A 55642-nucleotide genomic window follows, 5' to 3' on the forward strand; every position below is an offset into this window, starting at 1 on the left:
ATCAACATCCACCACTCTTTCCTGCCCAGTTTCAAGGGGGCGCGGCCCTACCACCAGGCCTATGACCGGGGCGTGAAGATCGTCGGGGCGACGGCGCACTACGTCACCGGGGACCTCGACGAGGGGCCGATCATCGAGCAGGAGGTCGCCCGGGTGGACCACACCAACACGCCGGAGGACCTGGTCGCGATCGGGCGGGACCTGGAGCGCACGACGCTGGCCCGGGCGGTGCGGTGGCACGTCGAGCACCGGATCCTGCTCAACGCGCATCGCACGGTCATCTTCAGATAGACCCCTTCATCGGGGTACTGGGGGCCGTCGGCAACCCGGTGTACTCGCTGTGGGGTAGTCCGAACCGCCACGGACCGTTCCGGACCTGTGTGCCGGGCTGTTGGGTCTGGGTTCGAAGGGAGTCAAAGGCTCTTCTCCCTTCGAAGCCAGACCCAACAGCCACCCACGGTGGAGCCCCCTCGGGGTTCGTCCTAGCCGGACAGCGCCAGGACCAGGGGAAGGACCGCCGGGGCGCCCGCCTGACGGAGGGCGCGGGACGCGACGGTCATCGTCCAGCCCGAGTCGACGAAGTCGTCGACGAGCAGCACCGGGCCGTCGAAGTCCATCGGTGGCACCTCGAACGCGCCCCACACCGCGCCGAGCCGGTGCGCGCTGTTCGCGTCCGCGTACGCCCCCGGGGGGCCGCCGCCGATCCTGGTCAGGTCGCCCAGGTCCGTCAGCCGGCCGACGGTGGCCAGGCGCCGGGTCAGCGTGGAGACGAGCTGGGGGCGGGTCCGCGACGGGACCGCGACCACGGCGGTGGGCCGCCGCTCCCAGCCCCAGGACTTCAGGACGTCGATCACGGCCGCGAACACGTCGTCCGGGACCGGGCCGTCGGCGCGGGTCACCTCGCGGAGCCGCGCACCCCAGCCCAGGTCGGAGAGCCGGCCCACGGCGCGGCCGGAGTCGGCCAGTTCACCGGCGGGGATCTTGCCCTTGGCCGGCGCGCCGGTCGGCCAGAGCTTGCGCGGGTCGAGTTCGACGCCGGGCTTGCCGAGGAACGCGCGGGCCCGGTCGCGGGAGGCGGGGGCGATGTCCAGCGGATACCAGGGGCCGGCGCAACCGTCGCACCGGCCGCACGGGCGGGCGCCCGGGTCGTCGAGCTGCCGCCGGAGGAAGTCCATCCGACAGGTGCCGCCGGTTCCGCTGCCGACCGGGCGGGACGGGGCCGCGAACCCGGGAGGGGCGGGTTCGTCCGGGGCAGCGGTCGCGGCGGGCTGGGTCGGCAGGGTGCCGGTACCGGTCGGGAGGGCGCAGTAGTCGCGCATCGCCTGCTGTTCGGCGTCGCGGGCGGCGGTCACCCGGGCGTAGCGTTCCGCGTCGTAGCTCCACGGTTCGCCCGTGCCGACCCAGCCGCCCTTGACCCGGCGGACCGCGCCGTCGACGTCGAGAACCTTGAGGAGCAGTTCCAGCCGGGTACGGCGCAGCTCGGTGCGCGACTCCAGCGCCTGGGTGGACAGCGGACTCGTACCGAGCGCGGCCAGGACCGCGGCGACCTGGTCGGCGGCGGGGAAGGCGACGGAGGCGAAGTACCGCCAGATGGCCTCGTCCTCGCGGCCCGGCAGGAGCAGCACCTCGGCGTGCTCGACGGCGCGACCGGCCCGGCCGACCTGCTGGTAGTAGGAGATCGGCGAGCTGGGCGCGCCCAGGTGCACGACGAAACCGAGGTCCGGCTTGTCGTACCCCATGCCCAGGGCGGAGGTCGCCACCAGCGCCTTGACCTTGTTGCGGAGCAGCGCCTCCTCGGCGGCGAGCCGCTCGGCCTGGTCGGTCTTGCCGGAGTACGCGGCGACCTCGTACCCGCAGGAGCGCAGGTAGGCCGACACCTCCTCCGTGGCGGCGACGGTCAGGGTGTAGACGATGCCCGAGCCGGGCAGGTGGGCCAGGTGCTCGCCGAGCCAGGCGAGGCGCTCGGCGGCGTCGGTCAGCCGCAGCACGCCGAGGCGGAGGGACTCCCGGTCGAGGGGGCCGCGCAGCACGAGGGTGCCCCGCGTCGCACCCGCGTTCTCCGGCATCACCCCGGATCCGGTTCCCGTCGCCGTGAGCGACCCGTCGGCTGTGCCTGACCGGCCGGCCGTGCCCTGCGGCGCCACGGCCGGGCCGCCTTCCGCCGGCGTTTCCCATGCCTCCGGGCTCCGGTCGGAACCCGCGACGACCAGCGGCCCAGTGGACGGTCCGCGCTGGTCGACGATGCTCTGCGACTCCGGCTCCGGCACGGGGACGCCCGGGGCCGGCCGGCGTGAGGCCGCAGTCGGGGCCGGCGGGCGTGCGGCGGGCTGCCGGGGCTGGTCGGGCTGGGCGTAGTCGGCTTCGTCCGCCAGCGAGGACTCGTCCCAGAGTTCGGGTTCTGCGCTGGCCCAGGCGTCGTCCCAGTCCCCTGCCGCCGGGCCGCGTGCCGACCCGGCGGATCCGGGCCCCGCGCGGAGCGACCCTCCGGAGGCGGACCCCGCTCGCGCCGGCCCGGTCGCCCCGGATCCCGTGCGCGCCGTGGCACCCCCGCCCGGGGCCGGCGGGTGTTCCGCGAGTTGTTCGGCCACGTCGGCCGTGACCCGTTCGTTGGCGGTGGCGGTGGTGGCCAGCACGGGGACGCCGGGGCGCAGGCCCGCGAGGAAGGTGCGGATCCGCCGGTAGTCGGGGCGGAAGTCGTGGCCCCAGTCGGAGACGCAGTGCGCCTCGTCGATGACGAGCATGCCGCAGGAGTCGGCGAGGACGGGGAGTACCCGGTCGCGGAAGTCGGGGTTGTTGAGCCGCTCGGGGCTGACCAGCAGCACGTCGACGTTCCCGGCGAGGATGTCCGCCTCGACGGCCGACCAGTCGTCCAGGTTCGCCGAGTTGATGGTGGCGGCCCGGATCCCGGCGGTGGCCGCCGCGTCGACCTGGTTGCGCATCAGGGCGAGCAGGGGCGAGACGATCACCGTGGGGCCGCTGCCCTGCTCGCGGAGCAGAGCGGTGGCCACGAAGTAGACGGCGGACTTGCCGAAGCCGGTGCGCTGGACGAGGAGCACCCGGCGGCGGTCGGCGACCAGGGCCTCGATGGCGGTCCACTGGTCGTCGCGGAGGACGGCCGTCGGGCCGGCGAGCCGGCGGAGCAGTTCCTCGGCGCGGGCCCTCATCCGGACACCCGGGACGCGGCGGACCCTGACGACGGGGCGGGCGCGGCGGCACCCGGAGGGCCGTTCGGGCCCGGCGCTTCCGCGGGGCCGGGCCGTCCGCTGGCGGCGACCGGGGAGTCGGGGGGACCGGTGCGGGCCGGCGGGTCGGCGGGGTCGGGCCGGTCGGCGGCGGGGACCGGGTAGCCGGGGAGGCCGTCGATGCTGACCGCGTTGCGTTCGGTGCGGTAGTCCACGAGCTTCTCGGGGGTGCGCTTGTCGGCCCAGCTCTCCAGCAGGTCACGGTCGCCGACGAAGTCCATCAGCGGCACCGCGTACCCGCAGGAGGAGCTGACCCGGTCCACGGCGACCTCGACGATGGCGCGCAGGCCGTGGTCCTCGGCGCGGTCGAAGTACCCCCGGAGGGCGGTGAAGCCCGGGTCGCCGGGGTAGTGGAGGGCGCCCCGTCCGTACAACCGGAGGATCTTGGGTCTGCCCTCGAAGGCGCAGAACATGATGGTGATCCGGCCGTTCTGCCGCAGGTGGGCGATGCTCTCCGCGCCGCTGCCGGTGTAGTCGAGGTAGGCGACCCGGCCGATCGGGGCGCCGGGCGCGTCCTCCGCGAGGCCCGGCCCCGGGTTTTCGGGAAGGACCGCGAAGCAGCCCGCCATGCCCTTCGGTGACACGTTGACATGCCCGTCGGGGCCGGTCGGCGCGGTGGCGGTGAAAAAGAGCGGCTGGGCCGCGATGAACTCCCGCAGCCCAGCGTCGATGCTCTCGTACGTCTTCCCCATGGTCCCAATCTAGACCCCGGGGCCGACAGTCCCCGTGCTCAGCTCACGGCGGCCGGTTCCGGTGCCGGTGCGGCCGCGGCGGGCGGGGCCGGAACCGGCTTCGCCTCCTTGGTCGCGGCGGCCTCGGCGGCGGCCGTCTGCTGCAAGCGCTCGTAGAGCATGCCCGCCTGGTGGCCGAGCGCGCCGATGATGGCCGGCACGATCGGAAGCAACCAGTTGTACGCGAAGCCGGTCCGCGGGATGTTGACGATCAACACCGCGGCGGCCGCCGCGCCGAACCCCTCGACGAGCGCCCGCCAGGCGGCTCGCCCCGTGTCGACCATCGCAGCGCGTCGGGCCGCCGCCACGTCCGGGAACGTGTGCAGGGCCCGGGCGTCGCGACGCCCGAAGTTGAAACCGGCCACGGCAAGGGTCGCGGACGCTCCGAGCACGGCGCCCCACAGTGGCCCGTCGGTGAACAACCGGGCCACGGCGAAGACCGCCGCACCCGCACCGAGGGCTATGCCGGCCCTGATCCAATCCTTCTTGTCCCCGGGATACCAGTAGTACTTCGTGGTGTTCTCGGAGATCTGTTTGACGATCCTCCCCATGGCAGCGTCACCTCATTACTCGTTAGGAGTGCTGTCGTTACATACAGTAGCGAGCTGCGTGAGGGAAATCACGAGTTGCGGCCGATCGGCCGATTCATTCATGTTGCGGGCAACGCATGTTCGCCCTAGAACAAGATCGTCGCGAACGTACCGACCTGCCGGAATCCGCACTTAGCGTAAACACGCCGGGCGGCCGCGTTGAAGTCGTTCACGTACAGACTGACGGTCGGGGCGAGCCGGCGCAGGCCGTCCTCGATCACGGTCGCCAGGCACGCCGCGCCGATCCCCCGCCCCCGGTGCTCCGGCGCGACCCACACGCCCTGCAACTGCGCGGTGTGCCGGGACACGACGGCCAACTCGGCCTTGAACAGCACCTCCCCGCCCTCGATCCACGCGTAGGCGCGCCGGGCGCGGATCAGAGCGGAGACCCTTCGCTGGTACTCGTCCTCGATCGGCGGCACGCCCAGTTCCTCGGTGTACATGGCCACCGAGGCCGGGTAGAGCAGGGACAGCTCCCGCCTGCGGACCAGCCGCACCCGCGACTCCGGGACCACGGCCGACGGGCCGCCCGTCACGAGGAGTGGTTGGTCGGGCCGGGTCATGCGCGCCGGGCCCCACACCGGCTCCAGCCGCCGCCAGAGGTCGAGCACCGTGTCCGCCGGGCCGGCGATGGAGCCCACGCCCCGCCGGTCGGCCGCCAGCACGTCGGCGAAGTGGGTCGAGACCCCGATCGGGATGACGTTGGCGCCGCGCCAGCACACGCCCTCCAGCTGGCCCCGGGGGCCGTGGCCGAGGAGCTGGCCTCCGGTGCGCCAGGCGGAGACCCCGTACGCCTCGATGCGTTCCGCGAGCTGCGCGGCGGCGATCGGGGACCGGGCCAGGAGGCGCAACACGTCCGCGCGGTCGCTCTCGCCGAGAAGCCGCACGGGCAACGTGGACGTCAACACGCCCGCTAGCGTGCCATGGATCACAACTCCTTTTCAAACCGTACGTTCGTACTGTTTGATCGGGCCGTGCTGAACCGACTGCTGCCGCCCCCGGGAACCGCCCGGATCATCACCCTCGCCACCCTGGTCAACACCTTCGGGAACGGGGCGTACCTGTCGTGCAGCGTCCTGTTCCTCACCCGCTCCGTCGGGCTCACCCCCGTCCAGCTCGGGGTCGGGCTGAGCATCGCGGCGGTCCTCGGCACCGTGCTCAGCGCGCCCCTGGGCTACGTCGCCGACCGGGTCGGCCCCAAGGGCACCCAGATCGGCGCCCTGCTGGCCTGCGCCCTCGTGTACGCCGGCATGGTCCTCGTCACCGGCTTCTGGTCCTTCGTCGTCCTCGCCTGCCTGATCGCGGTCGGTGAGGCCACCGTCAAGGGCGCGGCCGGCGCCATGATCGCCGGGGCCGTGCCACCCGACCAGCGGCTCGAACTGCGCGCCTTCGTCCGGTCCGTCAACAACGGCGGGATCGCGCTCGGCACCCTGGTCGGCGGGATCCCGCTGCTGCTGGACATCCGGGCCGCGTACGTCGCGATGCTGCTCGGGAACGCCTGCACCTTCGTGCTGGCCGCCGCGATCCTGTCCCGGGCCGCGCGGGTGCCCGTACTGCCGGTCCCCGCCGACGGGCCCCGGATGGTCGCGCTGCGGGACCGGCCGTTCCTGGTGTTCACGGCGATCGACGGGTTCATGGCCAGCGCGTACAACGAGATCATCAGTCTGGGGTTGCCCCTGTGGCTGGCCACCCAGCGGCACGCGCCACTGTGGCTGGTGACCGTCGCGCTGTTGGTCAACACCGTCGGGTGCGTGACGTTGCAGGTGTGGGCCAGCCGCGGGGTCGACGGGATCCGGGACGCCGCGCGGATCGGGCGGCGCGGGGCGATGGTCGTCGGCGTGGCCTGCGTGCTGTACGGGCTCACCGCCGGGTTGCCCGTGTGGGCTGTGGCGGTGCTCGTCGTCGTGGCGTCCGGGGTGCACGTGCTCGGGGAGCTGTGGCTGTCGACGGCCACGTTCAGCGTGGTGTTCGGGCTGGCGCCGGACTGGGCGCAGGGGCAGTACCAGGGCACGTACGCAATGGGGCGGCAGTTCGGGAACATGGTGACGCCGCCGTTGCTGGCGGTGCTGGTGGCGTCCGGGGGACGGTTCGGGTGGGTGGGGATGGGGGCGTTGTTCGGGGCGGCCGGGGTGGTCTATCCGGCGGTGGTGCGGTGGGGGGTGCGGACTCGGCCGCTGGCGGCGGTCGGGGTGTAGGTGTGGCCGGGGGCAGGGGTCGCCAGGCTGGGCGGGGCTGTATCAGGGCTGGGGCAGGAACTTGGCTGGGCCGGGCCGGATCGGGCCAGGGTGAGGGGCGCCGGGCTGGGCGGGGCCGCGTGGGGCCGGGGACATCCGGGCCGGTGACCTGGCTGGGCAGTGGTCGTCCCGGACCGGGCCGGTGGCCCACTCGTAACCATCAAAGGTTTTTCGGGTGTGGAGACAGCGGCGCCCGCCCCGCGTGAACACGGGACGGGCGCCGGCCTCGAAGCTCTAGTGCACCGTCACCGTCGAGGCCAGGCCGCGCAGCTCCTCGGGGAGTTCGGCGCCCATCTCCTCGGCGAGGCGCAGCGCCTCCTCGATCAGGGTCTCCACGATCTGCGACTCCGGCACGGTCTTGATGACCTGGCCCTTGACGAAGATCTGGCCCTTGCCGTTGCCGGAGGCCACACCCAGGTCGGCCTCGCGGGCCTCGCCGGGACCGTTGACGACACAGCCCATCACGGCCACCCGCAGCGGCACCGGCAGGCCCTCGAGCCCGGCGGTGACCTCCTCGGCCAGCTTGTACACGTCGACCTGCGCGCGCCCGCACGACGGGCACGACACGATCTCCAGGCCCCGCTCCCGCAGCCCCAGGGACTCCAGGATCTGGTTGCCGACCTTGATCTCCTCGACCGGCGGCGCGGACAGCGACACCCGGATCGTGTCGCCGATCCCCTCGGCCAGCAGCGCGCCGAACGCGACCGCGGACTTGATCGTGCCCTGGAACATCGGGCCCGCCTCGGTCACACCCAGGTGCAGCGGGTAGTCGCACTGCTGCGCGAGCTGCCGGTACGCGCGGATCATCACGACCGGGTCGTTGTGCTTGACCGAGATCTTGATGTCGCGGAAACCGTGCTCCTCGAACAGCGAGCACTCCCACAGGGCACTCTCCACGAGCGCCTCGGCGGTGGCCTTGCCGTACTTCTCCAGCAGGCGCTTGTCCAGCGAGCCCGCGTTCACGCCGATCCGGATCGGGATCCCCGCGTCGCCGGCCGCCTTGGCGATCTCGCCCACCTTGTCGTCGAACTGGCGGATGTTGCCCGGGTTCACCCGGACCGCCGCGCACCCGGCGTCGATCGCCGCGAACACGTACTTCGGCTGGAAGTGGATGTCCGCGATCACCGGGATGTTGGACTTGCGCGCGATCGCCGGCAGGGCCTCCACATCGTCCTGGGACGGCACGGCCACCCGGACGATCTGGCAACCCGACGCGGTCAGCTCCGCGATCTGCTGGAGCGTGGCGTTCACATCGGAGGTGAGGGTCGTCGTCATCGACTGCACGCTGACCGGCGCGCCGCCACCGACCGGCACGTCACCGACCATCAGTCGACGGGAGACGCGCCGCTCGGCGAGAGCCGGTAACGGCATGGGGGGCATACCAAGGCTGATCGAGGTCACTGTTCTTCCACTACTTCAGGGTGATCGGGTTGAAGATGTCAGCGCCCACCGTCAACAGGGTGAACGCGCCGAAGACGATGATGACCACGTAGGTGACCGGCATCAGCTTGGCGTAGTCGACGCGGCCCGGATCCGGGCGACCGCGTCGGGCGGCGAACCAGGACCGGACCCGCTCGAACCAGGCGACCGCGATGTGGCCCCCGTCGAGCGGGAGCAGGGGTAGCAGGTTGAAGATGCCCACAAATATGTTCAACGACGCAAGGAGCCAAAGGAACACGGACCAGAGGCCGCGATCCGCGAGTTCGCCGCCGATCCGGCTCGCGCCGACCACGCTGATCGGGGTCTCCGGGTCGCGCTCGGAGCCGGTCAGGGCGTCCCAGAGCTTCGGGACCTTCTCGGGGAACTTCTTCAGCGCCGTGAACGTGTTGCCGAGAGTGTCCACGTAGAAGCTGCCGGCGGCGCCGACCCCGTCGACCGGGCCGTACGTCACCGTGGTGGGCACCCCGGGCGGCATGTACGTGGACACGCCCAGCGCCGACACCGTCTCCGTCTTGTCCTTCACGGTGAGCGACGCGCGCTGGACGGCCACCAGGTTCGCCGTGACGGTGCGCTCGGCGCCGTCGGCGGTGACCGTGAGCGTGGCGGGGCCGGCCGGGGCGGCGCGGATCGCCGTGACCAGTTCGAGGTAGTTGGCGACGGCCTTGTCGTTCACCTTGGTGATCGTGTCGCCGCTGCGCAGGCCGGCCTCCTGGGCCGGGGACTTCGGGTCGGTCGCGTTGCAGGTGCGCTGCTCGTTGGCGACGACGACACACGGCATGACGGTGATCCGGGAGTACTTCGTCTGGTCCTCGTACGCCTGCGCGAAGGCCGCGTTCGGCAGACCCACGAACATGGCGGCGATCCACATGATCACGAAGGCCAGGACGAAGTGCACGGCGGAGCCCGCGGACAGGACGATCGTGCGCTGCCACAACGGCTTGCGCCACATGACCCGCTTCTGGTCCGCCTCGCTCAGCTCCTCCTCTTCCTCCTCCTGGGGCGTCATTCCGACGATCTTCACAAAACCACCCAGCGGGATGGCCTTGAGCCCGTACTCGGTCTCACCCCGACGGAAGGAGAACAGCGTCGGGCCGAAGCCGGCGAAATACCGGGTGACCTTCATCCCGAACCGCTTGGCCGTCCACATATGTCCGGCCTCATGCAGACAAACCGAGACGAAAATGCCGAGGGCGAACAAGATCACCCCGAGCGCCTGCACCATGAAATCCCTCTCTAGTACGTCCCGGCCAGCTCGCGAGCGCGAGCGCGAGCCCACGCCTCCGCGGCGAGCACCTCTTCGACGGTACCTGGCTCAGCGTAGTCGGGCGCGTCGTCGAGCACCCGCGCGATGGTGTCCACGATCCCCAGGAACGGCAGCCGGCCGACCCGGAACGCCTCCACGCACTCCTCGTTCGCCGCGTTGAAGATCGCCGGACGGCAGCGGCCCTCGGTACCGGCGGCCTTCGCGAGCGCCACCGCCGGGAACACCTCGTCGTCCAGCGGCGCGAACTCCCAGGTGTGCGCGCGGGTCCAGTCCACGGCGCGCGCGGCCTCCGGCACCCGGTCCGGCCAGCCCAGGGCCAGCGCGATCGGCAGCCGCATGTCCGGCGGGCTGGCCTGCGCGATCGTCGACCCGTCCACGAACTCGACCATCGAGTGGATCACCGACTGCGGGTGCACCACGACGGCGATATCGGCGTACGGCGTGCCGTACAGCTCGTGCGCCTCGATCACCTCCAGGGCCTTGTTGACCAGGGTCGCCGAGTTGATCGTGATCACCGGCCCCATGTCCCAGGTCGGGTGCGCCATCGCCTCCTCCAGCGTCACGCCCTTCAGCGACTCCCGGGACCGCCCCCGGAACGGGCCGCCGCTCGCCGTGACGATCAGGCGACGAACCTCACGCTCCGTACCCGACCTCAGGCATTGCGTCAGGGCAGAGTGCTCGCTGTCCACCGGCACGATTTGACCGGGTTGGGCCAATTTTTTCACCAATGCCCCGCCGGCGACCAGGGACTCCTTGTTGGCCAACGCCAGGGTGCGGCCGGCCTTCAGCGCCGCGAGGGTCGGCTTGAGCCCGATGGACCCGGTGACAGCGTTCAACACCACATCACACGGGTACTCCGCGAGCTCCGCCATCGACTCCGGCCCCGCGATGATCTTCGGGATCCGGAAGTCCCCGGTCGCGTAGCCCCGCCTCTGCGCCTCCGCGTAGAAGGCCAACTGGAGATCCTGCACGGCCGTGGAGTTGGCCACCGCGACGATCTCGACCCCGAGGCTGAGCGCCTGCTCGGCCAGCAGCGCCACGTTGCCGCCACCCGCGCCGAGCCCCACCACCCGGAACCTGTCCGGGTGCTGCCGCACGACGTCAATGGCCTGGGTGCCCACCGAACCGGTGGAGCCGAGAAGTACGAGGGTGCGCGTCACCCGGATATTGTCCCCGACCGGTCGGGGGGTGGTTGTGGCGGTGCCGTGGCGGACCTGTGAAGGCGCGGGGTGCGCGGTCTGCGGGGTGGCTTGGGGCCGGGGGTCGGTCGGGGGGCCGGGGGTCGGTCGGGGCCGGGGTCGGCATCCGGCCGGGAACGTTCCCGGGCGGCGGGTGCCGGCCGCCCGCCCTGTCAGTGGAAGGCCGCCCGAGGTGCGGCGACCCGCGCACGGGGGCCGGAGTCGGCATCCGGCCGGGACAGCGGTTGTCTGCCCCTGTGCCTATGTCTTCCCGGTCAGCCCGGGTCGCCCCGTCGCGGCGGCACGCGGCCGGTCCGGGGGCGGTCCGCGGCCGGTCCGGGGGCGGCGGTGCCGGGGGCTCCCAACCAACACCCGCACCGCCGCCCTGCCCGTCAGGACCGGGTGATCCGGAACGACTCGAGTTCGACCCCGTACCACCGGTCCGTCAGCCCCTGCGGGGTCATGCCCAGCCGCTCACACAGCCGCAACGAGGCCGTGTTCGGCGGATGCACCACCGCCAGGATCTCGTCCAACCCCTCCGCGAACCCCTTGTCGATCGCGCCCCGGGCGGCCTCCGTCGCGTACCCGTGTCCCCACGAGTCCGGATGGAAGTGCCAGCCCACCTCCACCTCGCCGTCCCCGTCCGGCAGCGGCACCAGCAGCACCGTGCCCGCCACCACCCCGTCCGGACGCTCCACCGCCCAGATTCCGAACCGGGGATCCGCCGACCGCTCCCGCCAGCGGGCCACCGTCCGCAGCGCCTGCTCAGGCTCCGTCATCACCTGCGGAGTGGCACCGAGGAACCGGACGACCTCCATCCGCGCGTACATGTCGAACAGACGGTCCGCGTCGGACTCGTCCCACGGCCGGACGACCAGCCGCTCGGTACGGAAAACAATGGTCATTCCGCCAGCTTGCCATCCGGTGACCGGCCGGGACGGTCGTCCGGTCGGCCTGGACGGTCATCCGGTCGGTCAGCGTCGGCCGGCCGGACGGATCCGTCGCCCCACCCGGGGCCCCGTCCCTCCCCGTCACCGCCGGCCGGTCCCGCCGTTCCCCCGCGGCGTCCCGGGCCGCGGGCTTGGTCACCGTCGTGCCCGCGACCAGGGCCACGGGCACGCCCCCGATGATCAGGAGCAGGCGCGTTGTCATGTCCGGCCCGCCTCGTCTCTAGTGTGGACACCGGGAACGCTACCGAGGTGGGGCGCCGGTGGCGTCCGGCACAGGGTTGACGTTTCGTGCCGGCCTACAACTTTCGCGGTACGCCCAGACGTCATCTGTCCTTGTCCAGGTAGCGTTCGATGTCGGCCTGGTCCCGCCGGTGCGGGTCGTCGAGCCAGTCCTGATAGCGCACCCCGACACTGGCCACGCCCCCGGCGGCCTTCACCCCTGCCGGCATCCAGGTGTCCTCGCTCGCCGAGTACTCCCGTGCCACGTCCCCCGGAGTCCGCTGACCCGCCGGCGGCCGGAACCCGTCGCGTATCCCCGGCATCTTGTCCGGCTCATACTTGTTGAAGAATCGCTGCAGCCGGTTGAGCACGGGCACCACCCGATCAAGGAAGACGACGCCCCTGCTGAGCACCACCGTCCCCTCGATCTCGGTGGCGACGGCCGCCAGGTTCACGGAAGCGCCAGCGGTCTCCGGCGCGGTGGCCAGCGCCATCACCCACGTGATGATCAGCCACTCGACCCACGTCGCGAGTAGGCCGATCAGGAACGCCTGCGCGATCTCCATCACGGCCTTCGCCAGCAGTAGACAGACCTCGATCAGTTTGATGTCCGTGGCCACCGCACGCATGCCGTCGGCGAAGGCACCGAGCCGTTGCCTGGCCTCCTCGCCCGTCTTGCCCTGCCAGCCGAGCAAACTCTCATTTCCACTCGCGCGGACCTCGGCCGCAAGCGGAACCAACGCCTTTCCGACCCGTTCCCAACGGGCGATCTCCGTGCCCATCCGCTCGGCGTTGCCCGTGACCAGACCGAGCAGGTCCTCCACGGGCTGCACCACGTCGATCAGGAAACCGAGGCCGGCGCTGAGCAGCGCGTTCAACGGATCGATCGCGACCTCGAAGACGCTGTTCCCCAGGCCGCCGATCAACGTGAACAGCTCGGCCAGATCCGTCTGCTCCTCGCCACCGAACTTGCCGAGCACTTCCCCGATCCGCGCTGAATCCGAGAGGAACGGGATATCCGACTTGGGGTCGAACCGCAGGAACTCGTAACGGCCGATATTGCCCGGCGTGCCGTCGTCGCCCAGGGTCAGCGTCCACGCGCCATCGGGGTCGTCATTGGTCACGTCGCTGTCGTTCGCCTCCGGAGAGGTCACTTCCCCTCCTCCCCGAGCAGCTTGCGGACGCTCCCGAGCGCGTCGGCGATGCCCCGGTCCGCGTCCACGTAGGCCTTGCCGGTGGCGTCGATGGCCTGCACACGGCCCTGGATACCCTCGGCCATCATCTCCAGTTGGCGGTACAGGTCCCGGCCGCAGCCGTTCCAGTACGCGGCGGCCATGTTGATGCCCAGCGCTCCCCAGATGTACCACTCCGGATCGGCCTGTTCGGCGACCTTGAGCAGCTCCGCGGTCCGGTACCGCACCTGGGCCAGACGTTGCCGGCACTCCTCCAGCTGCGCGGGGTCCACCCAGAATCCCTTGGGGTCCTCCACCTAGACCGCCTCCCGTCCGGAAATGTCGAGCCGGGTACCCGTCAACTCGCCCGCCAGCTCCGCGACCCGCTCAGCCGACCGGGCGATGGCACCCTGGACCAGGGAGACCAGCAGCATGCCCAGCGCCTCCGACCCGTACTCCGACAGCAGTCCGTCCGCCAGAAACAGTTCCTCCACCGTCACACCCCTGACCCCGATCCGGATCCGGCCATCCGAGTTCTCCACCAGGGTGCGGTTCTGGGACGCGGAGGTCCGCAACTGGGCTGCGATCCCGACGCGGTCGGCCAACCGTGCCCGGGTACGTTCCAACTCGGGAATCGGCTTCGGAACCGGGTCACTGTTGCCGGCCTCGGCTCCCGTCCCGTTGTCCGGCGGGAGGCCAGGGAGGTCGCCGCGGAAAACCCCCGCGTGATCACCCAGCCTGGCAGTGAGGTGCTCGTCGACCCGGGCCGCAGCCGCGTGCAGCGTGCCCAGGACCAGCCGTGCCAGGCTCCTACCGTCCAGGCGCGCGGCCGACCCGCCGAACACGATGGACCGGGGAACACCGCCCACGCCCACCATGACAGTGACCTCGCGGTTCGCGGACTCGGCCCCCACTACACAGGAGGCCGCGAACCGGGCCATGTCGCGCGCCTCGGCGATCCACTCGTCTGCCTTCATCAGGCGGCACTCCCCTCTGCCTGGCTGATTCGCGTGATGGTCACGGGATCAGTCCTGCGGCCGAACAAAGCGCACCATCTCCACGCCAGCCGGCCAGTCGGACACCGGTTCCTCGACCTTGCCGAGGACCGCGGGGGCGATCTCGTCGTCGCCGTACCAGATCGTCTTGTCCTCGCGGAGCCACGTCGAGTAGGAGGGGTCGTCCTCGGCCGACCTGGGTGCCGGGGAACCGATCGCGCCGACGCTGCCGAGGCCGGGGCCCGCGGCGCGGGCGGCGTTGCCGGCCGCGAGGGTGCGGAGCAGGTCGACCGGGCGGCCGAGAGTGCCGCCGCCGGGGAGTTGGGCGGGGATTCCCGCGCCTGGGCTGGAGCCCAATGTGCCCGTGCCGGAGCCGAGCGGGGTCCCGCCGGAGCCGAAGGAGTCGCCCAGGCCGGCGAGGCCGGTGGTGGAAGGGGTGGTGGAGTCGGTGCGGGGTGGGCGGAAGTCGCCGGCGTCCTCCCAGCCTCGATTCCAGGCGTCGCGGGTGGGGTTGGTGGGGTTCATCGGGCTGGGCTGGTGAGAAGCAAAACCATTCGGGGTGTACGCGCCGCCGGAGCCCAGCTCGGGGCCGCCTGAGGTGCCTGCTGGCGGTACTTCGGTGAGGTCAAGTCCTTCATGGCCGACGTCGTAACCTGCGCTGGTCCCCGCCCCTTCCGGCATCCGCGCTCTCACCCCCTCATAGTCCGCCGACATCTTGTCGTAAGCCTTCCGAGCCGGCCCCTCGATATCGTGAACCGCCTTCTCCAGCAGGTCCGTGATGTTCCCGAAATGCCTGGCAACGGGATTGTTGAACAGCTCATTGGACAGCGACAGCTCGCAGAACTTCGGCCCCAAGCTGATCTGCCCGTTGCGGGCCTCCAGCAGGTCACCGAGCATCCCGTGCGGCACGGGCATCGCCGCCTGTGCCTCGGCCAACCGGGAGGCGGCCTCCCGCAAGGAGGGCGCGATACCGGTACCCGCGTTCGCCTTGTCGATCGCGTCCCCGATCTTCTTGGCGATCCCCAACACGTGCGTCTTGTAGGCCTCGTAGGCGGGCCCCGTCCAGTACCGCCCCAGGTCGCTCACATCGCGTTCCAGCGTCGCCTTGACCTGTCCGGCCTGCTTGAGCAGCTGCTCCCAGCCGAGAGCCGCGCTCTTCATGTCGCCGGGTCGGCCCTGGATGACGACCTGGCGGACCATCGTGCTCCAGTCGGTGGTCACCGGGTCTCCCTCAGGTCGTGGGACGTGGTCGTCTGCTCCGTGAGGATCTTCGTCATCTGCTCCGCCGTCATCCGGTTGCGATCCTCCACCGACGCGTAGTTGCGCATCACCTGGCCGAGCGCGTCGTGCGCGTCATAGAGCTCCTCGGCTACGGTCCGCAGCATGCTCTCGAAACCGGTGTACACCCCGTCGTGTCGGGTCTTGAGTTCCGCCGCCTTCGGGAAACCACCGACGCCGGTACCCGTCGACGCCGGCCCGTCGATCAGCTTCTTGACGTCGGACATGCCCGCCAGGAGCTTCCGCGAGACGTCGCCGGTGTCCTGCAGCCAGCGCTGGGCCTCGGCGAGCGAGGTGAGGTCGTACTCGGTCTTCAGCCCCTCGCCGGGCCCGAACTTCAGCCCGTCCGGGACCTGGGCGGTCCGCATGCCGTTGTCGTCGGCGGTGATCCGCATGCGCACCGCCGGCGGCAACCACCAGGCCGAGATCTCGCCGTCGAGCCGGTTGCCCTCCGTCTTGATGGTCATCACCCGGCCGTCCACGAGCTGGATCTCCCAGGTATCGGGGCCGATCCTGCGCGAATGGTTGACCATGATCGCGGCCTGTGGATTGGTGACCGTCAGTTCCTGCTCACCCATCGGTGAACCCTCCCCATGAAGTTGTTGTCTGACGTGCGTGTCTAGTGACCCGGCGGTCGCGGCGGCCCGTAGCCGGGCGGCGGCGGATAGCCGGGGCCGTACGGATGCGAGGCGACCGGAGGCTGGTGCGCGCGGCGACGACGCCTGCTCGCCAGGACCAGCCAGACGGCGCCACCGGCGAGGGCGGCGGCCACGACCGCCAGCAGCGGGCCCATGACCTTCCAGTCGATGTGGACGGCCACGAGCGGAGGCTTACCGGTACCCGTGGCGACCGGTGACGCGCCCGACCCACCTGTGAGCAGCGGATTGCTGGCGACCTCCGGTACGTCGGCAGTCAGCGCGGCCACGGGATCGATCACCCCGAAGCCGTAGAGGTCGTCGCGCCCGGGATTGCCTGCGTCCTTCGCCGTGCGAATGATCCGGTTGATGACATTGGCAGCGCTGAGCTGCTTGAACTTGGAACGAATAAGCGCGGCTTCGCCAGAAACAATAGCGGCGGCACCACTCGTTCCATCGCTGACGGCATATCCACTTCGCGTGATGGCCTGTGGATCCGTCGATACAATCCGAACGCCGGGTGCAGCTACTGCCAACTCAATGCCCTGCGCAGACCCAGACCAAGCGCTCCCGTCCTGGCTCGATGCAGCGACAGCAACGACCCCAGGGATGCGGGCTGGTGAGGCAACGGTCCGCGCGCCCTGTTCCAAATTGCCCGCAGCTGCGACAACAACGACATCCTTTGATACCGCATAGGCCACCGCAGCAGCCTCTTCGCTCGTCGCGGCGGCCGTTCCACCGCCTAGCGACACGTTGATTACGGAAGCTCCACGGTCAACCGCGCCGCGAATGGCGTCAGCAATTTCACCGCCTGGATAGCTGGAGCCAAGTGAGACAGGCAAGATCTTGGCCCTAGGCGCCACACCAAGGACGTGCTGGTCACCACCCCCCCTACCCGCAATGAGCCCAGCCATCCGAGTTCCGTGGCCCATTGCATCAGCCCGCCCATCTGCAGCCGCATCCCCCCCGATCCCAAACCCCGGCAACACCTGCCCCTGCAGATCCGGATGCCCCGCATCCACCCCCGAATCGATCACGGCAACGACCACGCCCTCCCCCTGGCTGATCGCATGCGCCTGCCCGATCCGCAGCGAATCCAGGTGCCACGAAAGCCCCCGCACCGTATCCGCGTGCGCCACCCCGGGTGCCGCGACCAGCACCACCCCGGCGGCAAGCACCGTCACCCCGGCCCGCAGTCTCCCCAACACCCCGACACACCCGCCCCTATCAGCCCGACCATGGTCAATTCGACACGATAGCTCGATCGTCATATGAATCCCCTGTCGGATTCCCGCCTCGCCGCTCGGAATTCACGGGCGATCCGCAACTGCCGTCTCCGGTCCTGCAGCGTTGAGGCCGCCCACCAGACCGGGAACGCCCCCAGGACACAAACGGAGCACAGCACCAGAAAGAGCCTGTTCTGCAGCCCCTCCGCCGTCGGGTAGTCAGCCGTTGTGATCACACACTTCAGATGCCCCAGGCCGTTCCGACCCCCTCCGACGGTGAAGCAACGCTCCTCGACAGGCACCAGGCCGGACAACGACTCCTGTGAACGCACCCATGGAGCGTCGTCACCGTCCCCCTTCTCCCACTCGACTGCGGCATCGCAGAGAAACGGCGCCTCCAGACTCCACCCAGTGGAGCGGCACTGACCGATCGCGGCGGTGCCCGTCGCACTGCTCGCGTTCCCGATGCCCAGCCGGTCCGAACGGCAGACGAGAGCGAACGACAGCAGAAACGCAGCGCCGACGAGGACCAACGCGCCACGAGCGGCCCATTGCCGCACCTTTGTCACAGTCGGAACGCGCTTCCCCACGGGCGGCGGAGCCGGCGGCCACAGCGCGTCTATCGCGGGACCGTAGGACCGCGTCGGTGGCTTCACGAGCGACATCAGGTATTCGTTGACCTGGGCGATGTCGTACCCCACGTCCGCGGTCCTCAGTTTCTCCCTACTCCATGTGGACGCCCACCCGCCCGGCCCCCAGCCGAGCGTCTCGTGCTCGGCAACCACCAGGTCGACGTCCTGCGTGTCGTAGCCGTTCAGAACCAGGTCGAACCGAGGCCGCACCATCCCCGCGTTCCTCCATCAATCTGTGCACCCCGTAGTCAAAGCGACACGATAGCGGGTATTCGCCAGTCTCGAAGCCCCCACAACCCACCCGAATGCATCCCACCTGCTCCCCTCCACCCCAGCCCACATTTCCGCCGCCATTCCCGCCGGTCAGGTGACGGCCAAAGACGAAGTCAAACCCCGAAAACCAGAGAGTCGGACGGATACCTGTCCGCAGAACACCCCGCTCCGGGGCCCGCTCCACGCAGATGTTCGGCACACGGCACCCACACACACATCCACGCAGGACCATGCACGAACGCCACGGGACACACGCCACCGACGCACACCACTACCCTGACCCGGGTGACACACTTCGTGACGATCGAGGAGTTGGACCGCCCCACAGGCGCCGTCGTGGTGATCGACGTGTTCCGCGCGTTCAGCTTCGCCAGCTGGGCGATGCACCTGGGTGCGGCCCGGATAGTGCTGGCCGCCGACAAGGACCACGCCAGGCGCCTGCGGGCCACATATCCGGACGCCACCAGCTGCACCGACGGCCCGAAACTGCCGGACTTCGCCCTGACCAACTCCCCCGGCCAGCTGTCCACAGTCGACGTCACCGGCGCGACGATCATCCACGCGACGATGAACGGCACCCGGGGCACGGCGGCGGCCCGCACGGCCGACGAGCTCTATGTCGCGAGCTTCCCCAACGCCCGCGCGACCGCCCGGGCCCTCGGCGACCGGCCGGCGACCTTCGTCGTGACCGGCGGCGAGGAGGACCGGGAGTGCGCGGAGTTCATCGCGGCGCTCCAGTCCGACCCGGGCACCGCGCCGGAGCCGTTTCTCGAGCGTTCCCGCCGGTCACGGGGAGCGGCGCGGCTCGCGCGGGGCGTGGCCGACGGGTACCCGGGAATCCACGCCCTCGACGTCGAACGCTCCCTCACCCTGGACGTCCTGGACCGCCCACTGGTGGCCACCCCGACCGGCGACCACCTGATCGTGTCCTGACACCGGTCCGCACGAAGGGCGACAGCAGACGACCTCGACGGGTACGCCCGGACGCCGCCAACGGGCCACCGGGCCGCTGAGCGCCTAGGAGGCCGAGGAGCGGATCTCGTGCCCCGCGCTCGTGATGCACTTGCCGGACTCGAGGTTCCACTTCCAGCCGTGCATCTGGCAGGTCAGCACGCCGTCCTCGACCTTGCCGAACCGGCCCAGGTCCGCCTTGAGGTGCGGGCACCGGCGCTGCACGGTCCAGCCCTCGAGTTCGATGTCCTCGGCGTCGGGCTTCTGTTCGGCGTACCAGCCCTCGGCGTAGTTGATCCGCTCTTCCGACAGGCACTTGAAGAACGCGTACACGAACTCGTTGTACTGCCCGATCCGCGCCGCCGAGAACCGGCAGGACAGGAACAGGGAGTTCACCCAGTCGCCCTCGTCGATGAAGATGAGGTGCTCGACGAGCCGGCGCTCGGTCCGGAACCGGTAGCGCACCTTCTCGTCGGCGGCGACCCGGATCTCGTTGTTCGGGAAGTCGAAGACGATGCTCTCGACGACCTCCTCGGAGTCGGTGGCCAGCAGGTCGAAGCGCACGGGGCCGCCGATGCCGCCCGCGATGTACTCCGACTCCTCCATGATCGGCTCGACCCGGCGCTTCAGCTCGGCGAGCACGTCGATCTCGGGGTGCGACCAGGTGGCCTTCTCGGCCTCCAGCGCGGGGCGCTTGCGCTCGGCCATCTCGCGCAGGTAGACCGGCTTGTTCTCGAAGAACGCGCGGACGTCGGCGACCGGGTGCTCGACCTTGCCGGTGGCGGCGTCGGCGACGGAGCCGGGCAGCAGCAGCACCCCGTTGTCGTAGCCGAGGCCCTCGATGTGGTCGAGGAACACCTGCTGGTCGGGGAAGATGTTGCCCTCGTCGCCGTGGATGTCGTTGAACTGCCACAGCGCGTCGTCCAGGAAACACGGCGGGCCGGCGATCGGGATGACGAACGAGGCCTTCAGGTCGTCGATGTAGCGCACGGTGCGGTCGAACTGCCGGTCGCGCTTCTGCTTGCCGAAGGCCGTCTTGGCCGCCTGGGGCAGTTCGTACACCATCGGGTACCAGATGGCGCCGCTGAACTGCAGCAGGTGCGCGTGCACCTGCCCGAGGGCCGCGAAGGTCGACAGGTCCGTGGGCCGGGCGTCGTTCTGGTTGAGGAGGCGGACCCCGTCGTGTTCGACCCAGATGGCCGAGTCGCCGATCGGGCCGTCCGTCGGGGAGGTCAGCGCCTGGATCATGACCTTGAGGCCGTCGATCTCGTGCACCTCGTCGGACACCGTCTTGTAGAACGAGGTGAACCCGAGGTCGCGCAGCTCGTCCTCCAGCTGCGACGTCGGGTACTCCGGGAGCAGGATCGTCGCCTTCTTGCTGATCCGCGACTTCAGGAACTCCGCGTCGAAGTGGTCCCGGTGCAGATGGGAGACGTAGAGGAAGTCGGGGTTGCCCAACCGGTCCCAGTCGAGATCGACATTGTCCGGGAACGGGAACCACGAGCCGAAATAGGCTGGATTCACCCACGGGTCGCACAGGATGCTACCCGCGCCGGTCTCGATGAACATGCCCGCGTGACCGGTACCCGTGACCCGCACTCTCGACCTCCTCGTAAGACGCGCCCTAGACGCTACCCGAACCCTCCGACGCGCCCCCAACCCGTCATGCCAGACTGAACGCGACGCACACCGTAAGGAAGGGACACGACGTGGCTGGCAGCTCCGAACCGGTGACCTCGCCGGACCAGCACAAGCCGACGAACTTGAAGGCGGCACGTATCGGCGGGATCGTCACGATCCTGATCCTTCTCGTGATGGCGATCGGCAACCACGAGGGCAACGTGGAGAACATCTGGCTGTTCGGCCTGGCCCTCCTGCTGGCCGCCACCATCGTGGGCGACTGGCTCCTACGCAAGAACGGCCTCAAGTCCAACTAGACCGTTGGGGGCCGTCGTCAGAACACGGCTGGCTGCGTTTTCTCGGCCCCGCAGGGCGCTGCCCTGGCGGTGCCGAGAAAGCCTCGCCATCCGCGCCCTGACGACGGCCACTTCGCCTTAGAGCAATAGAAAAGAGCCCCGCAGCGATGCGGGGCTCTTTTCTATGTCTGCTACTTGCGGAGCAGGGCTCGGATCTCCTTGAGCGCCGAGTCGACGTCCGCCTCGAAGTATCCGCCCTGGACCAGGCTGAACTGGCTCGGGTCGAGCTCACCGTCGGCGACGGCGGCACCGGAGCGCCCGGTCATGTAGGCCAGGACCGCGTCGAACAGCCGGTCCACCTGCGCCGGGTCGTAGCCGCTGCCGAAGCGGCGGGGCTGGAAGGTGCGCCGGAGCGCGTCCACCTTGCTGACCTCGTCCGGCGTGAAGGCACCGGTGACGGCACCCATCTCGCCGGTCATCTCCATCCGGCCGTGCCGGCCGGCCGCGTCGTAGCCGCCGCTGTTGAAGCTGGTGGGGTCCGGTCGCGGGTACTCCCCCGAGCGGCTCACCGGCGGGGCCACGGGGGCCGGCGGCGGGACGACGCTCGGGAAGTTCTGGGTCGGGTAGTCCTCGCGGGGCGGCGGCGGGGCGAAACCCCGGTCGTCGCGCACCGGCGGCTGCTGCGCCGTCCGGTCGTCGAACTGCGGCGGCATCGCGGGCGGCGGCGCCATGGCGGGCCGCTCGTCGAACGGCTGCGCCTGCGGCCGCTCGTCGAAGGCCTGCACGGGCGGCGGGCCCTGGGGCTGCGCGCGCGGCGGGACCTGCTGCGGCGCGAGCCGCTGCTCGACCCGCTGGTACAGGCCGCCCCGCTCCTCGAGCTCGGTCAGCTGGCGCTCCACCCGGTCGAGGTGCAGGTCCACCTGCCACTCGTCGTAGCCGCCGAACCGCACCCGGAAGACCACGTCGTGGACCTCCTGCGCGGTCACGGGCGTGCCCGGCGCGTCACCGCCCAGCGTCGCCTCCACGCGGTCGAGGAAGGTGTCCACCTCGTCGACCTTGTAGCCACGGCGCAGCGCCCGACGTCGGAACCGCTGACCACCTGAACTCGTCACTCATCCACCTCCGCAGCAGCGAGCTGCCCACATGCCCCGTCGATCTCCCGACCCCGCGTGTCCCGAACTGTAGTCGGCACTCCCGCGGCACGCAGTCGTCGGACGAACTCCCGCTCCACCGGCTTGGGGCTCGCATCCCACTTGCTGCCGGGTGTGGGGTTGAGCGGGATGAGGTTCACGTGTGCCAACCGACCAGATAGTAGGCGTCCGAGCAGGTCGGCGCGCCACGGCTGATCGTTCATATCTCTGATCATCGCGTATTCGATCGAGACCCGACGTCCGGTCTTCGACGCATAGTGCCACGCCGCGTCAAGGACCTCGGAGACCTTCCACCGGGTGTTCACCGGGACGAGCTCGTCGCGCAGCTCGTCGTCGGGGGCGTGCAGCGACAGCGCCAGGGTGACCGACAGACCCTCGTCGGCCAGTTTGCGCATCGCGGGCACCAGGCCCACCGTCGAGACTGTCACGTGCCGCTGGGACAGGCCCAGGCCCTCCGGGGCGGGATCGGTGATCCGCCGGACGGCCTCGATGACCCGGTTGTAGTTCGCCATCGGCTCGCCCATGCCCATGAACACGACGTTCGACAGGCGGGTCGGCATGCCCGCGAGCTGGCCACTCGCGGCGATCCGGGCCGCGTCGACGACCTGGTCGACGATCTCGCCGGTGGAGAGGTTCCGGGTCAGACCGGCCTGGCCGGTGGCGCAGAACGGACACGCCATCCCGCAGCCGGCCTGTGACGAAATACACACCGTGGCCCGACCGAACCTGGCCGGTTGATCCGAGTCGTCCTCTTCTGCCCCGGACGCCGACGGATACCCCATCAGGACGCTCTCGACGAGGGAACCGTCGTGCAGCTTCCACAGCGTCTTCTGGGTCAGGCCGTCGTCCGTGGCGAGCCGGCGGGCCGGGGTGAGGAGCTGGGGCAGCAGTTCGCCGGCCAGCTTCTCCCGGAGCCCGGCGGGCAGGTCCGTCATCGCCGCGGGGTCGCCCTCGAGCCGGCCGAAGTAGTGGTTCGACAGCTGGGTGGCCCGGAACGGCTTCTCACCCAGCTCGGCGACGGCGGCCCGACGCCCGGCCAGGTCGAGGTCGGCCAGGTGTCGGGGCGGCATGGAACGGCCGGCGCGGCGCGGCGGCGACATGTTGAGTACAGGCAGGGTCGTCATGACTCAGCCAGTGTCCCACGCCGACCCCCGAACAACCGACCCCAGGGAGGAAAGGCGAGCCACTTCACCCGGTGGGGGCGGCCAGCACGCTCAGCAACATGTACCCGAGCGGAGCGGCCACGAGCAGGGAGTCCAACCGGTCCATCGCCCCGCCGTGGCCGGGCAGCAGCGTGCCCATGTCCTTGATCCCCAGATCACGTTTCAGTAACGACTCGGCCAGATCGCCCACGGTCGAGCCGATCGCCAGGGCCACGCCGAACACGGCGCCCGCCCACCACGGCGCGTCGAGCATGAACCGGAGCATCAGGGTGCCGCCGATCACGCAGGCGAGCACCGAGCCGGCGAAGCCCTCCCAGGACTTCTTGGGGCTCACCGTGGGCGCCATCGGGTGCTTGCCGAGGAACACGCCCGCGATGTACCCGCCGGTGTCGGAGAGCACCACGGCGGCCACGACGCAGACCACCCGCAGCGCGCCGTCCTCGGGCCGGAGCAGCAGGACGAAGAACGAGGCCAGGAAGGGTACGTACACGGCGACCATCGCGGCGGAGGTGACCGAGCGCGCGTACCCCGGGGGGCCGTCGCCGAGCCGCCAGACCATCACCGCGAGCAGGGTGAGCAGCAGGCCGATCGTGAGCGCCCCGACGTCGCCGAACCAGGCGAGGCCGATCATCAGCACCCCGCCGGCCAGCAGCGGACCCAGCGGGGGCCGTTCGGGGCCGTCGCCGAGCGCCCGGACGAGTTCCCAGATCCCGATGACGACGGCCGCCGCCAGCAGGAACAGGGCGCCCTCGCGCCGGATGAACAGGCTGGCCACCACGAGCGCGCCGAGGCCCACGCCGACGCCGATCGCGGCGGGCAGGTTGCGGCCGCCCTTCGGCGGGGGCGCGGCGGCCGGGGGCTCGGCCTCGGCGGTCACCAGGGGCAGCGCCCCGGTGGCGTCGTCGGCCACGGCGGAAGCCCCTTCCACCGGAACGGTGCCGGAAGGGGCGAAAGGATCGAATTCAGACTCTGCGGGTACGGCCGGCTCGGGCTCCGACCACGCGGGGGTGGTCGAGTCCCAGGCCTGGTCGAGCCAGTCCGGCTGCTGCTCGTCGGCCGGAGTGTCGGCGCGCTCGCGACGGGCGCGCCGACCTCCGTTGTCGAAGGGGTCGAAATCTGTCATCAGACTTCGAGCAGCTCGGCTTCCTTGTGCTTGAGCAGCTCGTCGATGACCGCCACGTACTTCGTGGTCAGCCCGTCGAGCTCCTTCTCCGCGCGCTTGACCTCGTCCTCGCCGGCCTCGCCGTCCTTCTGGATCCGGGCGAGCTCGTCGTTGGACCGACGGCGGATGTTGCGGATGGCGACCTTGGCGTCCTCGCCCTTGCCCCGCGCGACCTTGATCATGTCGCGGCGGCGCTCCTCGGTCATCGGCGGGATGTTGATCCGGATCTGGGTGCCCTCGTTGTTCGGGTTCACCCCGAGGTCCGAGTCGCGGATCGCGCGCTCGATGTTGCCGAGCTGGCTGCCGTCGTAGGGCTTGATGATGACCATGCGGGCCTCGGGCACGCCGATCGACGCCATCTGCGGCAGCGCCGTGGGCGTCCCGTAGTAGTCGATCACGATCTTGGAGAACATGGCAGCGCTCGCGCGGCCCGTGCGGATCGCCGCGAACTCCGACTTGGCGTGCTCGACTGCCGAATCCATCTTCTCCTCGGCCTCGAGGAGTGTGTCGTCGATCACCTGGCTCGTCGCTCCTTCAGAAGTCGGTGGTGCTCTACTTGCGGGGCCCGGCCTCAGCCGAGGTGATCAGGGTGCCGATCCGCTCGCCGCCGAGCGCCCGGACGAGGATGTCGTCGCCCTCGGCACCGAACACGAGCATCGGCAGCCGATTCTCCATGCAGAGGCTGAACGCGGCCGCGTCGACCACCTTCAGTCCACGCCGGAGCGACTCCTCGAACGTGATGGTATCGAGCTTCTCGGCGTCCGGGTTGGTCCGCGGGTCCGAGGTGTAGACGGCGTCGACGCCGTTCTTGCTCATCAGCACGGCGTCGGCGGCGATCTCCAGCGCGCGCTGGGCGGCCACGGTGTCCGTGGAGAAGAACGGCATGCCGGCGCCGGCGCCGAAGATGACGACCCGGCCCTTCTCCAGGTGCCGGATGGCCCGGCGCGGGATGTAGGGCTCGGCGACCTGGGCCATGTGGATGGCGGTCTGCACCCGGGTGTCGATGCCCTCCTTCTCCAGGAAGTCCTGGAGGGCCAGGCAGTTCATCACGGTGCCGAGCATGCCGATGTAGTCGGCCCGGGGGCGGTCCATGCCGCGCTTCTGCAGCTCGGCGCCCCGGAAGAAGTTGCCGCCGCCCATGACGACGGCGACCTGCACGCCCCGCTCGGTGACGGCCTTGGCGATCTGGCGGGCCACCTCGGAGACGACATCCGGATCGACGCCGACCGCTCCGCCGCCGAACATCTCGCCGGAGAGCTTCAGAACCACCCGCCGGTACCGGGTGGTCGCGGTGTCGGTCATGGAAACCTCCGAAGTCAGTCTATTACGCGGCAAAAGGGCCGCAGCGGCGCGTCAACAACACACCACCGCGGCCCCCTCGAGTTCGTGCTTAGGCCTGGCCGACCTCGATGCGGGCGAACCGGGTCACGGTGACCCCGGCCTCCTTGAGGATCTGGGCGACCGTCTTCTTCGAGTCGGTGACCGAAGCCTGCTCGGTCAGGACGACGTCCTTGAAGAAGCCGTTGACCCGGCCCTCGATGATCTTCGGCAGGGCCGCCTCGGGCTTGCCCTCCTCGCGGGAGGTCTGCTCGGCGATCCGACGCTCCGACTCGACGACCTCGGCCGGAACCTCTTCGCGGGTGACGTAGCTCGGCCGCATGGCGGCGATCTGCATCGCGATACCGCGCGCCGTGTCGGCGTCGGCACCGGTGAACTCGACCATGACGCCGACAGCCGGCGGCAGGTCGGCGCTCTTGCGGTGCATGTACACCGTGGTCTGGCCCTCGAAGATCGCGATCCGGTTCAGGACCAGCTTCTCGCCGATCTTGATCGACTCGTCCTGGATCAGGTCCGCGACGCTCTTGCCGTTCAGCTCGCTCGCCAGGGCCGCCGCCACGTCGGCCGGCTTGGTGGCCGCGACGTGCTCGACGAGGGTCTGGGCCAGCTCGATGAACGCGCCGTTCTTGGCGACGAAGTCCGTCTCGCAGTTGAGCTCCAGCAGGGCGTTGCCCGACTGGGCGACGAGGCCGTTGGCGGCGGTCCGACCGGCCCGCTTGCCGACGTCCTTGGCACCCTTGACGCGCAGGATCTCGACGGCCTTGTCGAAGTCGCCCTCGGCCTCCTCGAGCGCCTTCTTACAGTCCATCATGCCGGCAGCGGTCAGTTCGCGGAGCTTCTTGACATCCGCTGCGCTGTAGTTCGCCATGGTCTTCTCTCTGACTCGAAAGTTGGGAGGATCTCAGGACTACTCGGCGGCCGGCTTCTCGGCAGCCGGGGTCTCGACGACCGCGGCGGCCTCGACCGGGGCGGCCTCGGCGGCCGGAGCAGCCTCGGCGACCGGAGCGGTCTCCACGGCCACGGCGGCGGCCGGGGTCTCGTCGGCCTTCGGCGCGAGCAGCTCCTGCTCCCACTCGGCGAGCGGCTCGTCGCCGGCGACGACGCCCGGCTCCGGCTTCTCGTCGTTGCGGCCCTTGCCCGCGCGGGCCACGAGGCCGGCGGCGACGGCGTCGGCGATCACGCGGGTCAGCAGCGCGGCCGACCGGATCGCGTCGTCGTTGCCCGGGATCGGGAAGTCGACCTCGTCCGGGTCGCAGTTGGTGTCGAGGATCGCGATCACCGGGATGTGGAGCTTGCGCGCCTCATCGACGGCGATGTGCTCCTTCTTGGTGTCGACGATCCACACCGCGGCCGGGAGCTTCTGCATGTCCCGCAGACCACCGAGGGTGCGGGTGAGCTTGATCTTCTCGCGCGAGAGGGTCAGGAGCTCCTTCTTGGTCAGGCCGGTCGCGCCCTGACCGGTCTGCTCCATGGCCTCGAGCTCCTTCATGCGCTGGAGCCGCTTGTAGATCGTCTGGAAGTTGGTGAGCATGCCACCCAACCACCGGTGGTTCACGTACGGCATGCCGACGCGCGCGGCCTGCTCGGCGATGGCCTCCTGGGCCTGCTTCTTCGTACCCACGAAGAGGATCGAACCGCCACCGGCGACAGTCGCCTTGATGTGGTTGTACGCCTTCTCGATGTAGTCGAGGCTCTGGCGCAGGTCGATGATGTAGATACCGTTGCGCTCGGTGAAGATGTAGCGCTTCATCTTCGGGTTCCAGCGCCGGGTCTGGTGCCCGAAGTGCACGCCGCTCTCGAGGAGCTGACGCATCGTTACGACGGCCATGTGTCTTTCTCTCCCTGTGCGGGCCGGAGCCCGCGTTGTTCCCTGGTTGTCGCCGCGACCGGTGGTCGCGGCCCTAGCGCCCGGTCGTCGGCCCGTTGGCGTCCATCTCGCGGATGGGACCAGGGAGAGCCGCCGTCGCACTGTGCGTACGAAGGGCGCGCGAGGTCGACCGCGCAGGGCGGTCGCCGGTTGACAAGTCTACGGTGTGCCGGTTGTCACCCGGCCGCCAGGGCCGCGCCGAGCAGCAGTACCAGGCCGATCACCAGGTACGACAGCGGCGGGCGGAGCAGAACCCGGGCGCCGTGCCGTTCGGAGGCCCGGCCCGCGCCGGTCACCATGCCGTACATGCCGGCGGCGAAAACGGGCAGACCCAGCAGGAGCAGGACACCCGCGACGACTCCGGAGGGTGACGTCGTGCCGTTGGCCAGCAGGGTGGAGCCGAGGAGTACGAGGGCCGCGATCTCCAGCACGCCGACCACGGCGGCCAGGCCGATGGCGATGACCGGGCGGCGGGAGCGGTACACGCCGTCGCCGTCGGCCGCCGGCTCGGGGCGGCGGAGCTGGACCGGCTCGGTCGGGTAGCCGGGCTGCGGCGCGCGCGCCGGCTCGGGGCCACGGCCGGGCTCGGGGCCCCGGGCCGGGTCGACGGTCGGGACCCGGGTGGTCGGCGGGTCGAACGCCGGCTGCTCCGTCGGGAAGCCGCCGCTCGTCGGCTGCTCCGAGGGGAAGCCGTTGCTCTTGGGCTGCTCCGGGCGCGGCTGGCCCTTGAGCAGGGGCACCCGCTCGGCCTGGTGCCGCTGGCCTCCGGTGGCCTGCTCCGCCGGGGTCCAGGCCTGCTCGGCCGGGCGCTGCTCCGGGGTCCACGACTGGCCGCCGGGCTGCTCCGCCGAACGCTGGTCGGGGGTCCACGACTGACCGGTGGCCGCCTCGGCGGGCCGGCCCTCGGGGGTCCACGACTGTTCCGCCGGGCGCTGCTCGGGGGTCCAGGACCCCTCGGTGGCGCGGGGCTGCGGGGTGTCCCAGGCGGCCGGGGCCTGATCGGCCGGCGGGTTCCAGGACTGCTGGTCGCCGGACCAGGCGGGGCCGTCGGGCCGGGTGGCGCCGCCCCAGGCGGGCTCGGCCGGGGACTGGTCACCGGCGCGGGGCTCCGGCGGCCGGTACTCCCCGGAGGGGCGCTGGTCGGCGTACGGCGGCTCGGCGTAGCGGGGATCGCGCTCCTCGCCGTACCACCTCTGGGGGTTGGATTGCTCGGGGTAGCTCACGTGTATCAAAGCTAGGCGATACCAGGGTGTTACCGCCATCGGCCCGTACGGTGAAAAAGGTGTCCGGACGTTTGTCCGTGATCGACCTACTATTCCCCGGTGACTGAAACCTCCACGCTCGCAGAAGCGTTCACCAGGGCCGCCGACGGCCGGTTCACGATCGGCGACTCCCCCCGTTATGTGGCCCTGGCCCGGGCCGTCGCCGCGGATCCGACCCTCGCGGCGCCGTTGGGCTCCGGCGAGGTCCTGCCGGCGCACCCGCCCCTGCTGTTCTCCGCGGCGCAGTGCGTGCTGCGCACGGTCGGGCATCCGCTCGCCGACTACTTCCCCACCCTCGGCGGCACCCGCGGGCCCGACCCCGGCATGGTCGAGGCGTTCGCCGACCTGGTCGCGACGCACGGCGACCGGCTGGCCGAGCTGTGCGCCGACGCCAAGCCCCGCAGCAACGACCCGTCGATCGCCGCGGTCATCCGGCCGGCGCTGGGCCGGGCGGCCCTCGCCGCCGGGGGCCGCCCGCTGGCCCTGGTGGAGATGGGCTCGGCGGCGGGCCTGGCCCTCCTGCCCGATTTCTATGACTATGACTACTACCCGGCGTCGACCGGCCCCTCCGGGGTGACCGGCGCGGGAGCGGTCACCCTCGGGTGCGAGATCCGCGGCGACGTCCCCGAGCAGGTCGAGCTGGACATCGCCCGGCGGACCGCCCTGGAGCTGCACCCGATCCGGCACGACGACCCGGACGCGGTGCGCTGGCTGCTGTCCGGGATCTGGCCCGAGCGCACCGCCGAACTCGCCCGGGTCACCGCGGGCCTCGCCGCGCTGGACACCGCCACGATCGACTGGCGGGCCGGCGACTTCTTCGAGGAGCTGCCCCGGGCCCTGGCCGACATCCCCGCGGACCTGCTGCCCGTCGTGTACGGCTCCAGCGTCCTCTGCTGTCAGAAGGACCGGCGCGGAGACCTCCCGGCACTGCTCGCGGCGGCGGGGCGCGACCTGGTGTGGATCACCAAGGAGCACCCCGAACACGCGCTCGCGCTCGTCACCGACGAGCCCAACCCCTTCGCGGGCGAGCACACCGTGGTGCTGACGTCCGTCACCTACACCGCGGGCCGGATCACCGAGGTCGCGGCGCTCGCCGAGGTCGACCCGTGGGGCCGGTGGCTCGACTGGCGGCCCACCGTCATGCGCCCCCGGTCAGCCGGCTGACCGCCTCGGCCAGGACCTCCGGCTTCTTGCAGAACGCGAACCGGACCAGTCGCCGGCCCGCCTCGACGTCGTCGTAGAACACCTGGGTCGGCACGGCCACCACCCCGCTGCGTTCCGGTAGCGCGCGGCAGAACTCCACGCCGTCGACGCCGCCGAGCGGGGTGATGTCCGCCGTCACGAAGTACGTGCCCTCGGCCCGGCGGACGTCGAACCCCGCCTTGCGGAGCCCCTCGGACAGCGCGTCCCGCTTGGCGCGCAACTCGTCGCGGAAGCCCCGGTAGTAGCCGTCCGGCAGGGCCAGGGCGACGGCCACGGCCGGCTGGAACGGGCCCGCGTTGACGAACGTGAGGAACTGCTTGACCCGCAGGACCGCCGACACCAGCGGGGCGGGGCCGCACACCCAGCCGACCTTCCAGCCCGTGCAGGAGAACGTCTTGCCCGCCGAGGAGATCTGCAGGGTGCGGTCCCGCATGCCGGGGAAGCCGGCCAGCGGCAGGTGCTCGCCGTCGAACACCAGGTGCTCGTACACCTCGTCGCAGACCGCGATCACGTCGTGCTCGACGCACAGTTCGCTGATCAGGGTCAGTTCGGCGCGGGTGAACACCTTGCCGGTCGGGTTGTGCGGGGAGTTCAACAGCACCAGACGGGTACGCGGGGTGAAGGCGGCGCGCAGCTCGTCCGGATCGAACGCGTACCCGGCACCGGGGTCGCCCTCAGGGCCGGCCGCACCGAGGAAGGTGTCGGCGGTGCCGGTGGCGGTGGCGTCGTTCGCGCTGGAGCCGGTGGCTCCGGGAGTGTTCACGCTGGTGGGGCGGAGGGTGACCGGGCGGCGGACGGCGGCGGCCAGCGCGATCGACGCCGCGTAGGAGTCGTAGTACGGCTCGAAGCAGATCACCTCGTCACCGGCCTCGCACAGCCCCAGGATCGACGCCGCGATCGCCTCGGTCGCCCCGGCGGTGACGAGGACCTCGCCGTTCGGGTCGTACTCCAGGCCCCAGAACCGGCGCTGGTGCTCCGCGATGGCGGTCCGCAGGGCGGGCACCCCGGGCCCCGGCGGGTACTGGTTGTGTCCACCGAGGATCGCCGCCCGCGCCGCCTCGAGCATCTCGGCGGGGCCGTCGGTGTCGGGGAAGCCCTGGCCGAGGTTGACGGCGCCGGTACGGGCGGCCAGCGCGGACATCTCCGCGAAGATCGTGGTGCCGAACGGACGCATGCGCTCGACCAGAGGGTCAGTCATGCCGCAAAGCCTAGGGCGTCCGGCCCGACGAAAGCGAGCACACCGGACCTCCGACCCACCGTTGCCGCCCGCCCACTGGGACCATCCGCGCTCAGGCCGGGCCAGGATGCGCCAGCCCGACACCCGCGGGCTGGGAAGGACACCGAGCCCTTGCGGCCGGCGGCAGGTCCCACTCGGGTCAGGGACACGGAACGTGCTCCGGCAGATCGCCGTCGGCGGTGCTGCAGGTCCCGCGCAGGTCAGGGCGCGGGGCCGGGGCTGGCTGCGTTCGGCGCCGAAAGGGGCTGGCCGCGTTCGGTGCAGAAATCAGAGGAGTGTGTTCCGCGACCCGGCAGGGGGGTGCCGGGTCGCGGAACCAGCAGGCGCGTCGCTGTCGACGGGGGGATTGCCGACATCGTGCGCCGGGCCCCGGTCGGAGCCGCCGCCGTGGCGCGACCCCGGACGGGGACGGTGGGGCCGGTCAGGCCGCCCGGGGCAGGGCGGTCGCGGACCGGTAACTCAGGGCGAGCGCGTCGGCGACGATCGCCACGAAACGCTCGGCCTCCACCATGAGCCGCTCGGACTCCTGGTGGGTGACCGCGCCGGGGACCCCGGCCTCGGCGATGGCCCGGCGGCGGGCACCGGCGGCGAACAGGGCCGCCCAGTCGGACAACTCGGGCGCGACGAGGGTGAGCAGACCCCAGACGCTGGTCGGGCGGCCCCGGCCGCCGGGGGCCGGGCGGGCCCTGGCGGCGACGACGGCGGCCGCCGCACGCAGGGCGGCGAGATGGGCGGTGGCGTAGCGCTCCTCGTCGGTGCTGGCGGCAGCGGCCTCGGCCAGCCCCCGACGGGCCAGCGCGAACAGCTCCAGCGGCGTGCGCTGCGGGAAGGCGTGTGCCGGGATCGTCAGCATGCGGAATCCTCCAGCCGGTCGAGCCGCGTGCATGTTCGAACTCTTGTTCGAATAGACGTAGAGTAGCGCTCTCCGCACAGTGGACGCAACACCCATTCACCATTCTTCAATTCAGGACAACAACCCCCTAGCGGCCGATCTCCACACCGCGAACCAGCGGAGCCATCCGCCGGGACGGGCGTCCGGGGGCGGGCTGGATGTGGAGGTGTCGGACAGATCACTCCGGTCGTCGTACCGGAAAATCGCTCTTTACAGTGGGAGCCATGTCCCTGACCGCCACATCGACCCTCGTCGGTGGGTTCGTCCTCGCGATCGTCGTGGTGGCGGGCACGGTCGCACTGTGGCGGCGCTGGCCGCGCCGGGGACGCCTGGCGTTGCGGAGCGGGTCGCTGCTGCTGTCCCAGGTCATGGTCGTGCTCTGCGTGGGCCTCGTGGTGAACCGGTCGGAGCAGCTCTACCCCACCCTGGAGACCCTGGTCAGCCCGCCGAAGGCCAAGCGGCACGTGGCCGAGAGCGTCACCAGCGGCGGGCTCGACGAGTGGCTGCGGGCCCGGGCCCAGCAGGGCGCGAAGTCCGGGCTGGCGTTCCCCTGGCAGCCGGCGGGCGGCGGGAAGTGGCCGGTCGCGGAGCACCCGTCGATCAGCCTGCCGGCGCAGTACTTTCTGCAGCCCAACAGCCGGTTCCCCGTGATCGTCGCGTTCGGGCCGCCCGGGACGCCCGGCTGGTCGGACCCGCGCGCCGCCGGCCGCAACGGCGACCCGGCGATCGTCGTGTTCCTGCACCCGCGGACCCACGACGCCGCCTCCCTGCGGCTGCTCGGCGCGGAGCTGCCGGAGGAACTGGCCCGCGACCTGCGGACCACTCCCGACCGGTGGTCCACGGTCGGCGTCGGGAAGTACGGGGTCGCGGCGCTGGACCTGGCCCGCCGGCACCCGGAGCGGTACCGGTCGGCGGCCGCCGTCACCCCGCCCGCCCCGGCCGAGCTGGCCGCCCCGGCGAAGGCGCTCGCGGCGATGAGCAGCCCGGTGGCCGTGTTCCTCGCGCCGGGCGTGGCGGTGCCACCCGGCGTCCCCGTGCCCTCCGCGACGGGCACCACGAACCCGGGCGCCTCGACGACCCCGGGCGGCACCACGACCCCGGGCACCTCGACCAGCCCGGGCGGCACCGCGCACCCCGGCGCCACTACCGGCCCGTCCGGCACCGCGAAGCCGACCGCCGCCGGCTCCCCCGGCACCCGCCTCTCCCCCAGGCACGCCGACCCGCTGGCGGCGGCCCTGCGCTGGGCCTCGGCCCAGCTCCCGGCCGCCCTCGACCCGGCGCAGACCGCCGGCCAGGTCAGCACGTCCACGACCGCGTCGCCGACCCCCACCCCCAGCGCGTCGTCCTCGCCCCGTCCGCCGGCCACCCCGAGCCGGCCCCCGGCGGCCCCCGGGAACCGGCGATGACCCCCACCAGCCTGAGCCTGCAGCTGCTCACCATGGCGATCGCGGTCGCGACGACCGTCCTGGTCGCGTGGGCCTGGCCCCGGGCCCGCCGGGTGCGCTGGCTGATCCGTCCGGTGCTGCTCCTGCTGTGCGCGGTCACGGCGTTCTCCGTGGTCGGGGTGGCCGTCAACCGGATCATGTTCCTGGCCCCGACGTGGGGGCACGTGCTCGGCGACCGCGACGCCGCCGCCGTGCCGTCCGGTGGCGACGACGGGGGCGCGCCGCCCACCGCCGCGCCCGGGCAGAGCCGGATGGAGCAGTTCACGCCCGCGCCGGGGAAGGCGGGCATCGCGCTGCCGGTGGTGGTGTACCTGCCGCCGGGTTACGACCAGTCCGACAACGTGCGGTACCCGGTGATCACGGCCTACGCGGGCTACCCGGGCACGCCGAACACGTGGGTGTCCGGTACCGGGGCGCAGCGGATGCTCGACGCCGAGATCGCCGCGCACCGGATGGCCCCGACCGTCGTGATCTACCCGACCATGCACCCCGATCCCAAGTGGGACAGCGAGTGCGTGAACGCGGAGGGCGGGCCGCAGTTCGACACGTATCTGACCGAGGACGTGCCCGCCGCGGTGAAGAGCCGTTACCGGGTACGCGGGGACCGGGCCGCCTGGGGTGTGATCGGCTTCTCCACCGGCGGGTACTGCGCCGTGAACCATGTGCTGCGCCACCCCGACCGGTACATCGCGGCCGGCAGCATCGCCGGGTACTTCAAGCCGTTGCCCGGCGGCGCGGGCGGTACCCAGGACCTGTTCAAGGGGAACGAGAAGGCCCGCCAGGAGAACTCCCCGCTGTGGCGGATCCAGAACCTGCCGGTCCCCGACGTCGACATCTGGTTCGGGTCGGCCAACGACGACAAGAACGCGATGGCGGGAATCCGGGAGTTCACGCCGCACGTCAGGGCCCCGGTCCGGTTCACGACGGCGTTCATCCCGGTGGGCGGGCACACGCTCTCCGCCTGGCTCGTCCTGATCCCGTCGGCACTCAACTGGCTCTCGGCCCGGCTTGCCGCGCCGCAGACCTTGTCCTAATGCGCCAAGATACGTACCTATGCCACTCATCCACTGGGGACCCGACGACCTCCTGCACCGCCTCGACGACGTCCTGGCCGTGTACGGGGCGGCGATGGCGTACCCGAGGGACCTGATCTTCTCCCGGCGCAGCTTCGTCGCCAGCCACGCCGGCCGGCCGGGCTTCCGGGCCGTGGCCACCCTCGACGACGACGGCGCGCTGCTCGGCTTCGGCTACGGGTACACGTCCAGCCCCGGCCAGTGGTGGCACGAGCAGGTGCGCGGCGCGCTGCCCCGGCCGGTGTACCACGGCTGGATGGACGACTGCTTCGAACTGGTGGAGCTGCACGTGGCCCCGGGCGCGCAGGGGCACGGCAGCGGGCACCGGCAGCTGGTGGCGCTGCTCACCGGGGTGCCGCGCGGCACGGTGCTGCTGTCCACGCCCGAGGTGCCCCGGGAGGCGTCCCGGGCCTGGCGGCTGTACCGGCGGCTCGGGTTCCTCGACGTGCTGCGGAACTTCCACTTCCCCGGGGACGAGCGGCCGTTCGCCGTGCTGGGCCGGTCGCTGCCGCTGGACCGGGGCGACCAGGCGGGCCAGGGCGGGTAGCGGGACCAGGCCCGACATCCTGGCCGCAGCACAAAGTGGAGCCGGAACACAAGGGTGGGCCGGGCGGGACGACGTACCCCGACGAAAGGGTTTCTCAGCCGAGGGAGCGGCGGACCGACGTGAACACGTGGGTCAGGCCGAGGACCGCGACGAGCAGCCAGACCGCCCCGACCAGGGCCGCAGCGCCCCGGGCCAGGGTCTCGGAGGCGGCACCCGCCAGTCCACACAGGATCAGCCCCAGCGCGACGGTCGCGATCCGCGGGCCGCGTTCGCCGAGCACGGAACCATCGACGAGTACGACGCCGGTCTCCGCCGTCCGGGTCCGCAGGTACTCCTGGAGCCAGGTCAGCGCGCCGCACGCCACGATCAGCACGCCCGGCGCGCCCAGCAGCCACAACGCGCCCAGCCAGGCCGCCTCGGACAGGCGCTCGACCAGGGCCGCGTACACGTACCCGATCCGGGTGATCTTCTCGGTGAGCACCGCCAGTGCGCGGCTGACCGCGTCGGTGACGACCGCGAGCAGCACCGCCGCCCCCGCGCCGAGGGTCCACCAGCCGCCGACAGCTGCGAACGCCGGCACGGCCAGGCTCAGGACCAGGCTCGCGGCGAGCAGGTTGCCCGGGGTGGCGCCGAGCCGGGCCAGCGGGCGGGCCAGGGCGTAGGACACCCGGAGCCAGCCACGGAACGGTTGCGGGGTCGTCCTCGGATCGACCCCGTGCAGCGACGCCCAGCGTGCCGCGTAACCGTCCCAGCCCAGCGTCGTCAGCTCAACAACCCCCATCGCACCTCGACGGATGCCGAGATCTCCAGTTCACCGGCCTCCACGGACGGGCCGCCCCCGAAGGCCATGGCCCGCATGGCGTGCCCGGGGCCGGAAGAACCGCCCTGGCCCGCCTCAGAGACCGCCTCGACCACGCCGAGTCGCCGCTCGGCCAGCTCAGCGTAACGCCGGGCCTTCGTTTTCGCGTCCTCGAAGGCCAGATCGCGCGCGCGTGTCTTCGCCTCGGCCGGGTCGTCCACGGCGAAGCTCAGGTCGTGCAGCCGGGCCGCGTCGCCCGCCGCGCCGATCGCCGCGCCCACGATGTCGCCGGCCGTGCCCAGGTCGCGCAGCCGCGCGGTGAGCTGCTGGCTGGCCGTCCAGCCCTGCGGCGCGCCGTTGGGGCCGAACGCCTGGAAGACCCGGGCCCCGGCGGTCTGCCGGTCGCGGTCGGGCACGCCGGAGCGCTTGAGCACGTCGTTGATGCTGTTCAGCGCGGCTGAGCAGCGGTCCAGCGCCGCCTGCACGGACGGGGCGGTCACCTCGGCCCCCAGGTTCGCCATCAGGACGTCCGGGGTGACCGGGACCCGGCCGACCCCGATGACCGTGACTCCGTCATGCCGCATGCGCACGCACCCCCGTGATGTTCTGCCACACCTCGCGGGTCGCCGTGGACCGGTTGAAGGTGATGAAGTGGATCCCCGGCGCGCCCTCGCGCAACAACTTCTGGCACAGCTCGCCGGCCTGGTCGATCCCGAGTCTACGGACGGCGGCCGGATCGTCGGCCACCTTCTCGAACTGGGCCGCCAACGCGGGCGGGAACGGGGCCCCCGACAGCTGGGCCGACTTCGCGATCGTGCCCATCGCGACGACCGGCATGATGCACGGCACGATCGGCGCGTCACAGCCGGCGGCGGCGACCCGGTCGCGGAGCCGCAGGTAGTCGTCGGCGTCGAAGAACATCTGGGTGATGGCGAAGTCCGCGCCGGCCCGCATCTTGCGGACGAAGTACTTCGTGTCCTCCTCGATGTCCCGCGAGCGCGGGTGCTTGTACGGGAACGCGGCCACACCCACGCTGAAGTCCCCGGCCTCCTTGACGAGGCGGACGAGGTCCTCCGCGTACAGCACGCCCTCGGGGTGCCGGATCCACTCGCCGTCGACGCCGGACTTCGGGTCGCCCCGGACCGCGAGGATGTTGCGGACCCCGGCACCGGCCAGCCGGCCGACGACGTGCCGCAGCTCGCGGACCGAGTGGTCGACGGCGGTCAGGTGCGCCATGGGCAACATCGTGGTCTCCGTGGCGAGCCGCTCCGTCACCTCCACGGTCAGGTCGCGGGTGGTGCCGCCGGCGCCGTAGGTCACCGAGACGAACGACGGGCGCAGCTGCTCCAGCTCCCGGATCGTCTGCCACAGCACCTGCTCGCCCTCGGCGTTCCGCGGCGGGAAGAACTCGAACGAGAACGTCGGGTCGGGGTGCCGGATCAGGTCACCGATCGACGCCGGTCGTGCCGGGCGGAAGGACGCGTTGTTGATTGCCACGGTCGCCAGACTACTGGTGGGGGTGGGGGGAGTTGAAGAACCACCATCATTCGGGACGGTCGGCGCTCGCCGCCCAGCCGCGCTCCCCCAGCCGGCGGCCCAGACACGGCCAGGACTCGCCGCAGGCCCGGCACCTGCGGGGACGGCCGTCGGGCGGGGCGTCGAGGGCGGGCTCGTGCTGCCGGATCAGGTGCGCCGCGAGGCGCCGGAGCAGCTCGACGATTGGCGCGTTCTCGGGATCGGGCATGGGTCGATCCCACCGGGGAACGGGGTGGGTGGGAGGAGCCGGGAACGGGGCTGGCCCACACTTCTTTCCGGGCGGGCCCGGCGTCGGGTCAGCCCGCTCGCCGGGTCGCGGCGGTGATCAGGTCCGCGAGCACGGCCCGCGCCCCCGGCTCCACCGGCGCCCCGTCGAGGGCCTCGTGCGCGGCGGCGGTCAGTTCGGAGATCCGGTCCTCCACGGTCGCCAGCGCGCCGGTGGACACGATCACGTCCCGGAGCGCGGCCACGCCGGCGTCGTCGAGGTCCGGGTCGCCGAGCAGGGTGGTCACCAGGTCGCGCTGGGCGGGGGTGCCGGCGGCCATCGCGGCGGCCACCAGGTACGTCCGCTTGCCCTCGCGCAGGTCGTCGCCCGCAGGCTTGCCGGTGACGGCCGGGTCGCCGAAGACGCCCAGTTCGTCGTCGCGGAGCTGGAACGCCTCGCCGAGCGGGAGGCCGTACGCGGAGTAGCTCTTGAGCAGGGCGTCGTCGGCCCCGGCCAGGGCGCCGCCCATCAGGATCGGGCGCTCGATGGTGTACTTCGCCGACTTGTACACCGCGATCTTGCTGGCCCGTTCGAGGCTGGTGTCCCGGGTGGCGACCGCGAGCACGTCCAGGTACTGGCCGGCCATCACCTCGGTGCGCATCTCGTCGAACACCGGCCGGGCCCGGGCCACCGCCACCGGATCCACGCCCGCGCCGTCGAACAGCTCGTCCGACCAGGCCAGGCACAGGTCCCCGAGCAGGATCGCCGCCGCCCGGCCGAACGCCTCGGAGTCGCCGGCCCAGCCCTCGGCCGCGTGCCGGTCGGCGAACCGGCGGTGGATGGCGGGCAGGCCGCGCCGGGTGTCGGAGGCGTCCATCACGTCGTCGTGGATCAGGGCGCTGGCCTGCACGAGTTCGAGGCTCGACAGGCAGGCGACGGTCTCGTCGGAGTCCGGGCCGCCCGCGCCGGCGAAGCCCCAGTACGCGAAGGCGGGGCGCATCCGCTTGCCGCCGCCGAGCACGAACTCGGTGAGCGCGTCGGCGACCGGCAGCAGGGCGGAGTCGATCGCGGACAGCCGCTCGCGCTGGGCGGTCAGGAACGACTCCAACGCGGCGGTCACCCGGCGCTGCAGCGGCGCATGATCGTGATTCACGGCCCCGACGGTAGTCGATCCGGGGGCACTCCGGATGTTCGGGTTCCGCACTCGTGACCGGAAACTCCCGGGCCGATTCAGCGCGGCCGGGTGCGGACCGGGCGTCGGCTTCAGCGCGACCGGATGCGGGCGCGCCGTCGGCTTCAGCGCGACCGGATGCGGGCGCGCCGTCGGCTTCAGCGCGACCGGATGCGGGCGCGCCGTCGGCTTCAGCGCGACCGGATGCGGACCCGCCGTCGGCGTCGGCCGGCGGCGGAGGCCGCGCGCAGTTCCTCCTCCGACAGGCCGAGCAGCGCCGCCAGCCCGCCGCGCCAGAACGGCCCGGGCAGCCGGCGGGCCCGCTCCCACCGGGACACCTCGTGCCGGGTGAGGGTGGGCCGGCCGGTGAGGGCGTTGAGCTCGCGGGCGAGGCGGTGCTGGCTCCAGCCGCGGGCGCGGCGGCGGCGGTGCAGGAGCTCGGCCAGGGATTCGTACATGCGTTCTATATACCGGAGGGGTGTGACGTCCTCGCCAGGCCGCGCAGCCGGAAACCGTAGAACACGAGGGAGACGCCCCAGATGATCGACCAGATGCCCAGGGTGACGGCGAGGGCGACCAGGCCCTGGCCGGGGCGGACCAGGAGCACGATGCCGAGGAGGACGAACAGCGCGCCGGACAGGTACAGCAGCCACTCGCCGGTCACCTCCTTGCGGATCTGCCAGGCGGCGTACAGGTAGAGCAGTCCGATGATGATCGACCAGCTGGCGATGAAGACCAGCAGCACGAGCGCGGTGATCCCCGGCCAGAGGAAGGTGCCGATGCCGGCGAGCACCCCGGCGACGCCCATCAGGACGAGCAGCCAGCGGTGCTCGCCCCGGCCCGAGATGCCCAGCCAGCCGGCGGTGACCCCGTCGATCAGGGCGTAGACGCCCCAGACGAGGACCAGGGCGAGCACGGTGACCCCGGGCCAGGCGACGGCCAGGACGCCGAACACGACGGCGAGGACGCCCCGCAGGACGACGAGGCCCCAGTTTCTTGCCAGCAGCTCCAGCATGTACCGATGATCAATCGGACAGCGGGGGCGTGGGCGGTTATTCCGGAAGTCAGCGGAGAACCTGCTGGAAACTGCCATAATGGTCGGCCGTGTAGTACAGGTCGCCGCCGTCGCCGGTGATCAGCCGGCGCGCGCCCCGGTCACCCTCGCCGGGCGTCACGACCGTGTACTCGTGGTAGTAGCCGCCCGGCTTCTGCGGCAGCCGCCGTTCCCGGTTCTCGAAGATCACGCCGTCCTGCTTGTAGGGGAACGGCCCGCCCTGGTCGATCAGCGCGAGCGTGGTCCGCCCCTCGGCCGGCAGGTCCGCGACCTTGATCTTCTTCAGCCCGGAGTCGGGCGGGGCGGGCGTGGTCGCCCTCGGCTTCGTCGACGTCGCCTGCGCGGCCGGGCCGGTGGTGGTCGCCACGCTGCCGGCGGCGGTGGCCGTGGCCCGGGCGCCGTCCGGGGCGGGTTTCGGGTCCGCCGACAGATTGCCGATCAGGAGCACGGCCAACACGGCCACGACGAGGACGGCCGCCGTGGCGAGCAGGCCCTTCTGCTTACTGTTCACTCTTACGCTTCCCCAGCCAGGTCCATACCGACAGTGTCGTCAGCACGAGGGCGAAACCGAACCCCAGGTCCTCGACCGGGGCGTGTGCGATCCGCCAGCCGGTGATCGCACGGGGATCATATTGGACGATGCCCCGGCCGGTGAGAATCCCGTTGGACAGAAGCTGGAAGAACACGATGATCGGGTACGTCGCCCAGAATGTCCGCCCGAGCAGCAGCCTGGTCCGCAGTACCCGCAGATCGACCAGGACCGCGCACAGCAGCCCGAGGCCGACGGCGGCCGTGTAGGTCATCTGGCCAGCACTTTCCTGACGGCCTCGAACCCGAGGATCGCGCACAGGGGTACGACCAGGAAGAACAGCAGTTCCTCCAGGGGCAACCGGCCGGGCAGGGTCACGCCGAGCACCTGGCCGGGGTCGTAGCGCCAGTGCCCGGCCGCGATGGCCGCCAGGTCCCAGCAGACGAAGACGGCCGCGACCGGCAGGACGGTGAGCGCGAGCCGCCGCCCCTGCCGGAGCACCCCGGTCCGGAGCACGGGCTCCAGCCAGATCGCGGCGGCCAGGCATCCGACCAGCACGAACAGGTACGACAGGTGCCTCAATAGCCCGCGGCCTGTGCCCGGCGCTTGACCTCGGTGGACCGGTGGCTCAGGGCGGCCGCCGGCGTCCCCTCCAGGTACTCGTCGGGGGTATAGAGCCACCTGAGTGCCTCTTCGTCGTTGTACCCAGCATCACGCAAGAGGTTCAAAACACCCGGGAGGTGCTTGATCGCGAGCGGGGTGGCGAGCAGCTCGCTCGGTACCCGCAGCACCCCGTCGCGGCGCACCGCGAGGATCTGTCCCTCCCGCAGCAGCTGCCGGACCTTGAGGATCGGCAGGTCGAGCCGTTCGGACACATCAGGCAGGGTCAGCCACTCGGCTGGCGAAATTTCCGTAGTCACCCCACAAGACTAGGGCCTCCCCCGTTCCCGCCCCTCGGGTCGGCCTCTGGAAGGGAAATCGCACATGAACCTCCGTCGGGAAATCCGCGGAGTCCTACGCTCCGTCCGTTACGACCTGTTTCGTCGGGGCGCGGAGCCGGAGCACCCCACCCACCGGGGGATCGTGCTCCTGGGCCTGTCGTTGCTGGTCCTCGCGGTCGCCGCCGGCTCGTACTTCACCGTGCTCGGCGTGGCCAAGGCCGTCCGGGGCGACACCGCCCTGGGAGCCGCCGCCGGTCGGGGCGGAACAGAGATCCAGGGGGGTACGGCCGACGGCGGGCCGGCCGGCTCCGAGCCCCGCCGGGTCACCTCGACCCCGCGCCGGTTGCCCACCCGGAGCCCGTCCGCGGAGCCGTCGGCCTCCGCCCGGCCGGAGGCGCCCAGGCCGACCCCGACCCGGTCCACGGCGGGGCCGACCCCGACTCCGGAGGGCAGCCCCACCCCGTCGCCGACGGCCAGTTCCTCACCCAGCGCCACGCCCAGCGCGACGCCCACCGCGACGGCCGCGCCGACCCCGACGAGTACCCACCACTGAGCGTCGCCGGGCCGGGTGGACCACGGGGGTGCGCCCGGCCCGTACACTCGCGGGCGTGGACACGACAGTCGCCGACCCCCTGATCGGGGCGCTCCTGGACGAGCGGTACCGCATTCGCGGCCGGATCGCCCGGGGCGGCATGGCGACCGTGTACCACGCGATGGACGAGCGCCTGGAGCGCGAGATCGCAATCAAGATCATCCATCCGACGCACGCGGGCAAGCGGCAGTTCACCGACCGGTTCGAGCGCGAGGCGAAGATGATCGCCCGGCTCACCCACCCCAACATCGTCGCGGTGTACGACGAGGGCAGCCACGACGGCCTCCCGTACCTGGTGATGGAGTATGTCCGCGGCCGTACCCTCCGCGACGTCCTCAACGACCGGGGCCAGCTACCCGGCGACGAGGCGCTGAACATCATGGCCGCGGTGCTCTCCGCCCTGGCCGCCGCGCACCGGGCCGGCCTGGTGCACCGCGACGTCAAGCCGGAGAACGTGCTGCTCGCCGACGACGGCCAGGTCAAGGTCGCCGACTTCGGGCTCGCCCGCGCCGTCGAGGCCAGCGGCGAGGAGAACACCGCCAGCGGCCAACTGCTCGCCACCGTCGCCTACGTCGCCCCGGAGCTCGTCTCCGAGGGGTTCGCGGACCCGCGCGCCGACGTCTACTCCGCCGGCATCATGCTGTTCGAGCTGCTCACCGGCCGGGTGCCGTACGAGGGCGCCCAGGCCGTCGACGTCGCCTGGCAGCACGTGGAGCGCGACGTGCCCGCCCCGTCGCGGTTCGCCCCGGAGACCTCCGCCAGCCTCGACGAGCTCGTCGCCCGCGCCACCCGGCGCGACCCGGGGGCGCGGCCCACCGACGCGGGGGCGATGCTCGCCGAGCTCGGCGCGGCCCGCGAGGACCTCGGCGCGCCCCGGCCCGCCGTCGCGCGGTACCACGTCCCGCCGCCCGTGGCGCACACCGCTGTCATCCCGCTCGTCTCCCGACTGCCCGGGGTCGGCCGGCTGCCGATGGTCGCCCGGCGCGCGCTGCGCAAACCGCCGTTCGCGGTCATCGCGGCCGTCGTCGTGATCGGGGTGCTCGCCGCGCTGGGCGGCTGGTGGTTCGGCGCGGGCCGGTACACCGAGACCCCGGCGCTGGTCAGCCTCGCCCAGGTGGACGCGCAGGCCAGGGCCGCGAAGGCCGGGTTCTCCCTGAAGGCCGTGGAGGGCTACAGCGAGACCGTGCCGGTCGGCACCGTCGTCTCCCAGCGCCCGAAGGCCACAGAGTCGATCCTGCGCGGCGGCACGATCGTGGTCACGGTCTCCAAGGGGCCCGAGCGGCACACGGTGCCCGCCGACCTCGTCGGGATGGACGCGGAGGACGCGCTCAAGGCCCTGAAGGGGCAGACGTTCCGGGTCACCCAGAGCCAGCAGTACAGCGCGACGGTCGCCGCCGGGAAGGTGGCGTCGGTCGACCCGCCCGCCGGTACGGTGCTGCCCGCCGGGGCGCCCGTCTCCCTCGCGATCAGCAAGGGGCCGCCGCCGATCACGGTGCCCAGCGTCGTGGGCAAGAAGGTCGACGACGCGAAGCGCGAGCTGGAGAAGCTCGGGCTGGTCGTCGTGGTCAACGTCGTGAACAACGACACCGTGGCCAAGGACCGGGTGATCGGCCAGAACCCGGCGAGCGGCACCGGGGTGGAGACCAACGCGCAGGTCACGCTGAGTGTGAGCGCCGGCCCGCCGATGGTGGCGGTGCCCGACGTGGGCGGGCTGACGTTCGAGGAAGCGAAGAAGAAGCTGGAGTCGGTGGGGCTGGTCGCGGTCAAGTCCTTCAACTGGCCGGGCGGGCGCAACACGGTCTACACCCAGTCGCCGGGGGCGAACCAGCAGGTCGCGAAGGGCTCGTCGGTCTCCCTCTGGCTCTACTGACCCGTCCGCGCCCGCCGAGCCGGGGTGCGTGCCCGGCGCCGGGACCCCGCGACTCCGGGGCCGTCGCACGGCTCTGGTGAGCGACCCACCCCGACGCGCCCTGCCGGGAAGGCTCGAAGCCTCCCCGGCGACGGTCGGAGGCGGGTCAGCAGCCGCAGGTGTAGTACAGGATGTCCCAGTGGTTGCCCTCGTCGGTGTAGAGGTTCCCCGACGGCGCCTTGTACTGGTATCCCCAGCCGGAGATGTACCCGACGTAGGTGTAGTGGTTCTTGACGTAGTTGGTCACGCAGGTGGTCTTGCCGACGTCGACCTTGTAGCCGTTCCAGTGGCTGTACGTGCCGCTGGAGTGCCCGGTCTCCGTACCCCCCGTGATGTTGATCCCGCAGCCGCTGATCGACTTGAACGTCTTGATCCCGCTGACCGTGGACTGGTTGATCTGCTCGAACGACGTGCACGTGGAGACGTTCCGGTTCGTGCAGCCCCCGCTGGAGGACCACGTGATGCCCGAGGCCGACAGCTGGCCGGCCGCCTGGGACTGAGTGAGTTTGGTGGCGGCGAAGGCCGGGGACGCGAACCCGACAGTCACGGCCACCGCGACGGCAACAATCGTCAATGCTCGATGTATCCGCATGCGCCGTACCGTAGGGCCCGGCAGGTTAAGGCCGAATCGGGCGAACGGTAAACATCTGAACAGGACACGGCACACATCGAGGGACGAACACTCTCCCCCGAACGGTGGACCCACTCTGACCTGCGCGAACCCTTGACGGGGCCCCAGCCTTAGGGCATCCTTGCTTAGGCCAGGCTAAGCGAAGGGGTGATCGCGTGTTCGTTTGCATCTGCGCGCGCGTCCGCGAGTGCGAGGTCCGCGACGCGATCCGCTTCGGCGCGCGGTGCGAGGAGAGCGTCGGCGACGCCTGCGGGGCCGGCACCGGCTGCGGTTCATGCCTGGACCGGATCGCGGATCTGATCGGCGAGGAAAGCCCAGCATTGGCTACCCTAAGCGCGTAATTGCATACCCTTAGCGACTGACCCGGACACTGATGCCTTTATCCTGCTGATCATGCAGGGAGATCCCACAGTCATCGAGTTCCTCAACGAGCAGCTCACCGCCGAGCTGACGGCCATCAACCAGTACTTCCTCCATTCCAAGATGCAGGAGAACTGGGGCTACACCAAGCTGGCCAGGTACACGCGGCACGAGTCCATCGACGAGATGAAGCACGCCGACAAGATCACCGACCGCATCCTGTACCTCGACGGGCTGCCGAACTACCAGCGGCTGTTCCCGCTGCGGATCGGCGAGAGCGTCCCCGAGATGTTCGCCTGCGACATGCAGGTCGAGCAGGAGGCCGTGACCCGGCTCCGCAAGGGGATCGAGTACATGCGCAAGATCGGTGACGTCACCTCCGCGAACCTCTTCGAGGAGATCCTCGCCGACGAGGAGGGTCACATCGACTACCTGGAGACCCAGCTCGCTCTGATCGAGTCGCTGGGCCTGCCGCTGTACCTCCAGAACGTGACCGAGCACCCGGAGGCGTAGCCGGGTCCGCCCGTGGGCACTCCCTCGTCGAGGGGGTGCCCACGACGCGTCTCCGGGGCGGGTGCGGCCGGGCAGCACCAGGCCCGGGCCTGGTGCTGCCCGCCCGAGCCCGCTGTGGCCGGCCCGGCCGGGCCTCACGCCCCGCCGTACAGCTTCGCGATCACGTCCTCGATCTCCGGCTCCACCACGGACAGGTCCCGCAGCGCGACCACCGCCGCGAGCCGCCCCACCACCTCGCCGACCGTGGCCCCGTCCACCTCCAGCCGGACCCGGGCCCCGTCGACCTCCACCACCCGGGCGCCCGGGATCACCAGCCCGGCCGGCCACGGCGCCTCCAGGTCCGCGACGATGCCGCGCCGGGAGTCGTACCGGTCGTGCAGCGCCTCCAGGGAACCGTCGTGCACCACCCGGCCGTGGTCGATGACGACCAGCCGCTCGCACAGCTTCTCGATGTCGGCCAGGTCGTGGGTGGTCAGCACGATGGTGGTGTCCCCGGCGGCCCCCAGTTCGGCGAGGAAGCCCCGGACGGCCTGCTTGCTCATCACGTCCAGGCCGATGGTCGGCTCGTCGAGGAACAGCACCTCGGGGCCGTGCAGCAGCGAGGCCGTGATCTCGCCGCGCATCCGCTGGCCGAGGGAGAGCTGCCGCACCGGGGTGTCGAGGAACTCGTCCAGGTCGAGCAGGGCGCGGCAGCGCTTCAGCCGGGCGGCGTGCTCGGCCGGCGGCACCCGGTACACGTGTCGGAGCAGGTCGAACGAGTCGCGCAGCGGCAGGTCCCACCACAGCTGGGACCGCTGGCCGAACACGGAGCCGATCCGCCGGGCCAGGGTGGTGCGCTGCGGCACGGGGCGCAGCCCGCACACCGTGACCTCGCCGGCCGAGGGGGTCATGATGCCGGTGAGGATCTTCAGGGTGGTGGACTTGCCCGCCCCGTTCGGGCCGATGTAGCCGAGCAGTTCGCCCCGGTCGATGGCCAGGTCCACCCCGTCGACGGCCGGTACGGTGACCGACTCGCGGCGGAACCGCCCGACCTTCTTGCGGAGGACGAAGTCCTTCCGTAGTCCACGCGTCTCGATGATCATGATCCGGTACTCCCGTAGCGACGGAGCCCGGCCCGCCAGACCGTCCGGGCGAGCAGAAGGGCGAGCAGCGCGACGGCGGGCGAGAGCCACCGCAGCGGATCCGGTACGCCGAGGGGGTCCGAGCGGCCGAGCAGCGCCAGGGCCGGCAGGTACGCGACGGACGCGAAGCCCAGCCCGTACGCGAACAGGCCACGGAACCAGCCCCCGAACATGGAGGTCGGATAGTTGGTGAAGTCCCGGCCGCCGTACGTGAACGCGTTGCCCACGTCCCCGGACTCCACCCACCAGAAGGCCAGCGAGGCGAAGACGACGAACAGCGACCCGAAGAACACGGCCCCCGCGATCGGGGCGAGCACGGCCAGCAGCACCGCGCCCGGGGTCCACACGACCGGGGCGACGACCAGCGCGACCCCGTAGAAGACCAGGGCCTGGAGCATCCGGCCCAGGCGGCGGCTGGCGAAGTCGAGCACGAGGAGCTGGCCGAGGGCGGACAGCGGCCGGAGCAGGACGGTGTCGAGCAGCCCCGTGCGGACATACGTCTTGAGGCGTTCGATCTCGCCCACCAGCCCGTCGGCGAAGCTGAACGCGACCACCGACAGGGCCGTGATCAGGATGACCTCGGTCCAGGCGAAACCGCCGAGCGTCCTCGTGACCCGGAACAGCATGAAGATCGCGCCGACGTCCACAGCCGCCAGCACCGTGGCCGTGACCAGGTCCAGGGCGAACGACGCCCGGTACTGGGCCTGGCTGCGGACCTGCGCGCGCAGTACCCGCAGATAGGGGTTGTCAGCCACCCTGCACCACCAGCCTGCGCAGCGCCCGGGCCTGGACCACCCGGGACAGCGCCACCAGCGCCACCAGCCAGCCCACCTGGAGGCCGAGCACGTCGAAGGACCGCTTCTCCACGAGCACGTCCAGCGGCCCCTGGAACAGCAGCGGGAACGGCGTGGCCCGCAGCACCGCCGCGAGCCCGTCCGGCCAGAGTTCGATCGGGAACTGCAGCCCGCCGAACAGCCCGGACATCAGCAGCCACGCGGTCCACACACCGCGGACGTCCAACAACCAGAAACACACGAGCGCGAGGAGGTACCGCAGGCAGAAGCACAACGCCGCCGACAGCACGAGCGCCGCCGCGAACAGCGGATAGGTGACCACGTGCCGGGGCACGTACAGCGTGAAGAAGACCGCGCCGACGATGACCGGGAAGCTGAACCGGACCAGCATCGAGTACAGGAACCGGCCGGACTCGGTGGCCGCCGCCGCCCACATCAGGTCGATCGGCCGGAGCAGGTCGGACACCACGTCGCCGGTCCGGATCTGCTGCACGAGGTCGAGCTGGCCCCACACGTTGATGACCCCGATGATGCCCTGCGAGACCCACATGTAGGTCGCCAGTTGGGACCGGTCGTAGCCCAGCACGACCCCGCCGGCGCCGGCCGCGACTGTCAGGAACACGTAACACTTGAGGAACCCGAATACCGAGTTGGTGAAAGCCATGGCGAACGTGGCCTGCGTATAGGTTGAAAATCGTCTATAACCTGCTCCGGCGAGGGCCAGAAAGGCTCGTAACGAACCGGCCGGAATACTGGCGGCGGGTGCGGTCACGCTTTACCCTCCTATCGACACACAAGCGGCCGAGCCTACGCCGTGCGGTGTCCCCCCGTCAGGCTAATTTCGCAGGGTGCGTGCGGCATGAGTGACGCGAGTGTGGCCGGTGGCTGGTTCGCCACCCGCCCCTCGCTGCCCGAACCGGTCCGGGTGGAAGAGGAAGTTTCGGTCGCACCGCCTGTAGTGGTACCGGAACCGGCACCGGTGGCGCCGGTTCCGGAGCCGATGCCGGAGCCTGTTTCCTCACCTCCTGGGCCTGCGGCCCCGCTCGCCGTCGTCGCGCCGGCCGCGCTCGTGGAGCCCCGCCCCGCGCCGGCCCCCGTGGCCGTGGAAGCACCCGCGGCGCCGGTGGTCGTGGCGGCACCCGTGGCGCCGGTGGTCGTAGCGGCACCCGCTGCCCCTGCGGCCGTGGAAGCACCCGTGGCCCCGGTGGTCGTGGCGGCGCCCGCAGCGCCGGTGGTCCCCGCGCCCCGCGCCGAGCCGGCACCGCCCCCGCCCCCGCCACCCGCCCCGGTCGCGCCACCCGCGCCGGTCGGCCCCGTGGTCTCCGCCGCCTCCCAGATCCCGGACGTCGCGGCCTACGTCCCCACCGACGACGCGGTCCCCTACGACGGCGACCCCGAGCGCGCCCTCGCCGAGGAACGCTTCCCCCTCGACCCGGTGACCCTGCGCGAGACGGTGTCCGATCCGGGCCGGCTGCGCTCGATTAGGGCCGCTCTCACGAGTCGGATTTCCGACAGTTCGGATCCGGGTACGAGGGCCCGACTCCTCGGCCTGCGCGCCGTCACCCACCGGCTGCTCGGCGAGTACGACCCGGCGCTCAGCGACGCCCGGCTCGCCGTCGAGCACGCCGAGAGCACCGACCAGCTCCGCCGGATCGCACTGTCGCGGGCCCGGCTCGCCCGGGTGCACCAGTGGCGCGGCGAGCACCGGGCCGCCGACGAGCTGTACGCGCAGGCGAACTCCACCGAGCTGCCCGGCCCGCTGCGCGCCAGCCTGTACGCGCACGCCTCCCGGTCGGCGTACGACCAGGGCCGGCTCATCGAGGCCGCCGCGAACCTGGAACGCGCCCTCGAACTGCGCCGGCTCACCTACGACCAGGAACTGATCAGCGAGGTCGAGCTGGTCCTCGACGCGATCGCCGAGCGCGCCTCGACCGTCGGGTTCGGGCCGATGCCCCGGCAGCGCGAGGCCCCCGAGCAGCTCGTGCCGGAGGGCGACTACGCCGACGCGCAGCCGTACCGGGACGAGCGGGCCTGGGTGCGCCGGACGGACGACGACGACTGGGTGGCCATCGACCTCGACGGCCGGGTGGTCATCTCCGCCGGGTACGACGACGTGCGCCCCTTCCGGCACGGCGTCGCGGCCGTGCGCCGGGCCGGCGGCTGGGGGGCCGTGGACGTGCACGGCAAGGTGATGCTGTCCTGCTCGTACGACCAGTTCTGCACGGCGCTGGCCGACGGGCGCTACGTGGAGGGGTTCACCGAGGAGGGGCTCGCCGTGGTCGAGCGCGGCGGGCGCAAGGGCGTCGTGGACCGGACGGGACGGGTGCTGGTCCAGCCCGCGTACCGGGGGTTGGTGATCCACCCGGTGGCGTACCTGATCGTGTCGGCGGAGCACCGGTGGGGCGCGCTGGACCGGCGCGGGGACGAGATCATCGAGCCGGTGTTCGCGAGCCGGGCCGAGGTGATCGAGCACGTCGAACGGCTGATGTCGACGGCCCGTCCGGTGCTCTGAACCGACCGGGGACGCCGCGCCACCCGACCGCATTCGGGACGTTCCGGGAGGCCGCCACCGCGGCGACGGCCTCCCGCGCGGAACCTACGGCCGCGCCGCCGGCGAGGTGGTCTTCGCCGGATCCCGCTCGATCACCGGCTCCAACACCACGTCGATCTGCTTCAACAGCTCCACGTCGAGCGTGACCCCGGCGGCCTTCACGTTGTCGCGGACCTGCTCCGGCCGGGACGCCCCCACGATCGCGGACGCGACGTTCGGGTTCTGCAGCACCCACGCGACGGCGAGCTGGGCCATGGTCAGCCCGGCGGCCTCGGCGAGCGGCTTGAGCTGCTGCACCCGGGTCAGGGTCTCCTCGTCGGAGATCAGGTTGCTCATGAAGTGCGCCCCGGACTTCTCGTCCGTGGCGCGGGAGCCGGCCGGCGGGGGCTGACCCGGCAGGTACTTGCCGGTGAGCAGGCCCTGGCGGATCGGCGACCAGACGATCTGGGACAGGCCCAGCTCCTCCGACGTGGGGATGACCTCGGCCTCGATGACCCGCCACAGCATGTTGTACTGCGGCTGGCTCGACACGAGCTGGATCTTCAGCTCCTTGGCGAGCGCGGCGGCCTCACGGATCTCCTCCGCGCGCCACTCGGAGACCCCGATGTAGAGGGCCTTGCCCTGCCGGACGACGTCGGCGAACGCGATCATCGTCTCTTCCAGCGGGGTGGCGTAGTCGTAGCGGTGCGCCTGGTAGAGGTCCACGTAGTCGGTGCCGAGCCGCTTCAGGGAGCCGTTGATCGACTCCATGATGTGCTTGCGGGACAGGCCGCGGTCGTTCGGGCCGTCGCCGGTGGGCCAGTACACCTTGGTGAAGATCTCCAGGCCCTCGCGCCGTTCGTCCTTCAGCGCGCGGCCGAGCACCGCCTCCGCGCGGGTGCCCGCGTACACGTCGGCGGTGTCGTAGGTCGTGATGCCCTCTTCCAGGGCCGCGCGGACACAGGCGAGCGCCGCGTCCTCCTCGACCTGGGAGCCGTGGGTGATCCAGTTGCCGTAGGAGATCTCACTGACGAGGAGGCCGGACCGGCCGAGATGACGAAATTCCATAGGCCCGACCCTAGCTCGGCTCCTACTGCCAGAACCTGATCAGGGCACTCCCCGCGCCCACGAAGTCCCTGGGAAGTCCCACCAGCTCACACAGGAAGTAGACGATCCTGAAGAACACCGCGCCACCCGGCGGCCACCACAGGAGCGCGAACACGAACAGCATGCCCCAGGGCTGGGCCTTGTCCAGGGCGCTGCGCCAGTCGTGCGGGAGATACTCCTGGATGATGCCGTAGCCGTCGAGGCCCGGGATGGGCAGCAGGTTGAGCAGACCCGCCGTGAACTGCAGGAACCCGAGGAACGCCAACCCGGCCCAGAACGCGCGGTGTTCCGCCGGGTAGGGGTCGAACCAGAACGGCGCGGCCAGCGCCAGCCCGAACACGATGTTCACCGCGGGCCCGACGGCGCTGATCAGGCTCCGGCGGAACCGGCCCCGCACCGCGCCCCGGTCGATCCACACCGCGCCGCCGGGCAGCCCGATGCCGCCGAGCAGCACGAACAACAACGGAAGAACAATGGACAACAGGACGTGGGTGTACTTGAGGGGATTGAGCGTCAGATACCCCCGGGCGGCCACCGAATGGTCCCCGCCGCGGTAGGCCGTGAAGGCGTGCGCGAACTCGTGCAGGCACAGCGAGACCAGCCAGCCGCCGATGACCAGCAGGAACACGTCGAACTTGACGCTGCCGTAGCCGAGGTAGGCCATCGCGCCGCCGGCCAGGGTGACGGCCAGCAGGGCGACGAAGACCGGGCTGGGCCGGAAGTGCTCCCGACGGGCCCCGAGCTGGTAGTTCACGACAACAGACTCATCCGGTACTCCACGCGCTCGTCCTCGACCAGGACCACGCTCGCCGCCCCGGTCGCCGCCAGGTCGCGCCACTGCTGCCCCAGCCATGACTCGGCGTCGCCCTGGTTCGGAAACGTCTCGCCCGGACCGTCCACCGGCTGTCCGTCAGCGTCCTCGTACCGCCAGATCCACGCCATTGCGTACCCCTTCGCTCCCGGTGACCGTAGATCGCAAGCCTAGCGGGCGTGGACCCGTGCCCCGTAGCCCGAAAACAGGTGGCAGGATGCGAAGTTATGACTGAGGCATTCGGACGGGTACTCGTGCTCGGCGGCATCCGCTCGGGCAAGTCGGAGTACGCCGAGGCGCTGCTGACCGGCGCCCCCCGCGTGACGTACCTGGCCACCGGCCCGAGCCGCGACGACGCCGCCTGGGCGGACCGGATCAAGGCGCACACCGAGCGGCGCCCCGAGCACTGGACCACCGAGGAGGTCGGCGCGGACCTCACCGACCGGCTGACCGGCGAGGCCGCGCTGCTCGTGGACGACCTCGGCGCCTGGCTGACCGCCTCCTACGACGCCACCGGCTGGGCGGGCGAGGTCGACCCCGACCCGCTCGTGGCCGCCGTGGCCGCCCGCCGGGGCCCGCTGGTCCTGGTCTCCCCCGAGGTCGGGCTAGCCGTCGTGCCGGCCACCGAGTCCGGCCGCCGGTTCACCGACGCCCTGGGCGTGCTCAACCGCCGGCTCGCCGAGGTCTGCGACGGGGTCGTGCTCGTCGTCGCCGGGGCCCCGGTGTGGCTGAAGGGCACCCCGCCCGACCGGGCCACCCTCAACCGCCGGATCCGCACCGCCCCGGTCCGGACCCGCGCCACGCCCGGCGTCGTCGTGTCCGGCGTCGAACTGACCGAGCTGCCCGACCCGTTCGACCCGACCTCGATGGGCATGCCCGACGAGGACGCCCGCGAGGCCGCCCGGGAGCGGCTCGGCACCCTGGAGGTGGCCGGCTCCGGGCTGGGCGGGCTCGCCGACACCGTGGCCGTCGCGGGGGGCCAGCAGGGCACCGCCGCCCCGGTGGAGTACTCCGACGTGCGGCTCGTGCTGCTCAACTCCACCGGCGACCCGCGCCCGGCGGCCGGCGAGGGCGTGTACCCGCTGCTCGCCGACCGGGCCGGCGTGCACGTGGAGGTCGTGGAGCTGACCGCCGACGAGGGCGACCCGGTGCACGCCGACGTCCTGACCGCCGAGCAGGTCGCGGCGGCCATCGACCACGGCCGGGTCCTCGCCGACCGGGCCGTCGACGGCGGCGCGGACCTGCTGGTCCTGGGCACCCTCACCGACGCCGGCGCGCCCGCCGCCGCGATCGTCTCCCTGCTCACCGGCGCCGAGCCCCCGGCCCTGCTCGCCCGGCTCGCCACCGCCGACGGCCAGGTCGACGACAACGGCTGGATGACCCGCGCCGCCACGGCCCGCGACGCCCTCCGCCGGATCCGGGCCGCCGCCCGCGACCCGCGCAGCCTGCTCGCCGCGATCGGCGGCACCGAGCTGGCCGTCGCGACCGGCGTGATCCTGGCCGCCGCCACCCGGCGCACCCCGGTCGTCGTGGACGGTCCGCTGGGCGTCACGGCCGGCCTGCTCGCCCGGGACATCGCCGGCCAGACCCGGCACTGGCTGCTGCTCCTCGACCACGGCGGCCACCCGACCGTCAAGCTGGGCGCCGACGTCCTCGGGCTGTACCCGGTCCTGGACCTCAAGCTCGGCCTGGGCGAGGGGGCGAACGCGCTGGCGGCCCTGCCCCTGGCCCAGACGGCCCTGGCCGTCGCGGCGGCCCTGACCAGCGACGTCGAACCGGCCGACGAGGTCGCGGAGTAACGCCGGGCACGCCGGGCACGCCGGGCACGCCGGGCACGCCGGGCACGCCGGGGTGGAACGTTCGGCCGCCGGGCCGGTGACGCGACAGGTCCGGACGCGACGGGTACGGGGCGGGGAGGTGTGACGGTGCTCGACGGGTTGCGGTTGGCGGTCACGACCTTCACGGTCACCCCGGTCCGGGGCGGCCGGGTGGACCGGGCCACCGCTGGGGCGGCCATGCGGTGGGCCCCGCTGGTCGGTGCGGCCCTCGGGGCGGTCCTCGGCGGTGCGGCCCTGGGTCTGCGCCTGGCGCACGCCCCGGCGCTCCTGGGGGCCGTCCTCGTCGTGGCGCTCGGCGCGCTGCTCAGCCGGGGACTGCACCTCGACGGGCTGGCGGACACTGTGGACGGCCTGGGCTCGTACGCGGGGCCGGAGCGGGCGCTGGACATCATGAAGAAGCCGGACGTGGGCCCGTTCGGGGTGGCGGCCGTGGTGCTGACCCTGCTCGCCCAGGTGGCCGCCGTCGCCGCCCTGCCCACGGGCCTGGTGTTCCCGGCGCTGGTCGTGGCCACGGCCACCGGGCGGCTCGCCGTGACCTGGGCCTGCCGGACCGGGGTGCCCGCCGCGCGGCCGTCGGGGCTGGGCGCGCTGGTCGCCGGTACCACCTCGTGGTTGTCCGCCGGAGGCCTCACCCTGCTGGTCGCGGCGGTGGCGGTCCGGGCCACCGACCGGCCCTGGCAGGGTCCCCTGGCCGTCGCCGTGGCGCTCGTCGCGGCGGCGCTGCTGACCCGGCACGCGGTGCGCCGGTTCGGCGGGGTCACCGGGGACGTGTTCGGCGCGTGCGTGGAACTCGCCGCCACGGTCACCCTCGCCGGCCTGGCCTGGGCGGCCTGAACCGTCGAGGCCCCTGTCCCGGCCCGGCGCGGCCGGCGGAACACGACGACGGGGAGGCCCCGTCACCGGTGACCTCCCCGTACGAGCCTCGGCGTCAGGCCGCGTCGAACTCCTTGACCAGCTTCTTCGGCGCGGTCCGCCGCCACGCCTCCGTCAACAGGTCCCGCAGGTCGTCGGCCCCGACGCCGGCCAGCTGGACGAGCACCCAGCCGAACCGGCCCACGTACGGCGCGAACGAGTAGGTCTCCGGGTCCGAGGCGATCAGCTCCGCCTGGTCCTCCTTGGAGGCCTTCACGGAGACGTGCGCGGACTCCGTACCCGTGATGGCGAAGATCTTGCCGTTGACCCGGAACGTCACGTCGCCCCAGGTCGGCTCCTCCACCGCCGAGGGCAACGCGAGCGCCAGCTCCCGGACCTGCGCGAACGTCACCATGGTTACTTGGTCGACGCGGTCACGAACGGGGGCTTGACGATGGTGACGACGGACCGGCGGCCCCGGACGTCCAGCTCGACCTGGTCGCCCTCGGTCAGCCCGGAGGCGGTCGAGATCAGGGCCAGCCCGATGCCGATCTTCTTCGTCGGGGAGAACGTGCCGCTGGTGACCTCGCCGACGACCTCGTCGGTGCCGGGCCGCAGCACGGTCATGTGCGCGCGCGGGATGCCCCGGTCGGTGGCCAGCACGCCCCACAGCACCCGCTGCGGCGCGGCCTTCTCGGCCAGCAGCGCCTCGCGGCCCCAGAACTCCGGCTTCTTCCAGCCCACGGCCCAGCCGGCCCGGGCCTGCACCGGGGAGATCTCCAGCGAGAGGTCCTGGCCGTGCAGCGGGTAGCCCATCTCGGTGCGCAGCGTGTCGCGGGCGGCCAGGCCTGCGGCGCGGACCTCGATGTCGGTACCGAACAGCGCGTCCCACACCTCGGCGGCCTGCGCGGCCGGCACGACCAGCTCGTAGCCGTGCTCGCCGGTGTAGCCGGTGCGGCAGACGGTCAGCTCCGCGCCGCCCAGCTTGGCGGTCTCGAACGACATGTACTCGTGGTCCGTCGGCAGGCCCAGCTTCTCCAGCAGCTCCGTGGAGCGCGGCCCCTGCACGGCGAGCACCGCGTA

61 protein-coding genes (2 of these 61 cut by a window edge) are annotated in these 55642 nt (G+C 71.7%); 15 read left to right on the forward strand and 46 right to left on the reverse strand.

Annotated features, from left to right (window positions below; translation table 11 throughout):
* Positions 1-291, forward strand: the end of a protein-coding gene (gene purU, locus PT931_RS12225; protein WP_456245837.1) for a formyltetrahydrofolate deformylase. Its footprint begins 555 nt before the window's first position; only the last 291 of its 846 coding nucleotides appear in the window; the start codon falls outside the window, past its left edge; its stop codon occupies positions 289-291.
* Between the two features lie 191 nt (positions 292-482).
* On the opposite strand, the gene PT931_RS12230 is transcribed toward purU, so the two are convergent.
* The 4 genes from PT931_RS12230 to PT931_RS12245 form a co-directional block, all read right to left on the reverse strand.
* On the reverse strand, positions 483-3164 hold the full coding sequence (locus tag PT931_RS12230; protein WP_456245838.1) for a DEAD/DEAH box helicase: 2682 nt from the start codon (positions 3162-3164) through the stop codon (positions 483-485).
* Positions 3161-3934 (reverse strand): pyridoxamine 5'-phosphate oxidase family protein, encoded by a 774-nt coding sequence (locus tag PT931_RS12235; protein WP_456245839.1) that lies wholly within the window; start codon positions 3932-3934, stop codon positions 3161-3163. The genes PT931_RS12230 and PT931_RS12235 overlap by 4 nt, the downstream gene beginning before the upstream one ends.
* Before the next feature lie 38 nt (positions 3935-3972).
* On the reverse strand, positions 3973-4524 hold the full coding sequence (locus PT931_RS12240; protein WP_363726634.1) for a hypothetical protein: 552 nt from the start codon (positions 4522-4524) through the stop codon (positions 3973-3975).
* 125 nt (positions 4525-4649) lie between these two features.
* Positions 4650-5471: a GNAT family N-acetyltransferase gene (locus PT931_RS12245; protein WP_456245840.1), complete on the reverse strand. Its 822-nt coding sequence runs from the start codon at positions 5469-5471 to the stop codon at positions 4650-4652.
* 66 nt (positions 5472-5537) lie between these two features.
* On the opposite strand from PT931_RS12245, the gene PT931_RS12250 reads away from it, so the two are divergent.
* Positions 5538-6758 (forward strand): MFS transporter, encoded by a 1221-nt coding sequence (locus PT931_RS12250; RefSeq protein WP_456245841.1) that lies wholly within the window; start codon positions 5538-5540, stop codon positions 6756-6758.
* 273 nt (positions 6759-7031) lie between these two features.
* On the opposite strand, the gene ispG is transcribed toward PT931_RS12250, so the two are convergent.
* The 11 genes from ispG to PT931_RS12305 form a co-directional block, all read right to left on the reverse strand.
* A complete protein-coding gene (gene ispG / locus PT931_RS12255; protein WP_456245842.1) occupies positions 7032-8198 on the reverse strand; it encodes a flavodoxin-dependent (E)-4-hydroxy-3-methylbut-2-enyl-diphosphate synthase in 1167 nt (388 codons plus the stop codon).
* A gap of 10 nt (positions 8199-8208) precedes the next feature.
* Positions 8209-9459 carry a M50 family metallopeptidase gene (locus PT931_RS12260; protein WP_456245843.1) on the reverse strand — a complete coding sequence of 417 codons (1251 nt, stop codon included), beginning with the start codon at positions 9457-9459 and terminating at the stop codon, positions 8209-8211.
* Between the two features lie 11 nt (positions 9460-9470).
* Positions 9471-10661 (reverse strand): 1-deoxy-D-xylulose-5-phosphate reductoisomerase, encoded by a 1191-nt coding sequence (gene dxr, locus PT931_RS12265; protein ID WP_456245844.1) that lies wholly within the window; start codon positions 10659-10661, stop codon positions 9471-9473.
* Positions 10662-11071: 410 nt separating this feature from the next.
* Entirely contained in the window at positions 11072-11584 is a 513-nt protein-coding gene (locus PT931_RS12270) for a GNAT family N-acetyltransferase (protein ID WP_456245845.1), read from the reverse strand.
* Positions 11585-11952: 368 nt separating this feature from the next.
* The gene (locus tag PT931_RS12275) at positions 11953-13002 is read right to left on the reverse strand and encodes a hypothetical protein (RefSeq protein WP_456245846.1); all 1050 of its coding nucleotides are present in this window, start codon (positions 13000-13002) and stop codon (positions 11953-11955) included.
* Complete coding sequence (locus tag PT931_RS12280; protein WP_456245847.1) at positions 12999-13313, reverse strand: hypothetical protein; 315 nt, start codon at positions 13311-13313, stop codon at positions 12999-13001. Before PT931_RS12280 ends, PT931_RS12275 begins: the two co-directional genes overlap by 4 nt.
* A gap of 24 nt (positions 13314-13337) precedes the next feature.
* Complete coding sequence (locus PT931_RS12285) at positions 13338-13997, reverse strand: hypothetical protein (protein ID WP_456245848.1); 660 nt, start codon at positions 13995-13997, stop codon at positions 13338-13340.
* 48 nt (positions 13998-14045) lie between these two features.
* The gene (locus tag PT931_RS12290; RefSeq protein ID WP_456245849.1) at positions 14046-15236 is read right to left on the reverse strand and encodes a WXG100 family type VII secretion target; all 1191 of its coding nucleotides are present in this window, start codon (positions 15234-15236) and stop codon (positions 14046-14048) included.
* Positions 15233-15871, reverse strand: coding sequence for a hypothetical protein (locus tag PT931_RS12295; RefSeq protein ID WP_456245850.1), 639 nt, complete (start codon positions 15869-15871; stop codon positions 15233-15235). The genes PT931_RS12290 and PT931_RS12295 overlap by 4 nt, the downstream gene beginning before the upstream one ends.
* A gap of 41 nt (positions 15872-15912) precedes the next feature.
* Complete coding sequence (locus tag PT931_RS12300; protein ID WP_456245851.1) at positions 15913-17112, reverse strand: S8 family serine peptidase; 1200 nt, start codon at positions 17110-17112, stop codon at positions 15913-15915.
* An 83-nt stretch (positions 17113-17195) separates the two neighbouring features.
* Positions 17196-17999, reverse strand: a complete 804-nt coding sequence (locus PT931_RS12305; RefSeq protein WP_456245852.1) for a hypothetical protein — start codon at positions 17997-17999, stop codon at positions 17196-17198.
* 345 nt (positions 18000-18344) lie between these two features.
* Here PT931_RS12305 and PT931_RS12310 point away from each other — a divergent pair, with 345 nt between their 5' ends.
* Positions 18345-18992, forward strand: a complete 648-nt coding sequence (locus PT931_RS12310; protein ID WP_456245853.1) for a 2-phosphosulfolactate phosphatase — start codon at positions 18345-18347, stop codon at positions 18990-18992.
* 84 nt (positions 18993-19076) lie between these two features.
* Here PT931_RS12310 and PT931_RS12315 read toward each other — a convergent pair whose 3' ends face one another.
* Positions 19077-20579, reverse strand: coding sequence for a Rieske 2Fe-2S domain-containing protein (locus tag PT931_RS12315; protein ID WP_456245905.1), 1503 nt, complete (start codon positions 20577-20579; stop codon positions 19077-19079).
* A 140-nt stretch (positions 20580-20719) separates the two neighbouring features.
* Between PT931_RS12315 and PT931_RS12320 the strand changes: the two genes are divergently transcribed.
* Positions 20720-20947, forward strand: coding sequence for a DUF2631 domain-containing protein (locus PT931_RS12320; protein WP_363726664.1), 228 nt, complete (start codon positions 20720-20722; stop codon positions 20945-20947).
* A 170-nt stretch (positions 20948-21117) separates the two neighbouring features.
* Here PT931_RS12320 and PT931_RS12325 read toward each other — a convergent pair whose 3' ends face one another.
* The 8 genes from PT931_RS12325 to PT931_RS12360 all read right to left on the reverse strand — a co-directional run bounded on the left by PT931_RS12325 (position 21118) and on the right by PT931_RS12360 (position 28830).
* Positions 21118-22038, reverse strand: a complete 921-nt coding sequence (locus tag PT931_RS12325; protein ID WP_363726666.1) for a DivIVA domain-containing protein — start codon at positions 22036-22038, stop codon at positions 21118-21120.
* A complete protein-coding gene (gene rlmN / locus PT931_RS12330) occupies positions 22035-23201 on the reverse strand; it encodes a 23S rRNA (adenine(2503)-C(2))-methyltransferase RlmN (protein ID WP_456245854.1) in 1167 nt (388 codons plus the stop codon). Before rlmN ends, PT931_RS12325 begins: the two co-directional genes overlap by 4 nt.
* 64 nt (positions 23202-23265) lie before the next feature.
* Positions 23266-24363, reverse strand: a complete 1098-nt coding sequence (locus PT931_RS12335) for a phosphatidate cytidylyltransferase (protein ID WP_456245855.1) — start codon at positions 24361-24363, stop codon at positions 23266-23268.
* Positions 24363-24920, reverse strand: coding sequence for a ribosome recycling factor (gene frr, locus PT931_RS12340; protein WP_363726671.1), 558 nt, complete (start codon positions 24918-24920; stop codon positions 24363-24365). The genes PT931_RS12335 and frr overlap by 1 nt, the downstream gene beginning before the upstream one ends.
* Before the next feature lie 34 nt (positions 24921-24954).
* On the reverse strand, positions 24955-25704 hold the full coding sequence (gene pyrH / locus PT931_RS12345; protein WP_363726673.1) for a UMP kinase: 750 nt from the start codon (positions 25702-25704) through the stop codon (positions 24955-24957).
* Between the two features lie 88 nt (positions 25705-25792).
* Positions 25793-26608 carry a translation elongation factor Ts gene (gene tsf, locus PT931_RS12350; RefSeq protein ID WP_456245856.1) on the reverse strand — a complete coding sequence of 272 codons (816 nt, stop codon included), beginning with the start codon at positions 26606-26608 and terminating at the stop codon, positions 25793-25795.
* 39 nt (positions 26609-26647) lie between these two features.
* Complete coding sequence (gene rpsB / locus PT931_RS12355) at positions 26648-27568, reverse strand: 30S ribosomal protein S2 (protein ID WP_456245857.1); 921 nt, start codon at positions 27566-27568, stop codon at positions 26648-26650.
* Between the two features lie 215 nt (positions 27569-27783).
* Positions 27784-28830: a hypothetical protein gene (locus PT931_RS12360; protein ID WP_456245858.1), complete on the reverse strand. Its 1047-nt coding sequence runs from the start codon at positions 28828-28830 to the stop codon at positions 27784-27786.
* A gap of 99 nt (positions 28831-28929) precedes the next feature.
* Between PT931_RS12360 and PT931_RS12365 the strand changes: the two genes are divergently transcribed.
* Complete coding sequence (locus PT931_RS12365; RefSeq protein ID WP_456245859.1) at positions 28930-30033, forward strand: DUF2332 family protein; 1104 nt, start codon at positions 28930-28932, stop codon at positions 30031-30033.
* Here the strand turns inward: PT931_RS12365 and PT931_RS12370 are convergent.
* Complete coding sequence (locus PT931_RS12370) at positions 30008-31270, reverse strand: pyridoxal phosphate-dependent aminotransferase (RefSeq protein ID WP_456245860.1); 1263 nt, start codon at positions 31268-31270, stop codon at positions 30008-30010. The two genes, PT931_RS12365 and PT931_RS12370, sit on opposite strands and share 26 nt — an antisense overlap.
* A 460-nt stretch (positions 31271-31730) precedes the next feature.
* Complete coding sequence (locus PT931_RS12375) at positions 31731-32162, reverse strand: SAV_6107 family HEPN domain-containing protein (protein WP_456245861.1); 432 nt, start codon at positions 32160-32162, stop codon at positions 31731-31733.
* A 263-nt stretch (positions 32163-32425) separates the two neighbouring features.
* On the opposite strand from PT931_RS12375, the gene PT931_RS12380 reads away from it, so the two are divergent.
* Genes PT931_RS12380 through PT931_RS12390 form a run of 3 tightly spaced genes read left to right on the forward strand, consistent with a single transcriptional unit; the run spans position 32426 to position 35266 of the window.
* The gene (locus PT931_RS12380) at positions 32426-33607 is read left to right on the forward strand and encodes a hypothetical protein (protein ID WP_456245862.1); all 1182 of its coding nucleotides are present in this window, start codon (positions 32426-32428) and stop codon (positions 33605-33607) included.
* Positions 33604-34680 carry an alpha/beta hydrolase gene (locus PT931_RS12385; protein WP_456245863.1) on the forward strand — a complete coding sequence of 359 codons (1077 nt, stop codon included), beginning with the start codon at positions 33604-33606 and terminating at the stop codon, positions 34678-34680. The genes PT931_RS12380 and PT931_RS12385 overlap by 4 nt, the downstream gene beginning before the upstream one ends.
* Before the next feature lie 19 nt (positions 34681-34699).
* Positions 34700-35266: a GNAT family N-acetyltransferase gene (locus PT931_RS12390; protein ID WP_456245864.1), complete on the forward strand. Its 567-nt coding sequence runs from the start codon at positions 34700-34702 to the stop codon at positions 35264-35266.
* Between the two features lie 94 nt (positions 35267-35360).
* On the opposite strand, the gene PT931_RS12395 is transcribed toward PT931_RS12390, so the two are convergent.
* The 11 genes from PT931_RS12395 to PT931_RS12445 form a co-directional block, all read right to left on the reverse strand.
* Complete coding sequence (locus PT931_RS12395; RefSeq protein ID WP_456245865.1) at positions 35361-36047, reverse strand: CDP-alcohol phosphatidyltransferase family protein; 687 nt, start codon at positions 36045-36047, stop codon at positions 35361-35363.
* Complete coding sequence (locus tag PT931_RS12400; protein WP_456245866.1) at positions 36029-36649, reverse strand: SIMPL domain-containing protein; 621 nt, start codon at positions 36647-36649, stop codon at positions 36029-36031. The genes PT931_RS12395 and PT931_RS12400 overlap by 19 nt, the downstream gene beginning before the upstream one ends.
* Positions 36639-37562 carry a methylenetetrahydrofolate reductase [NAD(P)H] gene (metF, locus tag PT931_RS12405; RefSeq protein ID WP_456245867.1) on the reverse strand — a complete coding sequence of 308 codons (924 nt, stop codon included), beginning with the start codon at positions 37560-37562 and terminating at the stop codon, positions 36639-36641. Before metF ends, PT931_RS12400 begins: the two co-directional genes overlap by 11 nt.
* Before the next feature lie 46 nt (positions 37563-37608).
* Complete coding sequence (locus PT931_RS12410) at positions 37609-37809, reverse strand: hypothetical protein (protein WP_456245868.1); 201 nt, start codon at positions 37807-37809, stop codon at positions 37609-37611.
* Positions 37810-37897: 88 nt separating this feature from the next.
* The gene (locus PT931_RS12415) at positions 37898-38959 is read right to left on the reverse strand and encodes a polyprenyl synthetase family protein (protein ID WP_456245869.1); all 1062 of its coding nucleotides are present in this window, start codon (positions 38957-38959) and stop codon (positions 37898-37900) included.
* Positions 38960-39168: 209 nt separating this feature from the next.
* Positions 39169-39435, reverse strand: coding sequence for a helix-turn-helix transcriptional regulator (locus PT931_RS12420; protein WP_456245870.1), 267 nt, complete (start codon positions 39433-39435; stop codon positions 39169-39171).
* 5 nt (positions 39436-39440) lie between these two features.
* Positions 39441-39992, reverse strand: coding sequence for an HdeD family acid-resistance protein (locus PT931_RS12425; protein WP_363726703.1), 552 nt, complete (start codon positions 39990-39992; stop codon positions 39441-39443).
* Between the two features lie 49 nt (positions 39993-40041).
* Positions 40042-40542, reverse strand: a complete 501-nt coding sequence (locus PT931_RS12430; RefSeq protein ID WP_456245871.1) for a ribonuclease domain-containing protein — start codon at positions 40540-40542, stop codon at positions 40042-40044.
* On the reverse strand, positions 40532-40834 hold the full coding sequence (locus tag PT931_RS12435) for a lycopene cyclase domain-containing protein (protein ID WP_363726707.1): 303 nt from the start codon (positions 40832-40834) through the stop codon (positions 40532-40534). Before PT931_RS12435 ends, PT931_RS12430 begins: the two co-directional genes overlap by 11 nt.
* Entirely contained in the window at positions 40831-41142 is a 312-nt protein-coding gene (locus tag PT931_RS12440) for a lycopene cyclase domain-containing protein (RefSeq protein WP_456245872.1), read from the reverse strand. The genes PT931_RS12435 and PT931_RS12440 overlap by 4 nt, the downstream gene beginning before the upstream one ends.
* On the reverse strand, positions 41139-41480 hold the full coding sequence (locus PT931_RS12445; RefSeq protein WP_363726711.1) for an Rv2175c family DNA-binding protein: 342 nt from the start codon (positions 41478-41480) through the stop codon (positions 41139-41141). Before PT931_RS12445 ends, PT931_RS12440 begins: the two co-directional genes overlap by 4 nt.
* 64 nt (positions 41481-41544) lie before the next feature.
* On the opposite strand from PT931_RS12445, the gene PT931_RS12450 reads away from it, so the two are divergent.
* Together PT931_RS12450 and PT931_RS12455 are read left to right on the forward strand one after the other, a co-directional pair.
* Positions 41545-42054, forward strand: coding sequence for a hypothetical protein (locus tag PT931_RS12450; protein ID WP_456245873.1), 510 nt, complete (start codon positions 41545-41547; stop codon positions 42052-42054).
* Positions 42055-42109: 55 nt separating this feature from the next.
* On the forward strand, positions 42110-43963 hold the full coding sequence (locus tag PT931_RS12455; protein WP_456245874.1) for a protein kinase domain-containing protein: 1854 nt from the start codon (positions 42110-42112) through the stop codon (positions 43961-43963).
* Between the two features lie 145 nt (positions 43964-44108).
* On the opposite strand, the gene PT931_RS12460 is transcribed toward PT931_RS12455, so the two are convergent.
* Entirely contained in the window at positions 44109-44594 is a 486-nt protein-coding gene (locus PT931_RS12460) for a hypothetical protein (protein ID WP_456245875.1), read from the reverse strand.
* 194 nt (positions 44595-44788) lie between these two features.
* On the opposite strand from PT931_RS12460, the gene PT931_RS12465 reads away from it, so the two are divergent.
* Both PT931_RS12465 and bfr read left to right on the forward strand, forming a co-directional pair.
* Complete coding sequence (locus tag PT931_RS12465; RefSeq protein WP_363726718.1) at positions 44789-44974, forward strand: (2Fe-2S)-binding protein; 186 nt, start codon at positions 44789-44791, stop codon at positions 44972-44974.
* A 52-nt stretch (positions 44975-45026) separates the two neighbouring features.
* Complete coding sequence (bfr, locus tag PT931_RS12470) at positions 45027-45506, forward strand: bacterioferritin (RefSeq protein WP_456245876.1); 480 nt, start codon at positions 45027-45029, stop codon at positions 45504-45506.
* A 134-nt stretch (positions 45507-45640) separates the two neighbouring features.
* On the opposite strand, the gene PT931_RS12475 is transcribed toward bfr, so the two are convergent.
* The 3 genes from PT931_RS12475 to PT931_RS12485 are packed head-to-tail and all read right to left on the reverse strand — an operon-like array spanning position 45641 to position 48085.
* A complete protein-coding gene (locus PT931_RS12475) occupies positions 45641-46588 on the reverse strand; it encodes an ABC transporter ATP-binding protein (RefSeq protein WP_456245877.1) in 948 nt (315 codons plus the stop codon).
* A complete protein-coding gene (locus PT931_RS12480) occupies positions 46585-47382 on the reverse strand; it encodes an ABC transporter permease (RefSeq protein WP_456245878.1) in 798 nt (265 codons plus the stop codon). The genes PT931_RS12475 and PT931_RS12480 overlap by 4 nt, the downstream gene beginning before the upstream one ends.
* Positions 47375-48085: an ABC transporter permease gene (locus PT931_RS12485; protein ID WP_456245879.1), complete on the reverse strand. Its 711-nt coding sequence runs from the start codon at positions 48083-48085 to the stop codon at positions 47375-47377. The genes PT931_RS12480 and PT931_RS12485 overlap by 8 nt, the downstream gene beginning before the upstream one ends.
* Positions 48086-48280: 195 nt before the next feature.
* Between PT931_RS12485 and PT931_RS12490 the strand changes: the two genes are divergently transcribed.
* Positions 48281-49933, forward strand: coding sequence for a WG repeat-containing protein (locus PT931_RS12490; protein WP_456245880.1), 1653 nt, complete (start codon positions 48281-48283; stop codon positions 49931-49933).
* Between the two features lie 84 nt (positions 49934-50017).
* Here PT931_RS12490 and PT931_RS12495 read toward each other — a convergent pair whose 3' ends face one another.
* The 3 genes from PT931_RS12495 to PT931_RS12505 are packed head-to-tail and all read right to left on the reverse strand — an operon-like array spanning position 50018 to position 52000.
* Positions 50018-51019, reverse strand: a complete 1002-nt coding sequence (locus tag PT931_RS12495) for an aldo/keto reductase family protein (RefSeq protein WP_456245881.1) — start codon at positions 51017-51019, stop codon at positions 50018-50020.
* A gap of 22 nt (positions 51020-51041) precedes the next feature.
* Positions 51042-51812 carry a site-2 protease family protein gene (locus PT931_RS12500; RefSeq protein WP_456245882.1) on the reverse strand — a complete coding sequence of 257 codons (771 nt, stop codon included), beginning with the start codon at positions 51810-51812 and terminating at the stop codon, positions 51042-51044.
* Positions 51809-52000, reverse strand: a complete 192-nt coding sequence (locus PT931_RS12505; protein ID WP_363726730.1) for a hypothetical protein — start codon at positions 51998-52000, stop codon at positions 51809-51811. Before PT931_RS12505 ends, PT931_RS12500 begins: the two co-directional genes overlap by 4 nt.
* Positions 52001-52096: 96 nt before the next feature.
* Here PT931_RS12505 and PT931_RS12510 point away from each other — a divergent pair, with 96 nt between their 5' ends.
* A complete protein-coding gene (locus PT931_RS12510) occupies positions 52097-53668 on the forward strand; it encodes a bifunctional adenosylcobinamide kinase/adenosylcobinamide-phosphate guanylyltransferase (RefSeq protein WP_456245883.1) in 1572 nt (523 codons plus the stop codon).
* Positions 53669-53794: 126 nt separating this feature from the next.
* Complete coding sequence (locus PT931_RS12515; RefSeq protein WP_456245884.1) at positions 53795-54541, forward strand: adenosylcobinamide-GDP ribazoletransferase; 747 nt, start codon at positions 53795-53797, stop codon at positions 54539-54541.
* A gap of 94 nt (positions 54542-54635) precedes the next feature.
* On the opposite strand, the gene PT931_RS12520 is transcribed toward PT931_RS12515, so the two are convergent.
* Positions 54636-54974 carry an MmcQ/YjbR family DNA-binding protein gene (locus PT931_RS12520; protein ID WP_456245885.1) on the reverse strand — a complete coding sequence of 113 codons (339 nt, stop codon included), beginning with the start codon at positions 54972-54974 and terminating at the stop codon, positions 54636-54638.
* A gap of 2 nt (positions 54975-54976) precedes the next feature.
* Positions 54977-55642: the 3' portion of a glycine cleavage system aminomethyltransferase GcvT gene (gene gcvT / locus PT931_RS12525; protein WP_456245886.1), read on the reverse strand. Its footprint extends 438 nt past the window's final position; only the last 666 of its 1104 coding nucleotides appear in the window; its start codon lies beyond the right edge, outside the window; the stop codon is at positions 54977-54979.

Source organism: Longispora urticae (genome assembly GCF_053902585.1).

Bases quoted from the DNA above. Each gene is read 5' to 3' on its own strand.
- bfr (WP_456245876.1), top strand. From the start codon at position 45,027: ATGCAGGGAGATCCCACAGTCATCGAGTTCCTCAACGAGCAGCTCACC.
- PT931_RS12375 (WP_456245861.1), bottom strand. From the start codon at position 32,162: ATGCTGACGATCCCGGCACACGCCTTCCCGCAGCGCACGCCGCTGGAG.
- PT931_RS12385 (WP_456245863.1), top strand. From the start codon at position 33,604: ATGACCCCCACCAGCCTGAGCCTGCAGCTGCTCACCATGGCGATCGCG.
- PT931_RS12435 (WP_363726707.1), bottom strand. From the start codon at position 40,834: ATGACCTACACGGCCGCCGTCGGCCTCGGGCTGCTGTGCGCGGTCCTG.
- PT931_RS12425 (WP_363726703.1), bottom strand. From the start codon at position 39,992: ATGCTGGAGCTGCTGGCAAGAAACTGGGGCCTCGTCGTCCTGCGGGGC.
- tsf (WP_456245856.1), bottom strand. From the start codon at position 26,608: ATGGCGAACTACAGCGCAGCGGATGTCAAGAAGCTCCGCGAACTGACC.
- PT931_RS12305 (WP_456245852.1), bottom strand. From the start codon at position 17,999: ATGGTGCGGCCTCGGTTCGACCTGGTTCTGAACGGCTACGACACGCAG.
- PT931_RS12270 (WP_456245845.1), bottom strand. From the start codon at position 11,584: ATGACCATTGTTTTCCGTACCGAGCGGCTGGTCGTCCGGCCGTGGGAC.
- PT931_RS12240 (WP_363726634.1), bottom strand. From the start codon at position 4,524: ATGGGGAGGATCGTCAAACAGATCTCCGAGAACACCACGAAGTACTAC.
- PT931_RS12505 (WP_363726730.1), bottom strand. From the start codon at position 52,000: ATGGCGTGGATCTGGCGGTACGAGGACGCTGACGGACAGCCGGTGGAC.
- PT931_RS12410 (WP_456245868.1), bottom strand. From the start codon at position 37,809: ATGCCCGATCCCGAGAACGCGCCAATCGTCGAGCTGCTCCGGCGCCTC.
- PT931_RS12460 (WP_456245875.1), bottom strand. From the start codon at position 44,594: ATGCGGATACATCGAGCATTGACGATTGTTGCCGTCGCGGTGGCCGTG.
- PT931_RS12450 (WP_456245873.1), top strand. From the start codon at position 41,545: ATGAACCTCCGTCGGGAAATCCGCGGAGTCCTACGCTCCGTCCGTTAC.
- PT931_RS12400 (WP_456245866.1), bottom strand. From the start codon at position 36,649: ATGCGGCATGACGGAGTCACGGTCATCGGGGTCGGCCGGGTCCCGGTC.
- PT931_RS12510 (WP_456245883.1), top strand. From the start codon at position 52,097: ATGACTGAGGCATTCGGACGGGTACTCGTGCTCGGCGGCATCCGCTCG.
- PT931_RS12475 (WP_456245877.1), bottom strand. From the start codon at position 46,588: ATGATCATCGAGACGCGTGGACTACGGAAGGACTTCGTCCTCCGCAAG.
- PT931_RS12315 (WP_456245905.1), bottom strand. From the start codon at position 20,579: ATGTTCATCGAGACCGGCGCGGGTAGCATCCTGTGCGACCCGTGGGTG.
- pyrH (WP_363726673.1), bottom strand. From the start codon at position 25,704: ATGACCGACACCGCGACCACCCGGTACCGGCGGGTGGTTCTGAAGCTC.
- PT931_RS12485 (WP_456245879.1), bottom strand. From the start codon at position 48,085: ATGGCTTTCACCAACTCGGTATTCGGGTTCCTCAAGTGTTACGTGTTC.
- PT931_RS12260 (WP_456245843.1), bottom strand. From the start codon at position 9,459: ATGGTGCAGGCGCTCGGGGTGATCTTGTTCGCCCTCGGCATTTTCGTC.
- PT931_RS12395 (WP_456245865.1), bottom strand. From the start codon at position 36,047: ATGGGGGTTGTTGAGCTGACGACGCTGGGCTGGGACGGTTACGCGGCA.
- PT931_RS12380 (WP_456245862.1), top strand. From the start codon at position 32,426: ATGTCCCTGACCGCCACATCGACCCTCGTCGGTGGGTTCGTCCTCGCG.
- PT931_RS12370 (WP_456245860.1), bottom strand. From the start codon at position 31,270: ATGACTGACCCTCTGGTCGAGCGCATGCGTCCGTTCGGCACCACGATC.
- PT931_RS12495 (WP_456245881.1), bottom strand. From the start codon at position 51,019: ATGGAATTTCGTCATCTCGGCCGGTCCGGCCTCCTCGTCAGTGAGATC.
- rpsB (WP_456245857.1), bottom strand. From the start codon at position 27,568: ATGGCCGTCGTAACGATGCGTCAGCTCCTCGAGAGCGGCGTGCACTTC.
- PT931_RS12285 (WP_456245848.1), bottom strand. From the start codon at position 13,997: ATGAAGGCAGACGAGTGGATCGCCGAGGCGCGCGACATGGCCCGGTTC.
- PT931_RS12295 (WP_456245850.1), bottom strand. From the start codon at position 15,871: ATGGGTGAGCAGGAACTGACGGTCACCAATCCACAGGCCGCGATCATG.
- PT931_RS12520 (WP_456245885.1), bottom strand. From the start codon at position 54,974: ATGGTGACGTTCGCGCAGGTCCGGGAGCTGGCGCTCGCGTTGCCCTCG.
- PT931_RS12490 (WP_456245880.1), top strand. From the start codon at position 48,281: ATGAGTGACGCGAGTGTGGCCGGTGGCTGGTTCGCCACCCGCCCCTCG.
- PT931_RS12230 (WP_456245838.1), bottom strand. From the start codon at position 3,164: ATGAGGGCCCGCGCCGAGGAACTGCTCCGCCGGCTCGCCGGCCCGACG.
- rlmN (WP_456245854.1), bottom strand. From the start codon at position 23,201: ATGACGACCCTGCCTGTACTCAACATGTCGCCGCCGCGCCGCGCCGGC.
- PT931_RS12390 (WP_456245864.1), top strand. From the start codon at position 34,700: ATGCCACTCATCCACTGGGGACCCGACGACCTCCTGCACCGCCTCGAC.
- PT931_RS12420 (WP_456245870.1), bottom strand. From the start codon at position 39,435: ATGTACGAATCCCTGGCCGAGCTCCTGCACCGCCGCCGCCGCGCCCGC.
- PT931_RS12235 (WP_456245839.1), bottom strand. From the start codon at position 3,934: ATGGGGAAGACGTACGAGAGCATCGACGCTGGGCTGCGGGAGTTCATC.
- PT931_RS12335 (WP_456245855.1), bottom strand. From the start codon at position 24,363: ATGACAGATTTCGACCCCTTCGACAACGGAGGTCGGCGCGCCCGTCGC.